The sequence below is a fragment of the Alteromonas sp. CI.11.F.A3 genome (assembly GCF_032925565.1).
Lineage (GTDB): Bacteria > Pseudomonadota > Gammaproteobacteria > Enterobacterales > Alteromonadaceae > Alteromonas.
Window position 1 is genome coordinate 1,958,758 of sequence record NZ_CP136708.1, and the last position, 57,671, is coordinate 2,016,428.

Below are 57,671 nucleotides of genomic sequence, written 5' to 3' on the forward strand. Positions count from 1 at the left end.
GCAGTAATGGATTGCTGGCTGTACGGTTTAGGAAAACGCCATGTCTACACTTATTGTTAATGAAGAAACTTATCCCCTCCCTGAAGATCCAAGAACCACCTTACTCGACTTTTTACATCAGCATTTGTCCATGTTTGGCGCCAAAAAGGGCTGCGATCACGGTCAATGTGGTGCGTGTACCGTATTGCTTGACGGCGAACGTATCAATGCATGCTTGGTTTTTGCGTTTCAACTAGAAGGTAAATCGGTTACCACAATTGAAGGTATTGCTAAGAAAACTAACGATAGCGACGCTAAATTACACCCACTACAAAAAGCCTTTGTGGAACGAGATGCGTTTCAGTGTGGCTATTGTACATCTGGGCAGATATGTTCGGGCGTGGCGCTACTTGGTGAGCTAGCGGCAAAGAATCCCAGTGCGGTAACTTGCAGTGCTGATTACTCACAAAAAGAAGATATCAGCGAGAGAATGAGCGGTAATTTATGCCGCTGTGGCGCTTATCCCAATATTGTCGATGCGATAGAAGATGTTATCGCTTTGGAGCCACAATAATGAACCCTTTTAGCTTACAACATATAAAACATACTCAAGATATTAACGGTCTATCTACCGAAGACGGCGCCAAGTATATCGCTGGCGGTACTAACCTTATCGATTTGATGAAATTGCAGGTTGAGACACCATCTCAATTAGTTAATTTAAGTCAATGGGAAGATGAGCAAAGTATTACTGAAAACGATGACTATTTTCGTATTGGTGCCATGGTTACCAATACGGCACTTGCTAATTACGCCTACCATCAACCATCGCTTTCTTTACTATCACAAGCGTTGTTAAGCGGCGCGACAGTGCAGCTGCGAAATAGAGCAACGACAGGCGGAAACTTGTTACAGCGCACGCGATGCTACTATTTTTACGATACCACTAAAGCCTGCAATAAGCGTCAACCTGGTTCTGGGTGCGCTGCGTTAACTAGCATGAATCGTATTCATGCCATTTTAGGCACAAGTGACGACTGTATCGCCACGCATCCATCTGATATGGCGGTGGCCATGATGGCACTTGATGCCCAGGTTTCATTAACGTCTAAAACTGGCGAGGTGCGAAACATTCCGCTTCGCGACTTTTACTGTGTACCTAGCACTACGCCGCATATTGAAAATGTACTCAAAGACGACGAAGTTATCACTGCCGTAATTATTCCTAAGCAGCGCCACGGCACGCAGTATTATCGCAAAGTGCGTGACCGTTCTTCATACGCCTTCGCGCTTGTATCGGTTGGGGCTGGCCTTGTGCTAAAAAACGATACCATTGAAAAGCTCACTTTATCCTTCGGTGGGGTAGGTACTAAACCTTGGTATCCCGCTTCTGCTATTAGAGTACTCACTGGCGCGACATTCTCTGAAGAGGTGCTAGACCTTGCGATTGACGCTGAATTAGCCGATGCAAAGGTGTACGGGAGTAACAATTTTAAACCTGATTTGCTTCGTAATACATTTAAAAGCGTGATGCATTCACTTTATGAACATCAGCGTGAGAATGGTGACCATGAAGGAGCGCTTTATGAAAATTGATACCTCAAAGAATGTATTGGGTAAGCCCATTAGTCGCGTAGATGGCATTTTAAAAGTTACTGGGCAAGCACGTTATGCAGCAGAGCAACAGTTTGACGAAAAGCCGTTAGCAGGGTGGCTAGTATCGTCTGATACTGCAATTGGTGAAATAACGCAGCTATCAACGGACAAAGCCGAAAATGCTGAGGGTGTACATGCAGTTTTAACCTACAAAAATGCAGGCCCCCTTAAGCCATTTAGTAAGCCAGCGAGCGAAAGCCGTTTTACGCAAAGCAGAGCCGTATTAAATGAGCCTCATATTCGGCATTTTGGTGCGCCAGTGGCGTTAGTGATTGCTGATACGTTAGAGCAGGCACGTTACGCGGCAAGCCTAGTTGAATATACCATTGATGCTGAAACACCCGATTTGCTCTTATCACCAGACCAAGCTACTACTGTGCCTGACTCGTTAGATGGTGGATTTGAAGCTGATGTTGAAAGTGGGGATAGCGACCACAATAAAAATGCTGTGTCGATAGACGTAGACTACACAACACCCTCTCAAATATCAGCGGCTATGGAGCCTCATGCCACCATCGCTAATTTTGATGGCGACAAACTTACGGTGTACACCAGTGTGCAAATTATCGCATCAGCAGTGGAGGCATTAGCGGTAACTTTCGAATTGGATGCAGAGAATATTGAGGTGAAAAGCCCCTATATTGGCGGCGGTTTTGGTTCAAAGCTAGGCTTGCATTACGATGCCGTATTAGCTTGTTTAGGGGCACGGTATCTTAAGCGGCCGGTGAAGGTTGTGCTAAGCAGGCGTCAGGTATTTTATAACTCGCCTCATAGAGGAAATAGTTTTCAATCTATGCAGCTAAGCTGTGACAGCGAAGGGCTATTAGGGGGTATAAAACACCATAGTGCAATGCCGCGAGCGAAGGGTTACGAATTTGCTGAGGCCTCGGGGGCTGGTGCACGAGTAACTTATAGCGCAGAGCATATAAAGAGTACGCATCGGATTAAAGATGCCGACATCCCCCTTATTGATTCGACGCGCTCGCCTGGTGATGCCATTGGCTCACTCGCATTTGAGGCGGCTATTGATGAATTAGCCCTTAAAGCAGGGATAGATCCGCTTACCTTTCGAATTAAAAACTTACCTCAAGTTCACCCAGTGAGTGGCAAGCGCTTCACTACGCATAGACTAGGCGACTGTTTACAAGATGGCGCTCAAAAATTTGGTTGGCAGCATAAAGCTGCCCCCAAAAAAGGAAAGGTTATTGGACACGGTGTAGCAAGTGCTATGCGAATGAATGTGCTGGTGCCAAGTGCAGCCAGCATTAGCATTGATAGTACAGGGAAGCTTACCGTACGTTCGGATATGACCGATATAGGCACGGGTTCTTACACTATATTGGCACAAATCGCCGCGGGTGCTTTTCATACACAGGTGGACAACGTTGATGTGCAGCTAGGCGACAGCAGCTTGCCGACCTCCTGTGGCTCTGGAGGTTCGTTCGGTGCAGCTAGTACAGGTTCTGCACTAATGAAGGCTTGTGAGTTGTTGAAACAATCGTTGAAGAAAGCTCTGGAGAAAAAGCTGCCTGACTCTGTAGGCGAATTAGCGTTAGAGGGCGACACGCTGGTGGTTTATGCGCGAGACACCCACAGTGAACCACGCCGTTTTCTCTTAAGGGAGCTCATCGACGAAAGCGAATTCCCGTTAACTGAAATAGGTGAGGTGAGCGAGGATGATACCGGTGACGATGAACAGTACTCCTGCGGCGCCCATTTCGCTGAAGTGGAAGTGGACACCCACACAGGAGAAGTGCGTTTAAAAAGGCAATATGGCATTTTTTCAGCAGGAAAAATCCTTAATGAAAAAACGGCGTCTTCGCAAATTAAAGGTGGCATGGTGTGGGGGGCAGGATACGCACTCACCGAAGGCATTCATCATCACACTGATACTGCGAGTTTCATCAATCCAGATTTCGGTGAGTATCATATTGCGGTAAACCGAGATATCGCTGATGTGGCTTTAGACTTCTTAGAAACGCCAGATTACGAAGCATCGCCTATTGGTGCCAAAGGTATTGGCGAGCTTGGTATTACAGGGGCTGGTGCTGCTATTGCAAATGCCATAGCCGACGCAACGGGCGTAAGGGTGAGAGAGTTCCCCATCACCATGGATAAGGTAATGGAGGGGCTGAAAGGCAACAACGGAAGCTAGATGCGGTAAAGTCCAGATGGTGGTTAGTTAATAAGTAGCGCCATCATTTGGTTTTCTTTGAGCAGAACTTCTTCTATAAGCAAAATTGAGAGCAAAATTGAGACACCCACATTTGGTAAGGTCTAAGAAGTTTTGCTGATAGGCATAATTAACGGTTGTTTACTTTCTGATATTAAAAGCTTATTTCAAGGGGCTTGGAGAGGACTTTCCTAACTGAAAGATCATTACAGATGTTAGGCTTCTCTTACAAAAGCGATAACTTGCGATGCAAATAGTAGCTGAGTTGCTTGTTAACCTAGCTTAAGTTTCTGTGTTTTACCTATAGCTATATTAAGGCTTATTGACGTCGAAAATTGATTTTCAATGCCCATCACCATAGTTTGCCAGTCTATATGCTGTAGCCCCGTGCGGACTAGGATAGGGGAATAGCTATGGTCGATGCTTCCAATTTTGTTCGCCACTATCTGTCTGCCAGTGCTATCCACTAATTCTAAGTAATCCTGGAGTTTGAAGGGCAAGCCTTTAATCGTACTACTAACGTTATTAGTAAAGGGGAGTAAAAAGTTAGGTTGCATGCTTTTTTTGGCCGCCGTGATTCTTTTCTGAATACTCGTGAAGTCAGAGGTCTCAGGCGTTTTTGCTAAGCCCACTCGAAGTGGATTCAAATCGACGTATGCCATACAAGCAGCTAATGCTGCTTCATCTAACAACGATTGGGACTTGAACCGACCCTCCCAAAAGCGGCCTGTGCAGTCATCCTCTTTGTTTGCAAGACGTGCGATGTATTCATTCAGCAACCGCATGAACCAACTGATATCGTACAGACGTTGCCGATAAATATTCGCTGTTGATATTACTGCCTGAACCTGTACATCAGACATCAACATCCTCTGTTCAGTTACCACATACTGGCGTGTTAATTCAGTGCCTTTGTGAAGCGAATGCCAGCGCGACAAAACTTCCTCAGTGCTCCAGGCAAGAGCTTCGTCTCTATCGATATGCAGTACCACGTGAGTGTGGTTGCTCATCACGGCATAAGCACAAACGTTTATCGCAAATGCATTGGCTAGTTTGAGCAATCGGTCTTCAACCCATTGGCGACGGTGTTCGTAGCTTTTACCACTGTAATGATCTTCGCCGCACAGAAATGCTCGGCGGACGCAACGCGAGACACAATGATAGTAGGGAGTATCTTGTAGGCTAATAAGCGATTTTCTTGGGCGCGGCATATTGTGAAACTACGATATCAATAAGTTTCACTATTATGACTTCAGTTAAAATAGATAACTACTGACCTTGAGAATGGTTTGTATGGATGTCCAAAGCTGATTGGGAGCTTAATTAAGGTTTTTTGTCTGTGGGTGTACAAGTTAGATCTATAAACTGTGGGTGTCCAAGTTTGAGCTCATTAAGGTTTTTTGTCTGTGGGTGTACAAGTTAGATCTATAAACTGTGGGTGTCCAAGTTTGAGCTCGGGTTTAAAGAAGTAAATCATAAGAACGACCTAGGTTCCTTTAGGCAAAAAAAGCCCCTATGAAGGGGCAGTATTAGTTTAGGTGTCTCAGCAGCTGTTCAAAACTACTCAGTTAGTGCATCCGGTTGTGGCGGAGCTGGAGTGCTAGCTACTGGCGCATTGGCGGCGGTGCCTGTCAGTATCTGACTATTCCCAGTAAGTAGGTCATCAAGGGTACCACTTTCGCTATTCACCAAGCCCACTTCACGAAGCATAGCATCTACCACTGGCGCATTTGCACGGTAACTAAGGGCGGCTTGCGTAACCTGGTCGGCTAAGCCTCCCCCTGTAGCAACGGTTTGGCCATTGCCAGACGGATTATTGCCTTGACCATAACCTTGAAGAATTTTTATGCCCTCAATATTTTCAAGTGGTTTAACCGCTTGTTCAATCAGTCCAGGTAATACTTCCATCATAGCGAGCGATTTTTGCAGTTCAATTTGCTCATCTTTCAGCGTGTTTTCAGCTTCATAGAGTGCTTGTTTACCCGCAGCTTCTACAGCAAGCACTTTTTCATCGGCCTCGGCTTGAAGCATCTTAGCATCAGCGCTAGCTTTTGCTTCAGTGAGAATGGCTTGTGCAGTATTTTCAGCGGCTTCTTTCTTTGCAGCTGCTTCAACAGTAATGTTTACCGCATCACGCTCCGCTTCTTTTTGCGCATCGATGACTTCAATTTGCTTCTTACGCTCAGCGTCGGCCACCAATTTAGCAGTGATAACTGCTTCTTCTTTTTCAACTTTCGTTTTCTCAGCTTCAGCAGCTTTTGCACGAGCAGCCGATTCCTCTTCCGATTTGTTGGCCACCGCTATTTGTTTTACCTGCTCGGCAACTTCAACTTCCTGTTGTTGACGAATGCGGGCCTGCTCTAAGGCTTGGCTTTTGGCAATCTCTTGAGTTTCTATTTCGCGAGATTTTTCAATTTCAGCGGCTTCAATAGCGCGGTTTTTAGCAATTTCTGCTTCGCGCTCTTCACGCTCTTTCATTTCACGCTGCTTCGAGATTTCCGCTTTTTGCTCTTGGCGTTTAAACGCTAGAGTTTGCTCTTGCATCAAGCGAGCTTCTTCTTCATCGCGCTTAACTTCTAAAGACTGCTTTTCAGCAGCCAAGTTTCGTTGTTCAATAAGAATACGGTTTTCTTGCTGAATGTCGTTGGTTTCTTTACGTTTTTCTTCAATTATTTTAGCTAAGCGTGCTCTACCTTCAGCATCGAATGCATTGTTTTCATTGAAAAACTCAAGGTCGGTTTGATCGAATCCAGTTAAACTTACTGACTCTAATTCTAAGCCGTTCTTTTCCAAGTCATTAGCCACACTCTGCTGTACTTTTTGTACAAAGTCGGCACGCTGCTCATGCATTTCGGTCATGGTCATCTCCGCTGCCACGGCGCGAAGCACGTCAACAAACTTAGATTCCATTAATTTTTTTACTTCTTCTGCTCGAGTTGTACGCGTACCTAACGTTTGCGCAGCCATGGAAATTCCAGCTGAATTAGGCGCTACGCGTAGATAGAAATCAGCTTTAACATCAACTCGCATTCTATCTTTAGTAATTAGTGCATCTTTTTGCGTTTTCTCTACTTCAATACGTAAGGTGTTCATGTTTACAGGAATAATTTCATGTACAACAGGAAGTACTATAGCACCGCCATCTTTGATGACTTTTTCGCCACCAAGACCGGTTCGAACAAAGGCTGTTTCTTTCGTTGCCCGAGTGTACAGTTTGGCAAAAATTAGCCCAATAGTGATAAGGGATATAACAATAATACCTGCAATAAAAAGTAATGAAGGTAAGTTTGATATTTGAAGGGTTTCCATACTCAGTCTCTTATTTATTATTGATAACGGGTGGCCAACCAGCTGCGGGTGGTTTTCTTAACAAGGATAACGCGCTCACCTTGCTTGAAGAGTTCATTGTCTTCGAAAGGTTCGACTAAAACATAGTGTGGCTGTGAATAATCATCGGTGAATTTAGCTTCTGCAGGATTCCCCTTCGATGCGATGCCAATAGTAATATGCGCTACAGCGCCAATGAAGTCTTCGCTTTGAATGGCGGAAGTTTGAAACTTTGGAATTACAGCGGCAATTATTACACTCACTTTCGAAGTCAATAAGGTACCGACAACGGCGGCAAAAGGGAGAGAAACCCAAACGGGCAGGGTGATATTAGCGATAGATTGGGTGGCAAAATTAGTCACAAACCCGAGTAAACCGAAAATGGTTAGAAGCACCACAAGCCATATCAACAGTGGGACTCTATCTAAATTGAGCCAACTGCCGAAACTAAGAATAGAGCTACTTTCTACATCAATATTTGAGTTAGGCATGTCGTCAAGCAAGCCAACCATGCTTATGCCAAAGACAAGCCCCATAATCTCTATAATAAATAAAATAGCTACTGTGGCTAACGCGATGCTAAACCAAAAATTAGCGTCACTCAGCAAAACGTCTAACATTTCCACCGTCCCTGATGATGTTTTTATTAACCTTTTTATATCACATTCCGTTTATATATCCACTGAAAACCATAATAAGGAGGGCGATTTTTTGAATAGGCTTTTGCGCTTTTTATGGTGTATTTAATGGAATTAGTAATCCGGTGAGCATACAAATGTTACTGAAATAAACTGTAATTTTTTTGCCGATTAGTAAGTGAGCTAAAGCAAGGGGGCTATATTAGCGAGCTAACATCGTCTACGTGCATACTGATGCAATATGGGGGAATGCTTTGTTGAGTTCTTTTTTTAGAGAAGGCTGAAAAGAAGTTACTTAAATTTATGGCTTTGTAACGCAATATCTGTGCTAGACACACACAATGTACTGCCTTGATCGTACCAGTCACCTAAAACAATTCGGGTTGCTGGCTTACCATTTGCTATCAGCGAGTGAATATTAGGGCGGTGTGTGTGTCCATGAATTAAACGCTGCACTTTATGTAACTCCATGACTTTCACCACTTCAGTGGGTGTCACATCCATAATGTCCGGTTTAAGGTGCTTTTGGTTTTCTTTACTTTCTGCGCGGCCATTTCGTGCAACACGGCGTCTATACCACAAAGGCAAGGCCAGCATGAGTCTTGGCCACCACCAACCTCGCGATTTTTTTCTAAATTTTTGATAGGCCACATCGTTCGTGCAAAGCTCATCGCCATGGGTGATAAGTGTGGGTGTCCCGTATAAGTCTATTACGGTGGGTTCGTTTATGAGTGTCATGCCGGCTTTGTTAGTCCAGCCTTCGCGTATAGCAAAGTCGCGGTTGCCATGCATAAAATAAATAGGGATATGTTGGCTTAAGGATTTGAACGCGTCTGCAATAGCGGTATTGAACGGAGTAACATCATCATCGCCAATCCAAACCTCAAAAAGGTCGCCCAATACATATAGGGCATCTGCCTCTTTTGCTTCATTTTCTAAGAACTGCATTAAACACGCGGTGATGTCTGGGCGGTCTGCACTTAGGTGTAAATCAGCGATGAAGTAAGTAAATGACATAAAGATGGACAACTTTGAAAGGCGTTTTGAAAAGAAGAGGCCGACTTAAAACAATACGGCCTCTATTTGGGTATGTAGCAACAGTTAGCGTTTAATAAATTAATACGCTAACAAGTGATACTAGGCTACCACCGCTTTTTCAATAATAACTGGCTCTACAGGCACATCTTGATGATAGCCGCTTGAACCAGTCTTAACGCTTTTGATCTTCTCAACAACGTCCATACCGTCTGTCACTTTACCAAACGCACAGTAGCCCCAACCATTCACTGATTCGCTAGTGTGGTTAAGGAAGCTGTTATTGCCTACGTTAATGAAAAACTGCGCCGTTGCTGAATGCGGATCGTTAGTACGCGCCATCGCAATTGTACCAATCTCGTTAGCAACACCGTTGTTTGCTTCATTTTCAATGGTATCTTTCGTGTCTTTCTGATCCATGTCAGCAGTGAAACCACCACCTTGAATCATGAAACCGTCAATAACGCGGTGAAAAATAGTGTCATCGTAGAAACCTTCTTTAACATAAGCTAAAAAGTTTTCTACCGTTTTAGGGGCTTTGTCTTCAAATAATTCTAGGGTGATATCACCAAAGTTTGTTTTGAGAGTAACCATTTGTGCGTGTCCTGCCTTTAAATAAGTAAATACTCGGTAATATTAACGCATAACCAGTCATGCGGGGAAGTAGCGATGCTAAAAAGCAATGCAAAATCTTACCATTTGCCGACATACAGTGCTAAACTTTGCGGCCATTTTTATACTTAGGAATTCACTTTATGCTACACCTTTACAATACCCGTACCCGTGACAAGGCGAAATTCGTGCCGCTTCAAGAAGGGAAGGTGGGCTTGTATGTGTGTGGTATTACCGTGTACGACCTAAGCCATATGGGGCATGCTCGCACTTATCTTAGTTTCGACATACTTGTTCGATACCTTCGTCATCTAGGCTTCGATGTGAAATACGTTCGAAATATCACTGATATCGACGACAAAATCATTGCTCGCGCTAATGAAAACGGTGAAAGCTTTGAAGCGTTAACTAAGCGCACTATTGGTAAAATGCATGAAGATTTTGCGGCTATCAATCTACTTGAGCCAGATGTAGAGCCGACAGTTAGCGGTCATATGGATGACATCATCGATATTATTAAAATATTGATGGAAAAAGGTTTTGCATACCAAGCCTCAAGCGGCGATGTGTTATTTGATGTAAGCAAATTCCCAGATTACGGCAAGTTGAGTAAGCAAGACTTAGATCAACTTCAATCGGGCTCGCGAGTTGAAGTGGCATCAGATAAAGACGACCCATTAGATTTCGTATTATGGAAGCCGGCAAAAGCAGGCGAGCCTGCTTGGCAATCGCCGTGGGGTGAAGGTCGCCCTGGCTGGCACATTGAATGTTCTGCCATGAACAAAAAGCACTTAGGTGCACATTTCGATATTCATGGAGGTGGTTCTGATCTTACGTTTCCGCACCATGAAAACGAAGTGGCGCAGTCATGCTGTGCATATGACACTCCTTACGTAAACGTGTGGATGCACGCCGGTATGGTGCAAGTAGACGACGAAAAAATGTCTAAATCACTGGGTAACTTTTTTACCCTTCGTGATGTGCTACAAGAGCATGATGCTGAAACCTTGCGCTTCTTCTTAATGTCGGCACATTACCGTAGCCAGTTGAGTTATTCGCAAGATAACATCACCCAGGCGAAGGCGGCATTAGAACGTTTATATACTGCGTTACGAGGTGTGGTAATTGATGAGTCGACTGACCTTAGCTACGGTGGTTATTTAGCGCGCTTTGAAGCTGCCATGGATGACGACTTAAACGTACCAGAAGCATTTTCGGTATTGTTTGATGTAGCACGTGAGGTTAACCGTAACAAAGACAACGCGGAAGAAGCCAGCAAGCTAGCGGCCGTGCTTAAAGGGTTAGGTGCCATTTTGGGTATGCTGCAAAGCGACCCCGATACTTACCTAAAAGGCGGCAGTGAAAACGACGATGAAGCCGCAGAAATTGAAGCGCTGATAAAACAGCGTAACGATGCCCGTGCAGCTAAAGACTGGGCAGCCGCTGATGCAGCTCGTGACGCGCTTAATGCTAAAAATATAGTATTAGAAGACGGACCTGCAGGCACGACTTGGCGCAGAGGCTAGGCGTTTACGCATACATCTACTTGAAAGGTCAGCTCGTTAGCTGGCCTTTTTTATGCCTATCTCCGTTTTTATAATTTGGCTAGAAAAACAAAAAAAGGGCGTAGCCAAGTTCATCAGCTACGCCCTTATGATCAAACAGCAATTCGCTTAAAAGCGTTTTTCAATACCAATTTCAAATCTACGCTGTGCACCATACCAACAATTGTTGGTGTCGTAGCAAGCACCTACATATTCTTTGTCAGTAAGGTTGCTTACGCTGCCAGTTAGTTTCAAATCGTATTGCGGCATGTCGTAAGACAGAACTGCATCAATCAAAGTATACGAAGGAACGGTATCAGAGTTGTACTTGTCAGCTTGTGTTTCGCCTACATAACGAACACCTGCACCTAACATCAGACCGTCTAATGCATCGTCGAAAAAGTAGTTTGCCCAAACTGAGGCACTTTCTTCAGCAACCCATACTGGTGTTTTACCAACCACGTCGGGGTCTAATGTATCTTCAGTCACTTCCATATCAAGAAACGTTGCGTTTGCTTGTAGTGAAAGCGCGTTAGTAACGCGAGTATTAAGTTCTAGCTCTATACCTTTAGACTCGACTTCACCATTTTGTGTGTACTGGGCAAAGTCTGATGTATTTACTACAACGTTCTGTTTTGTCAGTACGAAGTAAGCACCTGTAAACGTCGTTGCGCCGTTACCGCTGATATACTTAGTGCCGATTTCCACTTGATCTGCGGTAGTTGGTTTAAAGGCTGCTTCTGTTACTGAATCAGTGCCTGATACTGGCTCGAAAGATTCAGAGTAATTTGCATACATGCGCCAGCCTGAATCAAAGGTGTACATGGCTGCAACGCGTCCTGAAAATTCACTTTGGTCAATTTCTGTAGTGCTGCCGTAAGGAAAACCAGCATATTCATTGGCTGCCACATCGGTGCTTTCAAATTGGTCGTAGCGGCCATTTAACAAGAAGGTGAAGTTATCGATGCGAATTTCGTCTTGAAGATAGAAACCGATTTGCTCAATATCGATAACGTGGTCTTCTTGATAAAAATCTAATGGAAGCGAACTTACATCGAAAAGATCGTTATCAATATTGCTCAAATCAAGCGCCGGGGTACCTGTGGTCAAAGTATCGCGATACGCTACGGTAGAGTCTGAATTTTGATAATCCACACCAAACAATAGGTTGTGTGCCACATCACCGGTTTGTACAAACCCAGCTACTTGGGTATCGACAGTGACACCATCGATTTCTTCATCGGTGAGGTAGGCGGAGCGGGTTAAGTAAATACCATCCGTTGGTGGTTCGCTTGAATGATAAGAGTTTTGCTGTAGTGCATCGGCATCGGTATAGCGAAACTTTTGTAAAACCGACCAATTGTTATTGAATTCATGATTTAACTTATAGCCAAGCATAAGCACTTCACGAGAATAACGGTTCCAATTCTCATCACCCGCATAAACGCTAGCATCAAGCTTTCCATAAGGCGCTTCGTAGAGTGTACCTATACCAGGAAGTGGGGTAGAGGGGACCATTTCAGGGTCATTTTGATAATACGCAGACAGCGTAAGTTCTGTGTTCTTGGTAATATCTACGGTGACAGAAGGCGCAATAGTATAGCGTTCATTTTCAGTAGTGTCTTGAAAGCCATCTTGTTTTCTTCCTAACGCTACAATGCGATAGCGCGCGTTATCAGTCAGTTGACCTGTGGTATCTACACCAAGTTCGAATAAGTTATCAGAACCTACAGCTGCACGAATCAAAGTTTCGTCTTCGTCTTTAGGGTATTTGGCCACTTGATTCACCATACCGCCTGGGGGAACCAAGCCATAAAGCGATGACGCAGGGCCTTTCAGAATCTCTAATGATTCTGTAGCGAAAGCATCCACTTGAGGATAAAGGTTCCAACTGTTGTTACTTAGAAGCGGTAAACCATCATAAAAGGTTTGGTAGGTATCGAAACCGCGAATGGTAAACTGGTCGAAAATAGTGATTGTGGGTCGGCTTTCAGTTGTTACGCCGGAACTATAGCGTAGGGCTTCTGACACGGTTTGTGCTTGGCGTAACTGTAAAAGCTCTTGGTCGATAACACTAATGCTAACCGGCGAATCAATAGGGCGCAAAGAAGACTTAGTTGCAGTACTTCTATACGACTGCATAGGGTTAACTTCAATGTGCTCAAGGCTTTCATCGTCTTGTTCTTGTGCAACAGGTGATGTAGCTACCGCTATCGCTAATGCGGTTAAGGAAGGGTAAAACCATCCTTTACGACCGTTCAACATTCTTTATTTCCTCAAAATGTAAGACTAACAACCATTGTTATTAGCCAGAAGTCTACCATATGAGCATTGAAATGATAATAGTTATCATTAAGTTTTGAGGGTGAAGGTATTAATTTATTTATCTACAACGCTTTGTTTATTGGTGTTTCCCTTGCTAGTGCTGTTACGGCATCGTAGCCTCTTTCTTCGCTAGCTCAGATTTCCAGCGCTGTTGCGCAATATGGCCTTTCATCAATTCTAAGCATTCATTTACCACCTGTAATACTTCCTTATCTAATGCATCTGCAGTCGGGGTGTAATCGTGCATACCAACAGAGATGAAATGGTCGATGCGCTGGGCGTCTATATCAGTCAGTAAATTTACTAATGACATAGTGACAATATCGGTTACCGATTCTTCCAATGTGTTCTCGATGGTTTTGCCAATAACTGGCAAGTAATTTAAGGTAGACACTTGCGCGTTTCCACGCACCGCTTTGCCAACGCTTTTGCGAACATGCTCGCGTATTACTTCACCGTGTTCATCATTGCTTATCGATTGACCGAGGTGATTAATAACCCCAGCCATCCATTGAGTGATAACAGGGCGTCGTGGCGCAAGGACTTGTTCGGTAATTTCATCAACCAAGGGCGAACCTGCAGCAATGTCTTTTTGCGCATCGCTAAGCACTTTCACCACAATTCTGTCGCTGAGTTCTTCTACAAACACATCGTAGTAAAAAGCAAAAAAGCGAAAAATAGCGGTGCGGTTTAGATCAATTATTTGATACTTTTGCAATCGGTGCAAAATTGAAAATATGCGTAAAAAACGGAACAAGCGTGTAGCACCAAGCGGGATTAGGCCCACTAAATCGTACCAATGTAGAAAAGGAAAAAAGTACCAGCGTAAGTGCTCTTTACGTACTATGGCGACAATCCATCTAAAACAAAATTCAGTAAGAAAAATGCTAATGAAGACTAAATCAACCAACAAGAAATTGTGGTGAATGGGGTCGTAAGCGTTAATTAATGCGGGAAAGAAGGCATCTATTTGAGAATAGATAAAATCGGTAGCGTACAAAGCATCGAAAATTAGCCATGCTAGGTTTAAAAATAAAATACCTAGCATGACTAAATCTAGGATTAACCAGGGCGTTTCATGACTGTTACGTAAATTATCCCGGTTAATCCTTAGCATTGGTCTTATCCTGTACTGTTTAGCCTGTGCTGTTTAGTCTAGTGACGTCTACAAACAGCTTAAGCTTCTGGCCTGGCTGTAAGTAACGTGAGGTATTGATGTTATTCCATTTTCCAATGTTACTAATACTAACATTAAATTTATTCGCGATACGGGACAGTGAGTCGCCATTTCTTACCGTATAGGTCACGCGCTTAGTAATGGCGTCTGCATTTTTTGCGTTGCTATTACTCTTTTGCCAAACCACTAATTTTTTACCAAGACGAAGCGTGTCACCAGGTGCCATACTGTTCCAGCTTGCTAACTTTTTCGTGGTTACACCGTATTTACGGGCAATATCCCATAACGTATCACCTGAGCGTATAGTATGAGTTACTTTGTACGCGCCATGCTTTTTATTTTGCACGCTGGCTAGACGTTCGCCTTGTGATAAATCGTAGTTGTCTAAAGCCTTCAATGCTACTGGCACCATGATGGGTTGGCCAATACGGATCACGTTAGAATCTAGCTCATTAACCTGTTTTATCACTTTTACTGTGGTGTGATATTTATTCGCCAGTTTCCCTAAGCTATCGCCAGGTTTTACCGTATGGCGAACCCAGTTCAATCGATCGGTGCGATCAATTTTTGCAAGCGCATCACTAAAGGCTGTGGCTTTTGTTAGCGGTAAAACTAACCGGTGCGGGCCTTCCGGTGCAGTAGCCCAGCGGTTAAAGCCTGGGTTTAACGCATGCAATTCCTTAAGTGTCATACCTGCAAGGTCGGCAGCGAACGCTAAATCGACTTGAGAGCCAATATCTACTACTTCGATGACAGCTACGTTCTCTACTTCAGGCCACGCAAAGGCATATTCATCACGGTGTTTTAAAATGTCGGCCAAGGCTAATAATTTTGGCACATATGCGCGAGTCTCGCGGGGTAAGTTTAACGACCAAAAATCGGTGGGCTTACCGGCTTTTTTATTTGCTCTAATCGCTTTTGAAACACGACCTTCGCCACTGTTGTATGCCGCCAGCGCGTGCAACCAGTCGCCATCGAACATGTTCGACAAATAGGTTAGATAGTCTAAAGCACCTTTTGTTGAAGCTATAACGTCACGGCGACCGTCGTACCACCATGTTTGATCCATACCGAAACGTTTGCCGGTACCAGGAATAAATTGCCACATGCCGGCCGCTCGGCCATGAGAATAAGCGAATGGATCGAAGGCACTTTCAACAATAGGCAATAACACCAATTCCATTGGCATATCGCGCTTTTCAATTTCATCTACAATGTAGTAAAGAAAAGGTTTCGCGCGAGTAACCACACGTTTCATGTACTCTGGATGCTTTAGATACCAGTTTTTTTGCACATCAACGCGGCGATCATCGGGAATATATAAATTAAGCCCATCGCTTACTCGCTGCCATACATTGGTAATAATGGCTTCGGTTTCTACTGCCGGATCATCAATAAGCTCTTCTGCTTCCGACAGCAAATTATCTTTAGGGTGCACTACATCAATAACGCCATCGCGCGCTATTTCACAGTCTTCAATTGCTTCGGGCGTTTCGTGTAATGTGCTGCAAGGTTCAGTTGAGCCTTCAACATTTTGCACATTCACTACGTCTTCTTGTATTTGTTCTTCGGTGATTTGACATCCACTTAGCCCTAACGCTAATAAAACGGGTGACAAAACAAACAACTTCAACTGCATGTAGAAGGAACCTCTCGAATATCTGCAAACCGCACATTCTACCTTCAGTGCGTTAGTTTTGCATTAAAACTCATCTTTCCAGCGTCGAACTGCAGCAAATACAGCTACATCGTCGCCCATGTTTTTTTCGCAATAAGCTTCGGCAGCAGTTTGTACAGAAAGTTCATGAGAACGTAAAAAAGGGTTAATTTGTTTTTGTTCAGCCAAATTTGAGGGCAGGGTAGGCATACCCATTTCTCGTTTTTTATCTACCCATGATGAATAGGTTTGAAGGGCATGGTTTTCTGGCTCTACTTCTAATGCAAAGCGTACATTTGATTGCGTGTATTCGTGGGCACAATAAACCAATGTGTTATCGGGCAAGCGTTTCAGCTTGTTCAATGAGTGAAGCATTTGTTCAGGCGAACCTTCGAACAATCTGCCACAGCCTGCTGAAAATAAAGTGTCCCCGCAAAACAGGGCGCCGTGTCCGAAAAACGCAATATGATCGAGAGTATGACCGGGCACTTCCATTACTTGGAATTCTAAATCTAATACAGGAAGCTGTAAGGTATCGCCTTGTGAAACAGATTTAGTGATACCCCGAATATGACCCCCTCTTGGGCCGATAACGGGAAGGTTGGGGTTTGCTGACACTAATTTGGCAATGCCACCGGTGTGGTCATGATGATGATGCGTGATTAATACTGCCGCTAAATGTAGGTTTTCACTTTTTAAAAACGCGAGTACTGGCTCTGCATCGCCGGGGTCGACAACGATTGCTTGCTCGTTATTGTGAATACACCAGATGTAATTGTCGCTAAATGCTTCGATTGGAAAAATTGAAATGCTGTGAGGAAGAACGTCAGTAGCCATGGTGCACCTGCTTGTGTAGGTATAATTATGCGATACTATAAGAACTTGTTGTACACAGAGCAACCTTGAGGCACGCTTAGCATCTATGAGATCAGCATTTCGCTCCCAAGCACCCCGCTACCCTGAAGACTGGACCGACTTTCCGGCAGGAGAGCAAATCAAGCAAGCCATCACGCAAGTGTGCGACGATTACACCCAACGCATTTTTGGGTATCATTTCGTGAAACTTGGTAGTTTGAGTGCGCAAATTCCGTTAAAGCAAAGCCCCATTCGCAATATTATTAGCCAAGTGCCATTTAGCGCAATGCATGTATCGAATGATAATTTAAGCGACAGTGCTAGCAGCAATGCTGAGGGGATAGAAGACGCTAAGCATCAGCATGGCAAGTTATCAGATGCCATATTATCGAGCACGTTATCGGACAGCCACACATTTTCGGGTAAAGACAGCTCAGTAAGCCCTAAAATAGTAGGACAGTCACACCAACTGCCTTTTTCAGAAAACAGCATAGACGGCTTTTTGCTAGCCAATGAATTGGACTTTGCCCAAGACCCCCACGAAATTCTGCGCGAAGTAGATAGAGTGATTACTCAAAGTGGCTACGTGATAATTAGCGGGTTTAACCCGTTGAGTTTGGCCGGCATCGCTAAGTTCTTGCCGGTTAAGCGAGATAATAAGTTACATGATGCGCGCTTTTTTACCTCGTATCGCATAAAAGATTGGTTGCAGTTATTAGGGTTTGAAATTGTAGAACAGCGCCAAATTATGTTTTCTACTTTGTTTTTTGAGCAACGTTGGGATTATTCGAAAAATATTCAGCACTGGTTATCTGCTTATCTTCCGTGGTGCAGCGCCATGTATGTGATACTGGCCAGAAAACGAGTAATGCCGATGACCGCTATTCGGCCCAAGCTACAATTGAAGCGACAATTTTCACCCGTAGGCGCAGCCAGTGCCAGAACCTCTTCGTACAACAAAGCCAAAAACTGAGACACCCATAGTTTTATCTAAAGCTGAAACTTGGACACCCACCTTTTATTGGCATTATTAAAGTGTTCAAACTGAGCTTCTTAATGTGGACAGCCACAGAAACCTTAAAACTAGACACCCATGCTAATGACAGCTGAAAGTTATGAAGAATAGTTGGACACTCAAAGTTTAACTAACCATGGACACGCACGTTAATTTGGAATTTCAATAACCTTAAAACTAGACACCCATGCTAATGACAGCTGAAAGTTATGAAGAATAGTTGGACACTCAAAGTTTAACTAACCATGGACACCCACGTTAATTTGAAATTTCAATCAATGGATGTCCTCATTTTATACATTTCATCTGGGAATTTAAAAGGTGGGTGTCCATAGTTGATTTGGGACTTTGAAAAGTGGATGTCCATCGTTTATCGATTGATTAGGTGGCGTTAAAACATGGATGTCCATTCTTAAGCTTAAACTGATTTTCAAACTAGTCAGAGAACCAAGAACACTTCCATCTTTTCCCAAAAACAAAAAAGCCGCGTTGATATTATCAACACGGCCTTCAAGTTTTGTAGCGGGTGGCTTGCCTTGAGGCAGCAACTACATATTACTTAACGCGCATACCAGGCAAAGCGCCTTCGTGCGGCTCTAAGATATAAAGCTCATCGCCACCAGGGCCTGCCGCTAATACCATGCCTTCAGACATACCAAAGCGCATTTTACGTGGCGCTAAGTTAGCGACCATCACAGTATGCTTTCCGATTAGCGCTTCAGGCGAGTAGGCAGATTTAATTCCAGCAAATACTTGCTTCGTTTCGTCGCCCAAATCTAGCTCTAAACGTAAAAGTTTATCGGCTTTTTCAACATGTTCAGCATTAGCAATACGTGCAATACGTAAATCTACCTTAGCGAAATCGTCGAATGAGATTGTCTCGCTAATAGGATCTTTACCAAGCGGGCTGTCTGGGCTAACCGCAGGTTTCGTTGGCTCTAGGTTTTCTTTTGAATCGTCAACCATGGCGTCTACTTTCTCCATTTCTACACGTTGCATCATTGGCTTAAACTTGTTGATAGCGTGGCCCGTTAATACGGTTTCAAGTGATGACCAAGTAAACTCATCGTTCAAGAAGCCTTCCGCTTTCTCTGCCAATACTGGGAGCACAGGTTTTAAGTAAATGACTAACAGGCGGAACATGTTAATACCCAACGAACATACATCATGGGTGAACTGCTGTTTGGTTTCGTCTTTAATGGTTACCCAAGGGGCGTTGGTATCAATGAACTGATTGGCTTTGTCTGCCAATGTCATGATTTCACGTATTGCTTGGTGGTAACGACGACGCTCGAACAAGTCAGCAATGGTGTCAGCTGCATTTTGGAACTCGGCAATAAGCTCAGGTTCTAAAACGTTGTCAGACAATTTGCCGTCAAAGCGCTTAGTAATAAAGCTAGCACAACGGCTAGCAATGTTGACTACTTTACCCACTAAATCTGAATTCACTTTTTGTGCGAAATCGGTAAAGTTTAAGTCGATATCCGTTACGTTATCGCCAAGTTTAGACGCAAAGTAATAACGTAAGTATTCTGGGTTTAGGTGGTCTAAATACGTGCGGCCTTTAATAAAGGTGCCGCGAGACTTAGACATTTTCGCCCCATTCACAGTAACAAAACCGTGAATATTCACACCAGTAGGTTTACGGTAACCCGCACCTTCTAGCATGGCAGGCCAAAATAGGCAGTGGAAGTAGGTAATGTCTTTACCGATAAAGTGGTAAAGCTCGGCTTCTGAGTCTGCGCCCCAAAAATCGTCGAATTCCAGATTGTTTTGGTCGCAGAAGTTTTTAAAGCTGGCCATGTAGCCAACGGGGGCATCTACCCATACATAGAAAAACTTATTCGGCGCGCCAGGAATTTCAAACCCAAAGTAAGGTGCATCGCGGCTTATATCCCACTGCTGCAAGCCTTCGGTAAACCACTCTTGTAGTTTATTGGCCATCTCTTCTTGCAAGGCACCAGAACGGATCCAGCCTTTCAGCATGTCTTCAAACTTAGGAAGGTCGAAGAAGAAATGTTCAGATTCTTTCAATACTGGTGTAGCACCAGATACCACACTGCGTGGGTTTTTAACTTCTGTAGGGCTGTAAGTAGCACCGCACACATCACAGCTATCGCCGTTTTGATCTTCAGCACCACAGCTAGGGCATGTACCCTTAACGAAGCGGTCTGGCAAAAACATTTCTTTTTGCGGATCGTATAATTGATTGATAGTGCGTTTGCTAATGTAACCCGCGTTATCTAAACGAGTGTAAATTTCTTCACACAAAGCCTTGTTTTCAGGCGAATGAGTTACATAGTAGTTGTCGTACTCTACATGAAAATCGAGTAAGTCTTGATGATGCTCTGCACGAGTTCTGGCAACCATTTCTTCTGGCGTAATACCCAGTTCCTGCGCTTTAAGCATAACAGGCGTACCGTGTGCATCATCGGCACAAACACTGTAACATTCGTTTCCACGCAGACGCTGAAACCGTGTCCAGATATCGGTTTGAATGTGTTCAAGCAAGTGGCCTAAATGAATAGAGCCATTGGCGTAGGGCAACGCACTGGTTACCAGAATGCGGCGATTTTCAGACATAATAACGTATAGATTCTTTGCGTTTCAAAATGGCTGCAAATACTAGCGGAAATCCGCTTTTTTTGCATTACGAAATTCACAAAATACCCCGTAGACAGGATAATTTATGTTCTTTTCCCGTAAAGCTAAGCCACTCATCGACAAAGTTGCCGCTATTTTAGCCAGCTACTTCAGTGTTGAAGCGACCATTACCGCGAAATGGTGTTCAGATAAGCTAGATGCAGATAAAGCCACTGATGCAGTAAAAGTTGACGACACAAACCCTGCCAACACATTCACCATCAACTTACCGTTTTGTTATAAAACCCAGCAAGCGAACGTAAAAGCCCATGTGCTAGAAGCGCTAAAAGGCGAGCTTACCGAACAGCAATTGATTGTTAGCCAACGTATAGCGTCGGGTGAAACTAAAAACTCCGCCGTAAATAACATTAAAAACATCATTGCTGTGGCCTCGGGCAAGGGCGGGGTGGGGAAGTCGACCACTAGTATTAATTTGGCCTTTGCGCTTATGCAAGAAGGGGCCAGTGTAGGCATTTTAGATGCTGACATTTACGGCCCATCGGTGCCTATTATGCTGGGCAATACCGATGCACACCCGCATAGCAGTGATAACAAACATATGCAGCCGTTAAGTGCTCATGGTTTGGTGGCAAATTCCATTGGTTATTTAGTGCCTCAAGAAGACGCTGCGGTATGGCGAGGCCCAATGGCAAGTAGGGCATTAAAGCAGCTTATTGATGAAACCTTGTGGCCCGTACTGGATTACTTAATTGTAGATATGCCACCTGGTACAGGTGATATTCAACTTACTATGGCACAGCAAGTGCCGCTTACCGCTGCGGTAGTAGTTACCACACCACAAGACTTGGCCCTAGCCGATGCCCAAAAAGGTATCAGCATGTTCGAAAAAGTGGGCGTGCCAGTATTGGGGCTGGTTGAAAACATGAGTTACTACCAATGCCGCGCCTGTGGCACCAAAGACTATGTGTTTTCAAAAGATGGCGGCGAAATACTTGCTGAGCGGCACGGCTTACCACTGCTAGGCCAATTGCCACTAGATATTACCGTTCGCGAACACGCCGATGCCGGTACCCCTTTGTTGGTGAGTGCACCAGATAGCCCATTAAGTGAAAGCTATCGCGAAGCAGCTAGAGCATTATCGATGCAATTAGCGTTAACCGTTGCCCCTAGAACCCAGCAAAACAAGCATATTAAAGGCGACCCCATTGGCGTAGCCAGCAAGCTTTAGACGGCAAGCTATAAATTACAAACCTAAACAGAAATTAGTCACTTTTAATCGTTTCAGTTATTAATTTTGGTATTTAAAGTAAATAGAGCTTATAGCCAGTTGATTGGTGTGAGCTACATACGCATAATACCGCACACTTTATAGTAAGGACTTACCGCTCATGCGCCTTTGCGACCGCGATATATACGAACATTTAAAAGCTGGGAAAATAAAAATAGACCCAACACCCGACTACGAAGAAATTAGTGGGGTGACAGTAGATATTCGCCTAGGTAATAAATTTCGCGTATTTGAAGACCATCAAGCACCTTACATCGATTTAAGTGGGCCTAAAGCGCAAGTGCAAGAAGCGCTAGATCACGTAATGAGTGACGAAATTGAACTGCCAGAAGGCAAAGCATTTTTCTTGCACCCAGGGGAGCTTGCATTGGCCATTACGCATGAATCGGTTACCTTGCCTGATTATATTGTTGGATGGCTTGATGGGCGCTCATCGCTAGCACGCTTAGGCTTAATGGTGCATGTAACTGCACACAGAATCGATCCAGGTTGGTCGGGCAATATCGTGCTGGAGTTTTATAACAGTGGAAAATTGCCATTAGCCCTTCGCCCGAAAATGAAAATTGGTGCGTTAAGCTTTGAAGTCTTATCGAACCCCGCCGAGAAGCCCTACAACGCGCGAGTAGATGCCAAATATAAAGGGCAAGACGGTGCCGTAGCTAGTCGTATATCGTCAGACGATAAAAACAGCGCATAAAATCTTTAGCGCGTAAACTATATAAAGCAAAGCATGTAGCAAAACATGAAGTAAAGTATAAAAAGGGTATGCAATGAGATCTAATAAGCCGTTCGACAAAAGCTCGTTTATTATTCTTATTGCCCTTGTTACTTCGCTAGCGCTTGGCTCAGGTATTTATTTTTCAAATATAAGCGCTGATATTGCACTTACCGCAGGCATTACCTTGTTTGTGGCAATATTATGGGTAACGGAAGCGTTGCCCATACCCGCAACCTCACTCATTCCATTTGCACTTTTTCCTCTAGCTGGTGTGTTAACGCATACCGAAGCGGCTTCGTCGTTAGGTAGCCACGTTATTATCTTACTAATGGCCGCGTTCATGCTGTCGAAAGGGTTAGAAAAAGCTAACCTGCATCAACGTTTCGCTATTTACATGTTGCGGGTAACTGGGGCAGGTAGCCCACTAAAGCTAATCTTAAGCTTTATGCTGACAACCGCTATTTTAAGCATGTGGATAAGCAACACTGCTACCATTTTGATGATGCTACCCATGGCCATGGCAATTATTAATGCTATGGAAAATCCCCGCTTTGGTGTGGCACTCATTTTAGGTATTGCTTATGCCGCAAGCCTAGGCGGCGTGGGCACGCCCATTGGCACGCCGCCCAATATAATCTTTATGAGTGTTTACGAAGAAACCCAAGGACATGAGTACAGCTTTATTGAGTGGATGAAAACTGGGGTACCCATTGTACTAGTCTCTATTCCGTTAATGGCGTTGTGGCTAGCGCGGGGATTAACGCAAGTGGGTAACATTGCGTTACCTCAACCGGGCAAATGGACAGTGGCTGAAAAGCGCGTTTTGGCAATATTCGGCACCGTCGCTATGGCGTGGGTATTCAGGCCTTTTTGGAGTGCGTGGTTAGGCATTGCCACCATTAGCGATAGCACCATTGCAGTAGCTGGTGTGGTCGCCATGTTCATGACCAACAACGGTGAAACAACGCCTGCCACCGAAACGCGCAAAAGCCAACACGATAAATTACTCGACTGGAAAACCGCCAATAATATTCCTTGGGGCATGTTGTTATTGTTCGCTGGTGGTATTTGCATTGCCAAAGCGTTTAAAGCATCAGGTTTAAGCGTGCTAATGGGGGAGTGGCTTACTGGGCTTTCAACCTTACCAGTAATTTTCCTTATTCTGGGTATCTGTTTATTTGTAACCTTCCTAACCGAGATAACATCGAATACCGCTACAGCCACTTTATTGATGCCTATATTAGCGGCAGCGGGCTTTGCGGTAGGCGTAGATCCAAAACTGCTGATGATACCCGCCGCTATAAGTGCCAGTTGCGCCTTTATGCTGCCAGTGGCAACCGCACCAAATGCAATAGCCTATGCCACCGAAAAGTTTGATATAAAAACTATGGCGCGAGAGGGCATAGTACTAAACGTGATTGTTGCCTTGGTAGTAACCGCAGTGTGTTATTTAACTTTATAAAAACGATGTTCCACACCGGATGTGCAGTTTTATTTTACAAACTGATTAGCAATTAAGCGCTTAACCAAGGATTTGCACAATTGTCGTTGCATTGTGACTAAAAATAAGTAGACTTATCGGCTCTTTCGGTCGGTGTGTGGCGCAGCTTGGTAGCGCACTGTCATGGGGTGTCAGGGGTCGGAGGTTCAAATCCTCTCACACCGACCAACTTCTCCTTTCTTCATGACGCTTATAGCCTTTACAGCTCTACCCCATCAATGAGGGATCAGCATCCACCTCACTCGATTGATAACAGCATCCTATTCGTTAACCGATGTGCGCAATGGGTCATCACCCTTATTCTGTAATTTTCAACGTATCTAAAACCATCCGAGCTACTTGATATCATTTCAATTTTTCAATGTAAGCGTCGTCGAGAGCGCTATAATTCATCACGCATCACTATTCTCTTCTACAAAATGAAAGTTTAATAGTTTGAACTGCGCTTGAAAGCCAAGCTTAAGGTAAAGAGGAAGGCCCATTTTAGATGCCTGTAACACCATAAATTCAGACCGTTGTTGCTGCGCACGAGCAAGTAACAAATACATGGCGCTTTTTGCTGCGTTTTGGCCTTGAAAAGCTTTTTTGACACCCATCTGATGTAGTCCAGTGACGTTGCCTGTCTTATAGAGTAAGGCACTTACGGCAGGTTTCTGGTTAAGGTAGCCTAGATAAATTTCGATGTCACAGTCAGTCAATAAAGGCTTAAACACTTCTTGATCCATCTCGTAGCCAAACGCTTCACTACTTATTTGCAACCATTGAGTTAGGGATTCGGCATCTTTGACTATGCGCAAATCTAGGTTGTTTTGTTGTTCAGTTGGCAGTGTAATTTCATTCAATTTCAGATGCATGGCTGTTTGTTCAAACTCTAAATGCCAGTTTTCGTCCAAGCGAGAAATAGACGCCACATTATTTGCTTCAGGCAAGGGGTAAGGCCAAGAGGTAATTCGGTGGCTTTTGGGAGTAGCAGATATTTGTAGCGCTAGGCTTTTTTCACCTTCCAACCAACTGCGATAAGGCCACCCTAGGGTTGCCAGTAATGTACTGTTTCCCTCATGAGCAATGGACTTTGTGCCGTATTTATCCCATAACGCGGTCAGGTTATGAATGTTCTGTTGATCAATAGACATTTCTCGATCCCCCGTTTATAAGGTTAATGCCAATTACCATGGCGAAAATACCCATGATAGCTTTGGGAGTAATAGGTTTAATTGGTTGCTCAAACCAGCCAAAATGCCCCGCGACAATTGCAAGAATTAACTGTCCGCTCAGTGCAAATGACATCATGCTGCCCACACCCATTTTCGGGATCAGGTAATAATAGCTGCCAACACCAAACGCACTCAGAATACCGCCAAACCATAAGTAAGTTGGAATAGACTTAATATCCGCATATACCGGAAGTTGCCTTTGATTTATCAGCATAAACAATACGGTAAAAAAGCAGGCAAATAAAAACGCAATAGCTGTCGCTAGCACTGGGTTTTTAAGAAGAACTCCTAAACGAGCGTTCATACTGGCCTGAAAAGTGATAGCGGCACCGGCGAGTACTGCTAATGCAGGGAAGGCCCACATATTATATCTCCATCACTAGATGTTGATGATCAAAACGAACTTTGCGGCGTTGGCTGTATTTATCATTTGGGTCACGAATACCAATAGGGCAAATAACCGTGGAAGCGAGGTTGTTGGCTGTAAGATTGAGTATGGCGTCAAATTCTTGAGCGTCGAATCCCCCAATTGGGCAAGTATCAATTTTCATCATAGCTGCGCTGGTCAACATGTTTCCTAGTGCGATAAAAGCCTGCTGCTGTGCCCAGTGCAAACCTTCTTTTGTATTCATAGTTTCTAGCGCTTTTTCAGCCATTGCAGCAAAACTTGTTAGAGATTCAGAAGACGTATCATTGTTTTTCGATGCCTGCTGAATATAGTCACTGACTAAGTGGGAACCAATATCAGTCCTGGCAGCGAATACAAGTAAATGAGAGCTTTTAATTACTTGCTCTTGGCCATAAGCAAAAGACAATAAACGTTGCCTCACGCTTTTTGATTCGATAACGATGACCTTATAGGGTTGAAGTCCGTAAGAAGAAGGGCTCAATCGAGTTGCTTCAAGGAGTTCGCGTAACTGCCATTGCTGTAGCTTTTGTTCGGAAAAACTTTTAACTGAATAGCGCCAGTTTAATGCGTTTATTACATTCATGTCATATCCCGTATTTTGTCTTTGTTGTACTTCAACTAAGATTATCGGGGTATGAAATGTACTTCCTTTACATAGGTTGATTTTGAAAGTTATTTTTCATTATTGAGACTTTTGCGTATCCGGCTTAGTTGTGTTGGCGTTACGCCGAGGTGTGAAGCAATTTGGTATAGTGGCAGCCTGTCCGCCAAGTTGGGAAACTCAGAGGTAAATTGCTGGTATCGTAGCGTGGCATTATGCTGAACTAGTTCTATTTCTCGAGCATCTTTGTGCAGTAACCAATTTTTTTCCAGATAAATGATTTGATATTTCATCAACTCGTTATTGGAAAAAAGTAATTGGCGAAAGCCTGCAAAATCGATTTCCAACAACAGACTGTCTTCAACAGTCTCAAATGCCAAACGAGAAGGTTGCGAGGTAAGTAGGGCTGTCATTGAACCGGGAAACTGCCCTTCGACAAAGAAGTTTTTATTGTATTCATGCCCTTGCTCACTAATAACATACCCTCTGACCAGCCCTTTCACCACAAAAGCAAAACTTTTTGGATGTTTTCCCGCTTCATAGAGAAGAGCCCCCTTTTTTAATGTTCTTACTTTGCAAAGATTGGAGAAGTTATCCCAGGTTTCATTTGATAGGGGAGCGTAGCTTTCCATAACAACTTTTAACGCTTCAAAACTTTCTTTCTTCACTTAAAGAGGCCCTTTACTAATTTCTGCAAAAACGTGACGGTTTTATTTTTATTAATGATATCGCTTATAGTGGGGTTAAGCCTTTGCTCTAGTTTTCCAACAATACTAACATCACGCTAACACCCACCAAGTCGGAGAATTAAGACAATTTCCGTTCAACGAAACGTTTTAAACAAGCCCACTCTTTTTTTGCTGAAGTTTTCGTACCGTCAAGAATGGTAAAGCTGGCAAACCAGCCTAGCATCAGAACCATTAGCACAGCTCCATTAGTGTCTTTATCATCAACCACTAACGCCATTGCAAGCATTACGCTAGCCCATATTATTGCGTGACCTATGACCAAAGGTGAATCTGAAGAGGGATTGCCTTCAATTTTATTTAATACTCGACATATTCTTTGGATAATTTTGGCTCGGCCAGAAGATGCCTTAATTTCTGCTTCGGGATAGCCTAAATCACTGGTCGCTTTTTCAAAAGCGAGTTTTTCATCGGTGCCCGAATTGACATCTTGTTCGATAATGCAATATAGGTGATCTTTCAATTCATCAATTTTATCTGCATCCCAGATGTTGTGAGAGACAACCTTATTACACCAATTTTCAACAGCGTTATCGAGATCAAACATACGTTATTCTCCTTTGAAAGACATAAGTAAAGTGTATAGCTGATGCCACTGATCTTGCATCTTAAGTAGTTCTTTGCGGCCTTCATCCTGCAAGGTGTAATACTTTCGCTTTCTACCCGTGTCGGCCTTACCCCAATAGGATTCAATGAAGTCGTTTTTCTCCATGCGATGCAAAATGGGGTATAGCATTCCATCTGCCCATTCAAGCAAACCGTTCGAATGCTCTTTTACCTGCTGAATAATTTCGTAACCGTAACTGTCTCCATTCTTCAAAATAGAGAGGATTAACGGCGTTGCTGAAGCAGCGACTAAGTCTTTTGCAATTGTGGAAGCCATAGCGTCTCTTTGCATAGGAGTGTTATGTATAAATTACATAGTACTTCTATGCATTGCAATGGTTGTTTTTTAAGCAGAGGCTAAGGTGTTAAAAAGTAATAGAAAATAGAGCTTTTATTTTAAATTATAGTCCGTGTTTAGCTATTAAAATGGAAGTAGACATACAAGATAATGCAGAAGAGTGAAATGATGAGTGAAATGAGACACCCACATTATAAGCGGGAGCGAATTACACACACGAACTGCTATCAGGTTTGAACATAGCCTTAGTATTTCGAAGTGTTACGGTACTCGGAAAACCTACCTTTTACTCACCGATTACAGTGGGTGTCCATATAGCTTTTCATAAATCGGATATAAAATCACTCGACTCAATCGTAATATTTACTGACAATTAAACTGCTTTTTGTGATTTCATTTTGTGATATAAAAGCTAATTAAAAGCTGTTGTAGTAATCGTTTAGGAGTAGGTAAATGGAATTAGAAACCTTATTAGGATACGTTTTTTCGTACCAAGTCATCTTACTTGTGCTTATTGTTATTGGTCTTAAATCGTCAATAAAATTTGTACCTCAAAACCGCGCGTACATTATCGAACGTTTTGGTAAGTACAACACCACCTTGGAAGCCGGTCTAAATTTTATCGTTCCCTTTATTGATACTGTTGCGGCAAATCGCTCTTTAAAAGAGCAGGCGGGTGACGTACCTGAACAGTCTGCCATTACTAAAGACAACATTACGTTAAGCGTTGATGGCGTGTTGTATTTTAAAGTCGTTGACCCTTACAAAGCCACTTACGGTGTAGAAGACTATACATTTGCGGTAACGCAGCTGGCACAAACCACCATGCGCTCTGAGCTCGGAAAAATGGAGTTAGATAAAACTTTTGAAGAGCGAGACTTATTAAACACGAATATTGTGTCTGCGCTTAACGAAGCCGCTGCTCCGTGGGGCGTTCAGGTGTTACGTTACGAGCTAAAAGATATTAACCCGCCGAATTCAGTGCTAGATGCTATGGAACAGCAAATGAAAGCGGAACGATTGAAACGCGCACAAATTTTAGAATCTGAAGGTGATCGTCAAGCGGCCATTAACCGTGCAGAAGGTGACAAACAAGCTATAGTGCTTGCCGCAGAAGCTGACAGAGAAGAACAAATATTAAAAGCCGATGGTGAGGCTCAAGCTATTATTCGCGTTGCACAAGCGGATGCAGAAGCTATTGATACTGTAGGTAAAGCGGCAGCCACGATAGAGGGCCAAAAAGCGGTACAGCTTGAACTGGCGAAAGGCGCGATTCAAGCAAAAGAGAAAATTGCCAAAGAGTCTTCAATTGTATTGTTGCCTGACAGCGGAACAGAAATAGGTAGCGTTGTAGCGCAAGCAATGACTATTGCGAACGCAATAGGCAAAAAGGCATAGCAATGGATAATATGTTTACCAACTTACCTCATTTTTTAATCGGCATAGGCTTAGCATTGCTTATTCTCGAAGTAATGATGGGGTTCACCACCATATTACTTTTGACGTTGGGCATCTCCATGATACTCGCGTCGGGCCTTATGTATATCGGGATTTTAGATGAGGAATTGTTAGACGCATTTATTGCTATAGCTATTATCGATTCGGTACTTACCTTTGTGCTGTGGCGGCCAATGAAGTTGCTACAACGAGATCGAGCGCCTAAAGAAGTGAAGTCAGACTGGATTGGTACCCAATTCGAATTAGAAAGTGATGTAGCGCCTGGCGAGCCGGGTAAAGCGCGCTTTTCTGGCGTGGTATGGTCTGTTAAGTCTTCGTCTATTCTAAAAAAAGGTGCAACGGCTGAAGTGGTGAAAGTGGAAGTAGGTGTTCTACACGTTAAACCTGCATAACAATCGCTAAAAGGGGCAGAGTTAACTTACGGTTTCAAAGTACTCTGATCCTCTTACTTCCTTAGCGTTTTCTCCTAAAGGCTTTCCTCTTCATTAAATACTGGCGGTGGGTGTCCACAAAATTAACCCAAAATTAGTCTCCACAAAATTAATCCCACAAAGCCTCTACAAAACTCCTCTCAAATTTTAACTCGATTTCGACATCTTTATCTCCGTGTTTGATGTAAAATAGTGTTATCACGCATAAGGTGTTGTTCTAGTTTATTTGTGCGAAGGCATCTGAGTATAAAGGGTGCGCTTTTTCCTTATCTTGCCTTAATTTGCAAACTCGGCAAGAAGTTGAACCGCTACACATCTATTCACGTTGAAAGCTAGAACCGCTGTAATATTGAACATACAAAATATGAGATTTATAAATGACAAAATTTGATGACAGAGTTAAAGAAATAGTGGCTAAACACCCTAACTTAACGCAAGAAGAAGCGATTAAGATCGTAACCGATAAAAACGAGCGGAAAAAAAAGAAAAGAGCCGAGCGCTCTGACAAGAAATAGCCCGTTTAAAACCTAGCGATAAAAGTGGGTGTTTTAGGTGTGATTGATATTTAGTTGCTACGTTTGAATATGCCAAAACTAGCGCTGAGATTCAGCCTTGTTAAAAACTATACTATTTTTCCCTTGTTCACCCATATTCATTTTGCCTCGTGATATGGAGACTATCGACTTGTGTGGGGGCAAGGGACAATGGAGACGCAGTTTAAGCGTAACGTTACATCCACTACTAATTTCAATTAGACGAAAAGCGTTTAGAAAATTACACCAATTAATAATAAAACTACACGAAGAGATAAGTAAGATAAACACCAATCTGCTTTATCAAGGTATCTGGACTTGTTCTTTACCTAAAGAGAACAGGTAAGACTTTGTTTTAATTGGATTGGCAATAATGTCGAACATGTAATCGCCGTTCCATTCAATTGTTCCAACATTAAAGCCGTCAAAGCATTCGAAAGGGATCAAGTTGAAAGCTTTAAGTATTACCGCGAAGCGCTCAATACCACCGAACGGGTAATTTCCAGTAGAGAATGCTACCTCTCCCTCGACATCGCTAACGTATGACAATGAGTCAATTTCTACTTCAAAGTCATTCTCGATGTAGCTGAACATATTCTCTAAACCGTACCCATAAACCTCAGAACGCTTAGCAAATTCATGAATTGCGTCTTGTACGTAACTGGGTAACTGTTGATTTAATCTTAATTCGGTAGGGTCTTGTAAGGTGCGCTGTGCGGCTATAGATATTTCCTCTTCAGTCATATTGTCCCAATCATAATCTGGCGTCTGGACATCAAATTCGTAATGTGGAGCTCGCACTTCCTGCATATAAAAAAACAAGGAAGTAAAGTCTTCAACCCTTGAAGAAGAGCTGATACCGAACTTAATATAAAGCATATGCTCATAAATCCTATGGCGATAACCCTAACAATCAGCTGCTATGATAGATTTCAGTAGGGTTTTAATTATATCAGGAACCGGTTCACTAATAACTTGTTCGGCAGCTAACGACACTTTGTAATTGGCACTTTGCCCCTGCATAACGAGGGCAGCATTAAGATCGTCAGATAAGTAGGGTTCTACAAGGGTTTGAATGTCTGACCACGCGATGTCTTTGCACTCCACTATAACCTTGTGCGATTGCCGTGCTTGCTTGGGATCAAAAGCATAGCTGTTTACTGAAAGCGTTATAAATAAAAGTAAAAATGCAAAGTATCTCAATATTTGTGCCTTATCGTTTCAATTAAGGGCGTTGTAAAAAGTTACACTATTTAAGTAAGCAATAGCCAATGGTAGTCTCGGCTTACTTCAGTTCAATGAAATAGTAAAAGGGTCTTTAAATTGGGCTCTAGGGTTTTCGTTGGCATCCGTTTTCCTAATTAACCACGCTTGAACGGTCATTTTCACTATACCGTCTATCTTGTTAAAGCCTATTGTCATCATGTGTTCATTCGTTCTTTCTCGCCAATATGAAGAAAACCATCTGCCCTTCGTGGTGGATAGTTTGTATGGTTTATCATAATACTCAACATCACGTTCAGGCCAATTTATGTCTAACTTGGCTTTTGGGTCGGGAAACTTTTCAGGGCAATAGCTTGGCTCAGATGAGGCAACAGAGTTAACGCCTGTGAGGTTCGATGTTGGCGAAGCAACTACTTCAATGAGTTTTACGCCCTGTGTACCAATATCTACCGAGCATATACGGCCAAAGTGCACGTCACCCGACAGCACAACAATGTCATGGCTGGCAGTAGCAAGGGCATTTAAAAGCGCGGTATATTGTTTTTTAAAGCTGAGTAAATTGCGTTCTAATTTATTTTCTTGGGTAACTAAAACTTGCGGGATGACCAATACGCCAGGCGTGGTAAGTGTGGTTATCCATTTGATAAGCTCCGCAAACCCCGCTTTGTTGATAAACTGGGTTTTTGACCGCGAAGAGCGCAAATCGGCAATGCAAAAAGACAAATCATTGCCAATGGTGAAAGTGTCAACCAGCGCTTTGGTTTGCTGAATGTGCTTTACACCATCTTCAGATGCACCTTTCCACGCAGCGCGAATTTTAGGAATCTTTAACATGTACAGGGTAGGTACAATGCCATCGTAAAAAGGATAATCGTTCCAATACTCGTGATCGTCGGGCAGCATCCACGCCCCACCTCGCGAAAGCATGCTCCCTAATGCCTGCCAATGCTTGGCGTAGTCATCAGCAATTCGAAGTCTAACTTCGTTGGTTAGCGGGGAAAGAGAGTCTGCGCCAATATCTAAGTAAACTTGGTCGCCTACCATGAACTTTATGTCTGGCTTAAACACGTTTTTATCATTGGCGTAAAGCATCTTGAAGGCCTGGGCAGTTTGACCATAGTCTTTGTGTTCATAGAAGCAGCTGCTTAACGAAACCGTAAATGCATCATTTTCGCTAGTGGGAAGTGCCAAAGGTAAGGTGCTGAAATAAGCCGTTTTTAATAGAAGCCAATCGCCAGCGTAATTTAGAGCATCGTCTTCTAATTGTTGAAAAAGAACCGCTTTATATTCTTGATTTGGCTGTAAGTTATTCAACGTCAACAGCGTATAGAATCGCTTACTCACACGCCTAAAAGGTCGCTGCCATTGGTCTAGGGTAATATCTATTCGGCTTACTTCTGTATTATTGATATAAACAATTATACGGCTAAGCGCTGGTTTTCTTAAATAAGGGAATAAAGTGCCCGCCCAAATCTCTGCAGTGGTTTCAGAAACCTTATGAGGCACTAGGCTCCAAACTGATGTGTCAGAAAGTACATCGGGTATTTCGTTCTCGATACTGCTTCGATTGACTATTTCCATATAGCAGCCCACGAAAGTTAGCGGAGGGGGAACAGCAATTAGTTATTGTTAGCATAGCGCTAACACATTAATTGCGCCATTTTTTCGTACTGTCATTAACATAGGTAGACGAAAGTATAATGCCTGGTCGAGCACAGGGTACATAACCAAAATTTTAACAAAACGTCGTTGATAATCGTTCATCGGTTAAGTAAAGTGTATCGCAAAAATAACTAGAAAAAATCAAAGGAATGAACTGCGTGAAAGCTGTTTTACTAGCAATATTTGCCTTATTTTCTGCTGAGGCATTTTCAGAAATAGAACCCCTTGGGCCTGATGAAGGGTACGTTGCCATTGCACTGTATTCTAAAGGCTACTCAGAAAGTATTGTTTTGAAAGGCAATGGTTTCGGTAACAAGCTTACGTTTGGTCCATTAAACTACTCCCAACATATCGAAGTTATAAAAATGCCAGCAGGTACCTATTCGTGGACCGAGGTATACGAGCGTACGGGATCCAGAAAAAATGGTAATTTACTAAAGGTTTATTACGATTTATCTGACGATAATTTAACCTTTTCCGTAAAGCCGGGTGTGTTGAACTACACTGGCCTACTGATGATTGAAAAGCTGGGCAGCCGACTTCAGGTTAGACAGCTAAACAGAGCATCGATTATTCTCAAAATTCTAGAGCAAGATCACCCTGGTTACATTGGCAAATTCGATGTAGTAAACAGTATTTATCCGAACGATCATTATATCGATTTCTATCTCACCCACGCATTAAAAGAGGGGGAGTAAAATATGTCACATCTTAAATTGATATTTTTGGTAATGCTTTCAAGCTTAGTATTACTTTGCGAACCCGTTCTGGCTGCAGATAAAGAAGCCGGTGGTGAAAATATAAGCGACTTTTTCAAAGCATCTAAGTACAAGTTATTTTCTATAAACCCTTCAGGCACAGCGGTAGCATTTATTGAGCCTAAAGAAGCTACTTACGACCTTATCGTTTATGACCTGAAACGGGGCACTATGGACGACCCCATAACGTTCGAGCGTCAGCAGCTTCAAGTTCAACATAAAAACAAGATAATGAGTTGGGAAACTCACTATAATAAAATTTATGAGCTCAAGTGGCTCTCAGATAGTTTTCTTTCGCTTAAGCAACATTCTAATGGCCGCTTTCACCGCTATGTTCTTGTTGAGTTCGCAGACAGAAGCCAGCAGCCTAATCCAGCTTTTAGACTTTCTTATCTTTCCCAGAATGGTTATTGGGTTGATACATTGCCTAATCAGGCACACAAGGCTATTTTTGCCCGTTACGAACATTCTGATGATTACGATTATTACATCGACTTATTTAAGCTAGATCTTACTGAAAAGATTTCTGAGTCAAATTTTCGTAGAAAACTACGACTTAATAAAACGGGGCCGAAACTTCACAATTGGGTATTTGACAGTAAAGGTTGGCGATTGGCTGGTACACGAACTGTTGATGAAGTCACTGAGCTGTTTGCAAGAACAGGAAGCAAGCCCAGGAAATATCGTTACAAATCTGTGTGGAAGAGTAAAAAAGGTGATGTTCTAAAAGTTGTTGGTGGTAATGCGGAAAAGCTACTTTTGCTCACCAATCACAATAGCGACAAAATCAATTTACGTACCTTCGATATAGAATCTCAACAATTTGCTGAGGTTGTTTTTGAGCACCCATTTTACGATTTAACTGCTGCCATTAGGCATCCTGAAACGAAAGATATCATCGGTGTGTCTTTTATTGAAAAAGGCATGGCGAAGCAGGTCTATTTTTCTGACGACTACAACGCGCTAACCACTAGGCTTAGTAAATCAACGGAAATCGAAGGGGTTTATGCAGTAGATATGGATAAGTCGGGGAACAATATTATTTTCGTGGCGGATGATAGCGCGAACCCAGGCCAAACTTACTATTACAATCGAACTACTGACAGTTTCAGTCACCTTATTGATTTGTATCCTTGGCTTTCCAATAAGTCGCTTAGTAAAACAAAGCTACTGCGCTTAGAAGCGGAAGATGGGGTAACGTTAGAAGCGTTCCTAACCCTGCCAAGTACCAAAAATCCTCCCTTGGTGGTTATTCCTCATGGCGGCCCTATAGGCGTGAGTGACTCGCGTCATTATTCGGGCAATATACAAGTATTGGTTGATGCAGGCTTTGCCACACTGCAAGTTAACTACAGAGGCTCTGCAGGTTATGGAAAGGCATTTAAACAACAGGGGCTTCAGCAGTGGGGGCGGCTTATTGAAGATGATATTGAGCAAGCGCTCGCCTTCACTAAAGATAACTACGAGGTAAATGCGAACCAAGTGTGTATTGTGGGAGGCAGTTATGGCGGCTATTCAGCATTGTACAGTGTTATTCGCTCTCCTCAGCTCTATAAGTGTGCAGCGTCTTTTGCTGGAGTTACCGATCTTGCTTTACGGTTCCAACGAAGCGATGCCCAACGGGATGACATGATGCGAGCACTGACAGAGATAATGGGCGACCCTAAAACTCAGCAAGATGAGTTATTTAAATACTCTCCTTTATATCAATTTAAAGGTATCACAAAGCCTGTCTTTATTGCCCATGGCACAGACGATAATAATGTCGATATCGAGCATTCTTATCGTTTGCATTTTGCATTGAAAGACCATGGTATAAAACACAAGTGGATGGTGATGGACGACGTGGGCCACGGCTTTTCAGATCCTAATGATGCGGCGGTATATTACAATGCACTCATTGAGTTTCTTAATACGCACCTTGAAGAAGAGCAACTGGTTCTTAATCACTAATCCTCTACTTACGCTTGTTCACGGGTTATCGCTTCAAGATAACCCGTGTATTTAGCGATACGGCTTTATCGTTTTTCATTTCATTGTTTCCTATTTCACTTTTCCTCTTTTTCTATTTCATTTTTCATTGTAAATCAATGCCCTTGGCAAGTGTTTTGCTTTCTTCCATTTTACTTTGCACTATAAACCCAGTGTCTTGCATTGAAGCCTGAGAAACAACAAAACAGAACAAAACAAATTGAGGAATGGGCATGGTGAACAAACCACTAAAACGCCGAGCGTTTATACAAGGTATTGGTGCGGGTTCATTAGCAGCATCACTTGCCGCGTGCACTGCATCACCCACTAAAACCACAACGAACAAAAGGTTTCAGCGCCCATTTTCCCGCAAGCCCATGGTGGCGCCGAAAATTTCTGCCAATAATATCGTGACTGAAATTGTGGGGCATCGCCCTTATAGGCCCGAAGGCTTTGTGGTGCGAAGTGAAGTATTCGGGAATAAAACCTTGGTGCACAATTATGGGCATGGAGGTGGTGGTATTTCACTATCTTGGGGCTCTTCAGCACTGGCAGTGAATGAAGTTGCTAATTTTGAAACTAAAGAAGCGGCTATTATCGGTAGCGGGGTAATGGGGTTAACCACAGCTCGTTTGTTGCAAGAAGCGGGCTGGAAAGTGACCTTGTACACCAAAGCGATGCCGCGCTTTACCACGTCGCAAGTGGCAGGCGGAGAATGGGGGCCATACAGTGTGCACGACCCCTTGGTATCTAGCAGTACGTTTAAAACCCAATTACAGCAAGCAGCAAAAATCGCACACAGCACTTTTGCGAAAATGGTGGGGAAGGATTACGGTATTCAATGGAAAGAGTTATATACCGCCGGAAATACAAAGCCAGATAGTGAAGGAGCTTTTCGCCAATACTACCCTTACACACACGTGTATGGGCCAGATCAGCACCCATTTCCAACCGATTACTGCACATCATCTGCCACTATGTTGGTGGAAACCACTACCTTTTTAAGACGCTTAGTGACCGATATTAGATTATCGGGTGGTGAGTTTATAATTCGTGACTTCAAAGATGAAGACGACATACATTCGCTTGCCGAGCCCATTGTATTTAATTGCACCGGGTTGGGCTCAAGAACATTATTTAACGATGAAGGTATTATGCCAGCAAAAGGGCAGCTGGTATTGTTACCGCCAGACCCCGCCGTCGACTATTTAACGGTTGGTGGCGGTTCAGACGTTTTGTACATGTTCTCTAGAAACGACTATATGATTTTAGGCGGAACCTACAAACTGAACGACTGGACTACCGAGCCGGACCCGGTTGAAACGGCGCGCATAATAAGTGAAAGCCAAGCTTTCTTTTCAACCTTGTAGTAAGAAGGGGGCGATAACCCATTATAATTCGATGTTAAAACCGCTCACTCGCTAACGGTAAACAATTTATTTGGAAAATTACGTGAAATACATAAGTACGTTACTGCTTATTTTGATAATGAGCGGCTGTCAGTTTAATCAAAGCCAGTTTAATCAAAGCCAGTTTAATCAAAGCCAGTTTAATCAAAGCCAGGTTCATCACAACCCAGCTCAACAAGGCATTCAAACACAAACGAATAGCAGTATGTCGCCGGCGTTCGAACTTATTACCTTAGGCGATACGGGCGGCATTGAAGACGGTAATTTAAGTTCGTTTTTACTACGTAGCGTAGACGATGAAAACTTTATTGGATTAGACGCGGGGTCGTTAGTGAATGGCATTAACGTGGCGCTTCAAAACAATGCGTTTGATAGCTTAGCTACCACACCAGACCCTGCGTTAAACCCAAACGGTAATATTCTGCATCATCACGTTAAAGCTTACTTGCTTAGCCATGGACACCTTGACCACGTTGCCGGATTATTGATTGCCTCTCCTGATGACAGTAGCAAGCCTATTTATGCCCTTTCGTCTGTAAACCAAACCATGAGCGATACTTACTTTAATTGGCAGGCATGGGCTAATTTCACCAACCGTGGCATAGCCCCAATGTTAAATAAGTACGACGTTATCGACCTAGCGCCTCAAGAAACGGTAGAAATTAAAGATACCGCACTTACGGTAACGCCGTTCAGCTTAAGCCATCCATTAGAGTCCACCGCATTTGTGATTGAGCACAATAACGATATGTTTGTGTATTTTGGTGATACCGGGCCTGATGAAGTAGAAAAGCAAGGAAAGCTAGATGCAGTATGGCGTTATCTCGCACAGCAAATGCAGCATAAAACCCTTCGCGGTATTTCCATTGAAGTGTCGTTCGATAATACACGGCCTGATAACCTGTTATTCGGCCACCTTACACCTAAATGGTTGATGCAAGAACTCACCAAGTTTCACGCCTTAGTAGAAGACAAATCGCAGCTTACCAACATGAAGATTATTATCAGCCACATAAAATACAGTTTAAAAAGTGGGGCTGATCCGCGCGCTGTAATTGCGCAAGAATTAGAAGGAGCTAACGCATTAGGCTTTAACTTTATACTAGCGAAACAAGGGCAGGTGCTAGCGTTATAAAGTAATTTTTTGACTAAATGGTCAATATTTTTGTGGGTGGCATTGTTGTTTCGGTTTTAACTAGGTATAAAAGAGTATTACTAGCACCTAGGTGACAGAATTGAATCGAATTTTTCTTACCGCAATAGCGTTCATTAGCTACATGATAATGTCGGGTTTACTCACCCAAATTGGCATTATTTTGAATGCTGTGTCGTCTTCGTTAAATGCCACACCCGCCGCCACCGTTGGCGTGTTTTCATGGCTAACTGGCGGGGCTTTATGTGGAACATTCGCCTCACTTTTCTTGTATGCTCGCCACTCGCTGAAACAAGTGCTTATTGCAAACTACACGCTATTTTTGTTGATCATGCTGGTATTGGTTGTAGTAGCGCCTACTTCGTATTGGCCCCTTGCCGTATTGCTTTGGGGGCTTGGTGTAGGTTGTGGTTGCGGCCTTGCGGGTGGGGCGGTCATTCTATCCAAAATTTATCATGAAGCAAAAAGAGCGTCAGCATTTTTAGCCACCGACTGCGCATTCAGTGCAGCAGGGTATCTCTTTCCTTCCTTAGCGGCTGTGATTATCGCCGCGCAATTTGATTGGGTTTATAGCTATGGGGCGGTAGGTGCGCTGGCTTTGATACTATGGGCCACACTATTTTTTGTTCGCTTTCCTACCACAGAGGCTGACGATACCAATGCTGCCTCTGCATTCTTACAATTTAAAAGCGTATTAACCCCTAGGGTGTGTTCAATCGCCGTGGGCGTTTGTGCTTATTTAGTTGCGCAAACTACTTTTCTTACGTGGTCACCTAATTACTTACAACATGCATTCGGAGTAAGCGAAAAAGTGTCGGCGCAGGCCGTCGGGAATTATTGGGGCATGTCGATTTTTGGTTTAGTTATCGCAGCTATCTTTGTAAATAAAATTCCGCAGCGTTTTTTATTGATGTCGGTTACCGTGCTAGCTAGCATAATCACCTTCTCGTTTATGCTGGCTCCCTCTGCAAAATGGTTTCTATTTACCAGTTATCTATTTGGATTTATCACTACCTGTATATATAAAATTGCGATATCTGTCGGTTCACAGCAGCTTGCGTCAGCACCCGCCGTGCTAGTCACTTTTTTATTATTCAGTGGCAACGTAGGCAGCACTATTGCGCCCATGTTATCTGGTTGGGTGGTGCAGTTATTTGGCGTACAAAGCGCGATTATTATGACTTGGGTAGGCTATACCTTAGTGGCGCTTGTGTTCGGCTTTTGTTTATTGTTGGAACAACGTGAGCTGCGAGCCCACGCGTAAGGATTTAAAAATGGAAAAGATTATTTTTGATACCGACCCCGGTATTGACGATGCCATGGCGATTTTGTTTGCACAGGCAAGCGCTGATATTGATTTGGTGGCCATTACCACCGGCTTCGGGAATGCGAATATCGACACCGCCACACGTAATGCTTTATACCTTAAAAAACGCTTTAATCTTAGTGCTGACGTAGCTCGTGGTGCTAAAGAACCTCTGGTGATACCGGTAGATGAACCCGCTGATTTTGTCCATGGTGATAATGGCTTGGGTAACGTTGAAATAGATGAATCCAACTTACCAAGTGAAGTGTCGCTTGCCGCTCACGATTATATTATTGAGAAGGTGAAAGCCAGCCCAGGTGAAATTACACTAGTGGCTGTTGGCCGCATGACTAACTTAGCGCTGGCACTTCGAAAGTGCCCTGAAATTGTTAAGTTAGTGAAGCGAGTGGTGATCATGGGCGGAGCATTTGGTTACCATGGTAATACAGGTAACGTTACCCCCTTTGCCGAGGCAAATATTATAGGCGACCCTCATGCCGCCGACGAAGTACTTACCGCTGACTGGCCGGTAACCGTAGTGGGGCTAGATGTAACCAAAAAGGTGATAATGAGTAACGATTACTTGGCAAACCTTGCCGAGTGCTCGCCTAAATATGGGCCATTCATTTATGACATTACCCGCTTTTATGCGAACTTTCATCAGCAGACAGATCAAGTCGATGGCATATACGTTCATGATTCATCAGCGATCATGCAGGTAATAGCGCCCCAGTTATTTGCAACGGTAAGTGGCCCAATTCGTGTTATCACAGAAGGTCCTGCTATAGGTCATACTATGCAAAAAACCGTAGCAAAGCGTTTTCCTATCGATGAGTGGGCCGATTATCCTGCTCAATCGGTGTGTTCAGAGGTAGATGTAGAAGCCTATCTGGCTAAGTATAAAGACATACTTAGCCAAGCGGCTTTTGATTAATGAGGTGCTAGGTCACTTATTTCAGGGGACTAGATTAGCTAACTAATTGCGCGGCCACTGCTCGGTGGCGCGCCATAAGTGTTTGGGTGTCTAACCCTATTATTTGCCCTTCTTTAACTCGCCACTTTCCGCCAATCATCACTTGCTCGGCTTTATCTGCACCACATAATAGCAGTGCAGAAATAGGGTCATGGCTGCCACTAAAACGCAGTTCATCCAGCTTGAAAAAAGCAAGGTCGGCTTGTTTCCCTACGGCAATTTCGCCAATGTCACTTCGGCCAATTAACGACGCAGAACCCTTGGTAGCCCAGCCTAAAATTAACTCTGGGGTAATTTTCGCTGCACCATATTTTAAGCGCTGTAAGTAAAGTGCTTGGCGCGCTTCATACATCATGTTCGATGCATCGTTAGAGGCAGAACCATCTACACCTAAGCCAATAGGCGAACCAGCTTCAATGAGCTCAAGGGTAGGGCACATGCCGGAGGCTAAGCGCATGTTTGAAACGGGGCAGTGAGTAATGCCTGTGCCCGCTGCGCCCAAGCGGCGAATTTCATCTTCGTTAAAGTGAATACCATGTGCCAGCCAGGTTCTATCGCTTAGCCAGCCCACACTTTCTAAATAATCGACGGTGCGCATACCAAACATCTTCAAACAGAAGTCTTCTTCATCTAACGTTTCCGCTAAATGGGTATGTAACCGCACATCTTCGTCTTTTGCCAATTGCGCGCTGTCAGCCATAATTTCTCGAGTCACCGAGAAAGGGGAACAAGGCGCCAAGGCTATTTGCATCCACGCGCCGTCACCACGTTCGTGGTAGGTATCTATAAGCCGTTGGCTGTCTTTTAGTATTGCATCACCACTTTGCACTGTGTGGCGTGGAGGAAGCCCTCCTTCATCTTCACCCAAGCTCATTGAGCCTCGGGTAAGTAGGGCGCGCATACCCATACGTTTTACAGAGTCTACTTGCACATCTATGGCATCTTCCATACCGGTAGGGAACAGGTAGTGATGATCGGTCGTGGTAGTACAACCAGACAGTAACAGTTCAGCTAACGCCACATCGCAGGCTAGCGACAATGCATTAGGGGTAAGCTTTGCCCATACTGGATATAAGGTTTTAAGCCATGGAAATAGCGGCTGATTAACCACAGGCGCCCATGCGCGGGTAAGGGTTTGGTAAAAGTGATGGTGGGTATTAATAAGCCCTGGAAGCATAACCAACTGAGATGCATCTTCTGTTGCATCGATAGGCGTTACAGGGGTTTGACCCGCACCCACAAGCTCAATAATTTTGCTACCCTGTACAACAACGCCGCCCGCGGCATCGAGATCGTTACCCGTAAAAACGGCTTGCGGGTTTTTAATCCAAAGTGTTTTAGATTTCGATGAGGACTTAACTTCAGGTGTCGCTAAGGGCGAAAATTCAGACATAACTTGGCTCCATAAAATAATGATATTAAAGATGCCAGCTCAGTTATGCCCTGTCTGCTGATCCAGGGAGCGTGCCTTATTGATTAACTCCACTTATCAATGATTAACGCCAATTCGTTATGTAATGCTAATGCATTTTAAGTTTAAGTTAAAGCGCTTCTACAAAGGGAGAATTGTACTGTTGTGGTATTACGCTAAACTTGATTTTAGCTGTTACACTAAAAGCAGCAGCCTAATGGAGAGATGGAAACCACATGCCTGACAATAAATTTAGACTAGTTACTCGAAGCGATTTTGATGGATTAGTTTGTGCCGTACTGTTGAAAGACTTAGATCTTATAGACGATATTTTATTTGTGCATCCTAAAGATATGCAGGATGGCAAAATAGATATTACCGAAAATGATATAACCACAAACCTTCCTTATGTGGCGGGTTGTCATATTGCGTTCGATCACCATCTTAGTGAAACAGTTCGAAATGCGAGTGATATTAAAAATCATGTAATCGATCCTGAAGCACCTTCTGCTGCGCGTGTGGTATACGACTATTATGGCGGTGCAGAAAAATTTCCTAATATCTCCGTTGATATGATGGATGCCGTAGATAAAGGTGATGCCGCGCAATTCTCTGAAGAAGAAATACTGGAGCCAACCGATTGGGTATTACTGAACTTCATCATGGATGCCAGAACGGGTCTTGGCCGTTTCCGAGATTTCAAAATTTCAAATTATCAGTTAATGATGAAGTTAATTGATGCGTGTAAAGACAAAGACATTGAAGAAATTCTGGAAATGGAAGATGTTGCCGAGCGTGTTGCTTTATACCATGAGCATAATGAGCTAGCGAAGGTGCAATTAGCTAAATGTGCAACCGTTCATAAGAATCTTGTGGTGCTTGATTTAACAGAAGAAGAAACCATTTACGCTACAAATCGTTTTGTGATTTATGCCATGTATTCCGACTGTAATATCTCTATTCATAAAATGTGGGGCCTCAAAAAGCAAAATGTGGTTTTCGCTATTGGTAAATCAATTACCAATCGTAGTTCGAACACCAACGTAGGCGAGCTATGTCTTAAATACGGCGGTGGCGGTCATTTAAACGCGGGCACGTGCCAAGTAGAAACCAGTAAAGCGGAAGCGGTGCTAGATGAGATAATAAACACTATTACTTCTGATGGTTAATCCGTACCTGTAAAACTACGCTGGGGGGGTTGTTAAAGTCATTAGCACCCCCCCCATACGTTACCCCCGAATACATATCTATAAAAACAAACAATCCATTATCTGGTTAGCGCTTATTGCATACCTATCTGGCTGTGTTTACTCTATTTTAACAATTGAGAGTAATGACTAAGATAGGAAGTAAGTATGAACTTTGCTGAATTTGCTGCATCACGTAAAAGCGTGCGTGGTTTTACTAAACAAGCTGTCACTAAAGAAACCGTAGATGCCATTATTAATGCAGCAAAATGGGCCCCTTCATCTTACAACACCCAAACGTGGAAAATTCATGCGGTATCGGGTGATGTGCTTGATAAAATTCGCGAAGGTAATACAGAAAGAACGTTAGCGGGAACACCTTACGTAAGAGACTTTCCGTACAAGGAAGATTATGACGGCGTACATAAACAGCGCCAGCGTGATGTTGCCATGCAGTTATTTGATGTAATGGGCATAGCCAGAGAAGATAAAGAAAAACGCATGGATTGGATGATGCGTGGGTTTCGTCAATTCGATGCGCCAGTATCGCTAGTATTAACCTACGATAAAGCCTTAGAGCCAGCGGGCATCACGCAATTTGGGTTAGGTTCTTTGGCGTATGGCATTGTATTAGCGGCATGGGATTTAGGTCTTGGTTGCGTGATTAACGGCCAAGGTATTATGCAGTCAGACGTTGTACACAAGCATGCACAAATTCCTGACTCTGAAGCTATTATGATTTGTATTGCGTTAGGGTACCCCGATGAAAACTTTGCTGCTAACGACGTAAGGTCGGTACGTGCCGACAATGAAGAGTTCGTCACGTACCATGGGTTTGAATCCTAGATTAAAACTAAACTAAGCCCTAGCTAATCTTCGGCGGTTAATTTTCGGGAGTTAATATTTAGAAGTTAACTTTCGAAAGTTAGTCATCGGAGGTAATCACACCGTAAGCCGCAGTTCCCCACAAAGGCACTGTCGATAGGCTGTGTTTATAACTTCCTGATGTTTCTTTTGTAGAATACGAAAGATACATCAGGGTTTGTGACTTAGCGTCGAATATGCGTCTCACTTTCATGTTCTTAAAGAAAATACTTTTCGATTTTCTAAAAATAATGTCGCCTGAATCTGACTTGTCGATATCTCGTAGCATTTGTGCGGTAATCTCACCGGTTTGACGACAGGCTATAGAGCTATCGGAAGGATCAGACACATCTAAATTCGCTTCAATGCTAGAGATGTGGCAAGTTACGCCAGTCACGATAGGGTCTTGCATGGCATCTAATTTAATATCTTTTGTGGTGAATACACCCAACGACACATCTCCCACCTCATTGTCGGTACATGCGCCTAGCCCAGCTACCGCGACTAACACGGCTATTATCTTTTTCATTTTTATATCCTTTTAAAACACGTTCTAATAGTGCGTCTATCACCAATACGGTAATCACTTAAAAATAGATTTTTCATACCCAAATGATACGGCACTCTAGCATGGGTGGTGCACAGTTTTATTGACTCACTTGAGCTTGTTTACTATTAACTCGGCCACTTGGTCGCAAAAATCGAAACCTGAATAGTCTGGGTTAAAGCCACTAATATACGGTACCGCCATAACAAAGTAGCGCTCATTCAGACTACCGTTGGCTAGAATGGGTTGAAAGTCATCGTTAATAGCAAAACCACCTGTTTCTAAATAGTATTCATCGTCAGAACCTATGCATACACTTTTGGGGTTTTCTTTTAAATGGTGTTTACCTTGGTGTTTATCTTTAAACCGTACCTTAGCCACTAATGGCTCGGTATCTTCAAACATAGATTTAAAGGGAAATGCATCTATTGGCAGCGACTTCTGTCCCGTGCAATCGACAAAGGTTTTATATGAGTTAACAACCGGCTTGTTATCGCTGCCCTTATAAAAAAAATGAAAATCGCAGTCGCCTTCAATTTCAAGGTGGCTGCTGCTATCTACCGCAATAATATCGAGGACGCCGCTATCGTGTAGGGCAAGCAATTGTGCCGCTGATGATTGGGGAATGTTCGCAATCATAAGGCCAATAAGCGGTAAAAGATGGTTGCGTAATCGTAGGGTATCTTCTGCACTAAAGTATTTAGCTGGGTGGTTTATGGTGAAGCTCAGCAGCGCGATGGCTTCTTTCCATTGCAATGTGTGTTTCTGTTTAATCGACTGTTCAGCTTGCAGATACTCAATTTTAAACAAGGTGAAGGGCGCATACGCTTTACGCGACTCAAGCATCCATTGGCAAAACGCTTCTATATTTTTGTTCGCTATTTTTTGATAAAAATCCGCGTCCAGTTGTTTCAAAGCCCTTTTGAAATTGTGCTCAAAAATAAAATCTAAACTTAAGAATCCATCATTATCGGCCCTATGCTGAGCAATCTCTTGCTCACTTAGCATGCCCTCATCAGATACCAACGGATCGTCTAAGTGAAAGCGGATATTCGGTAGTAAGCCCTCTAAAGAGTGCATGATTATTTTAAAATTTGGAACGTCGTCAAGTAAACGATATTTTAGTTGGTTATCAGTTTGATAAAACTCGCCATTAGCCTCGCTTAGCGTTCGAATTGCATCAATAGCAGTAAGGGAGCTGCCTTTAAGCGCTATGGTATGGTTGTATTTTCGCTGTAACTTGGTGGGCGGGTAGGGAGAGTCAAAATACCCTTTTACTTTACCTTCATGGATTTTCGGCCAAATGTGGCCAGTGCACACCACCACGTTATCAAACCCTGTCACCCATCCACTGTTAGTCAAAATGTTGATGCCTGCATGGCTATCGCCGTTTTGAAGCTCAGGGCTGTTCTCATCCTCAGTGCTGGGTTTAATGTCCAAAACGTTGCACTGTAGGTGCACGTTAACCAGTATTCCTGCTGCACGGCATTTGCCAATTAGTGCAAAAAACTGTGCCTGTAAATATTCACCAAACAGCAGCCGTGGTACCACGTGTTTCTCATGAAGATCCGCTTTACAAATGTGATATTTCGCGAGGTACTCAGGGCTTTGCTGGCGCAACCATTCAAGTAAGGTTTCGTCAAACGGTGCCAGTTCATCGGATGAAATATTGGTAATATGTTCCCACGACGCCCCATCTTTACTGTAGGGCATGCCTTTACCTAGCGCGGTGTTGCGCTCAAAGATATCGAAGGATAAGTGAGGAGATGCCCTGCCATCAGAGTTCTCGATATCAAAGCACTCGCCATCCGCAAACTGCTTGCTAAACAAGCTTAGCGCTTTTTTAAGAATAGAAAGGGCGCTGGGGCCGCCGCCAATTAACGCAATCCTTGTTTTGTTCATCATCATCCTACCCGTAATAAAACACGCTGTTTAATTGAAACGTATTATTTACTCAGTGTTATCGTGCTTGTATTCCACGCATCCAACGCAGGCTATTCGCATTGGCAAACACGAAGAGCAAGTTACTTAATCATTTTAACTAAGCAGGTTATATGCCTAATTTCAGGCTGGTATCGACGATTTATCTAGAATGGTTGGCGGTTAATTCGCAGAGGGTTACTGATTTATTGGCAGTACTATCTGCACACTTAAACCGCCATCAGCAGGGCTAGTCATGAGTAATTTACCACTGTGTTTTTCAATGGCTTTTTTCGCAATGCTTAGGCCTAGTCCGAATCCTGAAGTATGCATTTGATTACCAGCACGGTAGAAAGGTTGAAGCAACTTTTCGATTTCGTCACTATCAACGCCAGGCCCATGGTCGCGAACAGTTATCACGATAGCGTTGTGTTGTTTTGTGGTCGATACTTCAACAAGTTTGCCTTTAGAAGAGTACTTGCAGGCATTACCGATAATATTTTCTAATGCTTGGTGAAGGGCTTCTTCAAAACCGGTTATGGCTATATGCGGGGCGCACTCAAGACTTAGCGGGATACCTGGATAAAGTACAGCCATGTCATCGGCAATTCTTTCGCACAGCGCATTAATGTCACAAATTTCAGGCGTTGGGTTCCCTTTTTCTAACTTTGAATAGTCCAATATTTGTTGAATAAGCGCATCCATACGAACGCAATCATTATGAATTTGTTTTACATGGCGACTATCAGGCGTGTGCTGCTCAATAATGGCTGCCGATGCTTGCAAGCGAGCCAGCGGCGCGCGAAGTTCATGGGATACATCATGTAACAGTTGTTGCTGATTAGTAGCTGCTTGATGGGTTTTATTAACCATAAAACTGATGTCAGCAGCTAAGTCGCCTAGTTCATCACCACGAGCCATAATAGCTTTAGGCGGCGTAGCAACTTCTTGTTGGTTGGCATACCGGCGACTAAACGCGCCTAGATAGTTAATAGGACGTACAATGCCCCAACTCAATAGCGCACTAACAATGGCTGAGGCAATAAAGATAAAAACGAACTGCAAAGATTGAAACCGGTAAAGTACTTGTTTGTAAATACGAGGCGCTTCTGGCAGTCGTGTTTCTACTCGGTAGGGAAGTGTAGATAAACCATAAACTAATTTTACCGTACGATCCCTTTTGGGTACCTTGCTCATTCGATAGTGGTAGATGGTTCTACCAGTATTGTCCGATATTTCCATCGCAATAAGATCGCTGCGATGCCTGACATTATCATTTATCCAATCTTTTATCTTTCCTTTAGGAACATTACCGTTTGCAAGGTCTTGTTCGTATCGCCACACAATACGTTCTGCTTGGCTAATTACCCCATTAAAATATCGCTGATTGTATTCATCTGACGTGTACTTACTGACCAGTACATAGCCGGTGGCAGTCATCACCACTAGGCTAGCTAACCAGAAAGTAAGAAATATTCTCCAAAACAATCGTTTAAACCCAAACGTATGCTTTATTGAATGCCACATTTCTGAACGCTTCATTTTATGCCTTATTGCTCTGACGGCTGAGTAAGCATTTGATAGCCCACGCCACGAACCGATTTAATCACATCGTTTATACCTACCGCAGCTAGCTTTTGACGTATTCGGCTTACGTGCACATCCATGGCGCGGTCGTAAGCTTCAAGTGGCCGGTTAAGCACTTCTTCGGTCATTTCTTGTTTAGTGATGGTTTGCCCTACGCGTTCCATCAACAAGCTTAATGCGTTGAACTCTGCGCCCGTTAGGGGCAAATGGGTGTTGTCTACTAACGCCGTTCTAGCGCCACTATCCAGCACAATGCCGTGAAGTTCTGAATGCACAACCGCTTGGGTTGGCGTATTGCCATTTTGGGTACGGCGAATAATGGCGCGAATACGCGCGCCGAGTTCCCGCGGGTTACAAGGCTTCGCTAGGTAATCATCGGCACCCATTTCTAAGCCAAGAATTCTGTCTATGTCGTCACCACGACCGGTTAGCATAAGAATAGGAGTCTGTTTTTTTGCGCGTACATTGCGCAGCACATCAAGGCCCGACATGCCGGGCATCATAATGTCTAACACGACCGTATCGAATTCATCGCTTTGTAATAAGCGGGCAACGGCGGCATCGCCACTATTTAAGGTTTCAACTGCAAAACCGTCGGTTTGCAGGAATTCACTCAGTAGCGCGCAGAGTTCTGCGTCATCATCTACCAGTAAGATTTTGTATTTTTCATTTTCCATAAAATAGAGATTAACCGTTTTATTTTGAGGACTTTTCAACTTTACTGAACTTTACACTAGCTTAACCCTACTTATCGAATCGTTTATGCATACTTAGCTCCGTTGATGAAACAAAACAGACGAAACAAAACAGACGAAACAAAACGTTTCCCCCATGTCATGCAGCATCATGACCAAAACAAGTAGGAATATTAAGATGAAAAAATTAATTGCCGGTGTTTTATTGAGTGCATGTATCGCCACTACAGCTTATGCAGGTGGTAAACATTCTGATGACCGTAAGGGTCCTGACTTCTTTCCCATTCACAAAATGACGAAAGTGCTAGATTTAACTGACGAGCAGCAAGATGCGCTAAAAGCGTTGAAGGCCGAACTTAAAGCGGAGCGCAAAGCAAACCGCCCAGAGAAAGGCAGCGAAGACTCTTTCAGAGCACAATTTAAGGCGCTCGATCCGTCAGACGCTAATTACGAGCAAGACTTAAATGAGCTTGCAAACCTAAAAGCTGAAAAAGCGAAAGCACGTTTTCTTAAAATCGCCGATGTACGTGTGAAAGTGAGTGAAATTCTAACTGACGAGCAGCTAGAAAAGTTCGAGTCGATGAAAGAAAAGCGTGGCAAGCGTGGTGAACGCGGCGACCGTGGTGACAAGCGAGAAAGAAACAGCTAGTCGTAACATAGACATGTGTTCTTAATAAAAGCCCCCGCAGTTGGAAAGCCCAACGAGCGGGGGTTATTTCGTTGGCTATTACCATTTTACGTTCAGTAAACTCGCTTGATGTTCTTTATAACTTAGCGCTATTAGGTTGTTGAACTTGGGCGTATGTAAAAATAGATGAAGGAACCTTGGCAACTTTTTCTAGCGCCTTACGGTTAGTGCTTGGTGGAATCGACGTTAAGCCCATCCAGGTATTACGACAGTTGTTTTTCGCGCCATAAAGCGCGGTATCTGCAAGTCCTATTGTAGTTTGCCAATCAAAAATATCGTAATGCTGCTGAGAAAGTGGATAAGCCGCATAACCAATTGAACAGGTGACATGTTTACTTGTTTCTTCTGTAAGTTGAAATTCAATCGACCCCACTATATCTACCGCTCGCTCTGCCAACACACACGCTTCTTCTCTAGGTGTGTTGTGGACGACGACTAAAAACTCCTCACCGCCCCAGCGAATAAGATAATCAGTTTCACGAAATATACGCTTCAAGCGTTTTTGGGTTTCAACTAAAACCTTGTCACCAGCCTGATGACCATAAGTGTCGTTGATTTTTTTAAAGTGGTCTAAATCGATAACGAAGAACAGTATGTCATAGTGGTTTTTAGGCTCGGTGTACGTTTGATCGCAGTTAGCGTAATAACGCTGCACAAGGGCAATATCGCGCTCAATATGTTGTGTTAGATAGCGCCTGTTGTGTAACCCCGTTAGTGGGTCAGTCAAACTTGCCTCTTTAAGCGCTGCGGCCTGTTCACTGAGTTGCTTATTAGCTATCGATAATTCAGTAGTTCTCGCATTCACGAGCTTTTCTAGAAATGCTTGACGGTGTCTGTGATGTTTTACCCCCAGTAAATGACCTATGTACACAGCGACACATAAACACAAGATAGCGACAAATTTTGCTAGTGCGGTTTGATACCACGCTGGCATAACAAGTAACTTTCGATGCAATGCATTTTTTTCCCACGTTACTCCATCGTAAGAATACTCAATTTGCAAAGTATAGTCGCCAGGCTGCGGCATCGTAATGACTGCTAAACGTTGCTCAGCATTTGCCTGAATCCAGTTTCCATCTAACCCTAATACACGATAACGATAGTGAGTGTGTTCAGGAGTAAGATAATCAAGTGCCGTAAATTCGAAGGTTATTCGTTTTGTCAGTGGAGGAAGGGTTAAATCAGTCGCGGCTTGCCCCAGCGATTCGATTGTATCGTCATGGTGAACCAAAGTAATATCCGTAAGCACGACTGGCAGAGGCGGCTTCGCAAACGTAACGTTATTACTGTCAATAATGGTTAAGCCGTTAATGCCGCCAAAAACAATGTCGTTCTCATTTGTTATTGTAGCTGCTGAAGGTGCATAAGGCGCATTCACCACGCTTGGTGCAACGACAGCCCAGCTAACAGCAAATTTATGGCGGTTTATTGCGGCAATGCCTTGGGTAGTACTTACCCAAATATGATCTTCACTTTCTCCTGCGATTGCAGCAATGTTATTGCCTGGCAAACCACTAGTGCTCTCTATTTGAATCCAGTCTGCGTGTGTAGGTTTAACAAATAAACCTGCAGAGCCTGTACCGACCCAAAGGTAACCATTATCGTCAACGAATAAACTAGATATATATTGCTGTTTTAAAATGGGGTGAGCAATGTAACTTGTCGCCAAGTCGATAGTTTCACCCATTTGAATGTCACCTTTGACCAATCCTTGCCATGTTCCAATCCATAAGCGATTTTTATCAATTGCTAACGACGCAATACGCCGCTCTGCGATACTGTCAGCAAATTCAATGTGTTTTTCTGTAGCATTGTGCTGCACCCATAAACCGTCTGTACCGCCTAGCCACAAACTCGTCTCTGTGGATAAAAAGGCAGTGGTAAATGTTGAAGGATGGCGTGTTGATACCGCTAACAATAGGGCTTGCTTAGTAGCAGAGTCTACTTTCACTGATGCAAAGTTGCTAGACGCATATACGTCACCATTTTTAGCCACATGCAAGGTTTCAACGGGGTTTTCTGATGTTTCCCAACGCTGTTCTATTTTGCCTTTTACCGGTGACAGGATTTCGATGCCGGCATTACCGGAACCTACGAACAGTTCGCCATGATGGGACTGTACCGAATGTACTTTTCGGTAACTCAAGCTTTTATCAATATTTGCACCACCGAATATATTAATTATCGATTGGTTATTCGCATCGAAAATATTAAGCGTGTGCCCAGCGCCAATCCACACTAATCCTTTGCTATCGGTAAAGGTAGACCAAATATTGTCGTCAGCAAGCGAGGCTGGTTGAAGTGGGTTGTGCAAAAACTGGCGGGTTTTATGAGTATTAATATTCACTTCTATCAACCCTTGCCCAAAGGTGCCAAGCAGCAGTAAATCAGGTTTTATTTCGCTCATAGTAAAAAGCCAAGGCAATGTCGTGGTACCCATTGCTAATTGGCGAAATGATGCATCTTCATTTTGAATAAACAAACCTTTGTCGGCAGTGCCTACGACAAGGGAGCCTGAAGCGGTCGAAAGGATACTACTGATACGAGGTTTTTTATAACTACCCACTTCTACCAGTAGCGGAGAATGCTCAACGCCGCTACTTGCGATATCAACGAGCGGAAACTGAAACAGCCCTTGTCCAGACCCAACCCATAATTGGTGCTTGCTATCTACATGAAGTGCATGGATCCTCGCTCTATGAGGTAGTTCAAATCCCAATAGTTTTTTCGTTGTATCATTGAAAATAAACAACGCTCTATCTGATGCAAAAGTGAAAATCTTATTGTTGGCAATAGAAGTGACGTTGAGGTTAAGTATCGATACATCCGAAAGTAAACTTTCCTCATATGCATTGAGTTGTAGTTTTTCTTGATTTAAACGGTAAAGGCCTTGTTGAGTACCTACCCATACTTCACCGCTTTTGGTAACAAAGGTGGCTTGAATTTGCGGCGAAGGCGTATCGCTTTGCTTGTTTTCAAATGACACCGCTTTTAAAGACTGGGAATCCCATCGCCATAATCCTTTGGAATCAACAATCCATATAAACCCATCGTTAGTTTCCAATACAGATAGGATTGGGCCGTCAATTAGTGAAGTCTCGGCTAAAGGCGTGTAAAACGTGGGCTGATGAAGCGTGTGCCAGCTAGAGGTAGCTGAAGCGGGGACACAAAAAAACAATGGCAACACTGATAAAGTGCAACACAGTTTTAAAAATTTAGTTAACAAAGTAGCGTACCACGTTAATCGTTACTATTAACCCAATGCATACTGATGCACTAAATCACTTTCGTACTTTGAGAATAAAGCGTTGCCATTCGCGTTGCAACGAGAAACAGGCCGTAGCCGAATTAATGTAGGCTTTATTTTATAAGTGCTTGTTTGCGTAAACATTACACATTGCGAGTTAAATCGTTACATCTATTCAAAAGCGTCAAGAATGTCTATATCACTAAATTCTTCTTAATGTCTATTTTTCATGGGGTTACAGCGCGTTAACCACTTGTGGTGCAAATTATGCTCCTTTTAAGGGTAAGTCGTAATGCAAGCTCGTTTAATAATTGCACTGGCTTCATCAATACGAATTTTAAGCAGAGAAGGAGAACGCTATGAAAAAGCTTACATTAACCGCCATGGTAGGAGCAGTATCACTAGCCTTAAGCGCAAGTAGTTTCGCCGGTCATCATGAGGATGAAGGGAAAAAGATTATGATGAATAATCTGAAAACAGGCGAAGCTATCGGAAGCGTGATGGTAAGTAGCTACGATGACGACGGTGTGGTGTTTACACCAAAACTATCAGGGCTAACCCCAGGTATTCACGGCTTCCATGTACATGAAAATGGCGACTGCTCAGCAGCAATGAAAGATGGTAAAAAGGTTTTAGGCGGTGCTGCGGGCGGGCACTTCGACCCTGAAAATACGGGTAGTCACAGTGTACCTTGGTCTGAAGAAGGTCATGAAGGTGATTTACCAACCTTATATGTTGATGAAAGTGGCAATGCCACTCAACCTGTATTCGCACCTGAATTGGAGCTTGAAGATATTGAAGGGCGCGCCATTATGATTCATGCAGGTGGCGATAACTATTCAGATTCCCCAGCCAAACTTGGCGGTGGCGGCGAGCGAGTGGCTTGCGGCGTGATTGGTAAATAAACAGTATTGAAGGTCAATATTAGTTTTGACCTTCAATATTAGTACTTAGCAAAAATGAATAACCAAAGCGGCAGAAATGCCGCTTTTTTTTGTGTTTAAGTTACTCAGCGTAAGCCGACAAACCTGAAAAGGGTTAAGTAGAGAATAGTGAACTTGCGTTTTACTTCAATGCACTATTGAATACGGCTATAGACGTTTAAGGAGAAATAAGGTGTTTACATTTAAGTTCGTATCTAATGCGTTAAAGCCAGCGTTGAAACCGGTATTAACTGCATTAGTAATATTAGCCTCAGCAAATGTGTTGGCTGCAGATAACATTCCAGATGTTGTAGGGGAAATTAGCGGTGAAGCATTGCTTGCACAGTATCCAGCTTTTATGGACGAATATAAGTCGTACCAACCTAGCGACGCAGAGATTAAAGCTGTATCTGCTTTAGAGGACGATACGCTACTCATACTATTTGGCGCATGGTGCCATGACAGTGAAAGGGAAGTACCCCGACTATTGAAAACGCTAGATGCTAGCGGATTAGATGCGCCTCAATTTACGTTATTCGCGGTTGACAGGAAAAAGAGCGATCCTGAGGGTATGGCAGAAAAGCATGCGCTTAAATATACGCCTACTTTCATATTAATGCGTAATGGTGAAGAAATAGGACGAGTGGTAGAACGTGCAGAAACTAGTTTGACCCAAGATTTACAGGCGCTGGCGGCAGTGGCTGAGTAGATGCACGGGTAAAAGTTTGGCAGACAAAGAAGTGGTAAACAAAATAGCCATGAATAAAAGCATCAGCAGGCATTCGATCAGCCTGCTGATTTATCCGCTATATTGATACAGTAGCCTAGATCAAGAGCTAAGCGCTGAGCCCTATCGCAACTGCCTCATTGCGTAATGATAAAGATTACTACTTCAACGTGTACTCAAGGGTGATTTTCGTATCTAAAAGCTGTGAAACGGGGCAGTTGTCTTTTGCTTCCTGAGCAATTTTAGCGAATTCGTCTTCGGTAATTCCCTCAACGATCGCTTCAAGGCTTAACGCTGACTGACTTATTTCATAACCATCGTCTGTCTTATCTAAACTGATTTTAGCGGTAGTGTTTAGCTCTCCGTCATCATAGCCTGCGCCTGATAGTGCAAAAGATAAGGCCATGGTGAAGCAACTTGCGTGCGCCGCCCCTATTAGTTCTTCGGGGTTGGTGCCTTTGCCATCTTCAAAGCGTGTATTAAATCCGTAGGGTTGATTAGATAATGCGCCTGTCTCGGTAGAAATACTGCCTTTGCCTTGCTTACCTAAAGGTTTGTATGCTGCACTGCCTGATTTAACTATGCTCATTTGCTATTTCCTTACGTTTTGACCAAACCGGTTATATGGTTTGAATTTTAAAAACTTAACGATGCAAGTGCTCTGCCGATGTCACCGATTTTCTGCAAACCAAGGCCATGCGGGCGATAGCGTTGAAGTAATATGAGTTAACGCACCTAGTATTGGTAGTGTAATGTCGTTACAACATGCGTAGGTTACAGGGCTAAATGAAAATTTTACTCGCAATTATAATGACTCTGAAAATGAAAGTTTTTAGGACTTAATCCGTTCTTTATTAGTGAGCTGTATGTTTTTATCTTCGATAGTTAATTTTAAGGTTAATAATGAAATCTATTTTGCCCGCATTATTGTTAAGCACGTTTATCGCTGCCCCAATTGCCACTGCTGACGAGACTGTTCTGGCTGGTGGATGTTTTTGGTGCATGGAATCTGATTTTGAAAAATTAGAGGGCGTAACCGATGTGGTCTCGGGTTTTACCGGAGGAGCAGTGCCTAATCCTACTTATAATGGTAACCATAAGGGGCATTATGAAGCTGTGAAGATAACTTACGATGAAAGCAAAGTGTCGTATCGAGAAATACTCGACCATTACTGGGTGAATATTGACCCATTTGATGCAAGGGGGCAATTTTGTGATAAAGGCCCCAGTTATTTAAGTGCCGTATTTGTCGCTAACAATGAAGAACGTGCTATTGCACAAGACACTAAAAATGCGGTGAAAGCACAATTTCCAAATCAAACCGTGGTTACCCCAATTTTGGATTCATCGACATTTTATCCTATTAAAGGCGACGAAATAGGTCATCAAGATTTCTATAAAAAAAGCCCGGTGCGTTACAAGCTTTATCGCTGGAATTGTGGCCGCGATCAGCGCCTAGAGGAGATTTGGGGAGAGAAAGCAACAGGTAAGTCTTAGTTACTTGCTTCTTGTCATCATTATTACGTAATGCTGCGGTAGACTTAAATACAGGTCTGCTGTGTGCAGCATTGCGCGGTTTTTAGTTTTATCTCGGTATTTTTTCTTTATAGTAATTTAAAGTATAGGTAATCGTTGTTTAACACTAAATAGCGATGAAATAACCAAAACGGCTGGATGTAGTACATGAAAAAGTGCGTTTTAATAAAGCTTATCTTGCTGTGTTTGGGGCTTTCGTCTTACTTTAGTGTGGCCGAGCAACACCCAAAGCCGCCACCGCTTGATAGCGATACCCTATTAACTACGGGTTCAAGTTACTTCCCTTATGTTGATAAAGATGCGCAAGATGGTGGCTGGTCTGTTTCATTGGTAAAAGCTGTTTTCAAGCACATGAATACCCCCATTTATATCGACATTTTACCCTGGCAACGTGGTTATAAATGGGCACTTGAAGGCAAGTATCAAGGAACATTTCCCTATGTTCATACCGACGAACGAGCCAAGTCGTTTATTTACTCTAAACGCATTAATTCAATTCCCGTACGTATTTACACCTCGAAAGAAATGAAAGTTAATACATTAGCTGATGTGACAGGGGCTCGCCTTTGTTTGCCATATGGCTATAGCTTAAGCAGCGAACAGTCAGAGTTTATCAACGCTTATAAGCTTTCTGTTCAACGAGCGGTTGATGCAAGAGGCTGTATTGTTCAAGTATCAAAAGGGTGGGGCGATATAGGCTTTACTAATGGTTACTTGAAAAGAGATCATAATTCAAAACTCCTTGAAGTATTTGACAGTGTCAGCATTATCGATATTCCTGTAGCCACTATTCCGCTTTACTATATTGTTTCTAAAGAGCTTGAAAATGCGCAGGCGCACATCGATGAATTTAACGCTGCATTAGCACTCATTGAACAGTCTGGCGAGCGCGGCCAAATAGATGCGCGTTTTGAAGCCATAGCCAATCAAAAGTAGTACCGGTTGAAAATGTTTCTAGCCATTAAGCGCTTCTATTGCACTTAAGCAATCGTACTATGCGCAATAGATAGCCTCATTCAATTACCGTAAATCGCCAACTACATTGAGCCTAGGCTAATGTTAATTGACTGAAATTTATGATTATCCGCATGCTAATAGCGTGATAAGGTTGGTTGGAGTTGTGTTAAAAGTAGTATAGGGAAAGGGGGCGATATGGCCATTGATGGTGTAGTACTAGCAGGTGGGCTTTCAAGCCGAATGGGGGAAGATAAGGCGCTTTTGAAACGTGATGAGCGCGATATGCTTACTTACACTGCGGACTTAGTTTCTTCATTGCCTATTGAGCGTTTATTAATTAGCCGAAATGAAGCGACTACTGTTAGTTATCAGTCTAATAAATATGCTGATAACTACAAAGTGGTGAATGATGTAGTGGCCAATATTGGGCCTTTGGGCGGAATATATTCTGTTGCTAAACAAAGCAACGCGGATGCACTGATTATCACGCCAGTCGATTTGCCCCTGTTGCGAAAAGATGATTTAG

Annotated in this window: 52 protein-coding genes and 1 tRNA gene (1 of these 53 running past the window's edge); 26 read left to right on the forward strand and 27 right to left on the reverse strand. The window is 43.3% G+C overall.

Annotated elements, in window-relative coordinates:
• Window positions 1-40: 40 nt before the first annotated feature.
• From R1T43_RS08405 to R1T43_RS08415, 3 genes are read left to right on the forward strand one after another with little or no spacing between them, the layout of a single operon-like run.
• Window positions 41-553: a (2Fe-2S)-binding protein gene (locus R1T43_RS08405; protein ID WP_317354892.1), complete on the forward strand. Its 513-nt coding sequence runs from the start codon at window positions 41-43 to the stop codon at window positions 551-553.
• Complete coding sequence (locus tag R1T43_RS08410; protein ID WP_317354895.1) at window positions 553-1,575, forward strand: xanthine dehydrogenase family protein subunit M; 1,023 nt, start codon at window positions 553-555, stop codon at window positions 1,573-1,575. The genes R1T43_RS08405 and R1T43_RS08410 overlap by 1 nt, the downstream gene beginning before the upstream one ends.
• Entirely contained in the window at window positions 1,565-3,790 is a 2,226-nt protein-coding gene (locus R1T43_RS08415; RefSeq protein ID WP_317354898.1) for a xanthine dehydrogenase family protein molybdopterin-binding subunit, read from the forward strand. The genes R1T43_RS08410 and R1T43_RS08415 overlap by 11 nt, the downstream gene beginning before the upstream one ends.
• 290 nt (window positions 3,791-4,080) lie before the next feature.
• Here R1T43_RS08415 and R1T43_RS08420 read toward each other — a convergent pair whose 3' ends face one another.
• The 5 genes from R1T43_RS08420 to R1T43_RS08440 all read right to left on the reverse strand — a co-directional run bounded on the left by R1T43_RS08420 (window position 4,081) and on the right by R1T43_RS08440 (window position 9,402).
• Complete coding sequence (locus R1T43_RS08420; RefSeq protein ID WP_317354901.1) at window positions 4,081-5,019, reverse strand: transposase; 939 nt, start codon at window positions 5,017-5,019, stop codon at window positions 4,081-4,083.
• Window positions 5,020-5,368: 349 nt separating this feature from the next.
• Window positions 5,369-7,117 (reverse strand): flotillin family protein, encoded by a 1,749-nt coding sequence (locus tag R1T43_RS08425; RefSeq protein ID WP_317354903.1) that lies wholly within the window; start codon window positions 7,115-7,117, stop codon window positions 5,369-5,371.
• Between the two features lie 17 nt (window positions 7,118-7,134).
• Window positions 7,135-7,755: an OB-fold-containig protein gene (locus tag R1T43_RS08430; protein ID WP_317354906.1), complete on the reverse strand. Its 621-nt coding sequence runs from the start codon at window positions 7,753-7,755 to the stop codon at window positions 7,135-7,137.
• A gap of 309 nt (window positions 7,756-8,064) precedes the next feature.
• Window positions 8,065-8,790: a UDP-2,3-diacylglucosamine diphosphatase gene (gene lpxH / locus R1T43_RS08435; RefSeq protein WP_211071409.1), complete on the reverse strand. Its 726-nt coding sequence runs from the start codon at window positions 8,788-8,790 to the stop codon at window positions 8,065-8,067.
• Between the two features lie 120 nt (window positions 8,791-8,910).
• Window positions 8,911-9,402, reverse strand: coding sequence for a peptidylprolyl isomerase (locus R1T43_RS08440; RefSeq protein WP_317354910.1), 492 nt, complete (start codon window positions 9,400-9,402; stop codon window positions 8,911-8,913).
• A 161-nt stretch (window positions 9,403-9,563) separates the two neighbouring features.
• Between R1T43_RS08440 and cysS the strand changes: the two genes are divergently transcribed.
• Window positions 9,564-10,946 carry a cysteine--tRNA ligase gene (gene cysS, locus R1T43_RS08445; protein ID WP_317354913.1) on the forward strand — a complete coding sequence of 461 codons (1,383 nt, stop codon included), beginning with the start codon at window positions 9,564-9,566 and terminating at the stop codon, window positions 10,944-10,946.
• Window positions 10,947-11,093: 147 nt separating this feature from the next.
• On the opposite strand, the gene R1T43_RS08450 is transcribed toward cysS, so the two are convergent.
• The 4 genes from R1T43_RS08450 to gloB form a co-directional block, all read right to left on the reverse strand.
• Complete coding sequence (locus tag R1T43_RS08450) at window positions 11,094-13,229, reverse strand: TonB-dependent siderophore receptor (protein ID WP_317354916.1); 2,136 nt, start codon at window positions 13,227-13,229, stop codon at window positions 11,094-11,096.
• Window positions 13,230-13,392: 163 nt separating this feature from the next.
• Complete coding sequence (locus tag R1T43_RS08455; RefSeq protein WP_317354919.1) at window positions 13,393-14,406, reverse strand: ion transporter; 1,014 nt, start codon at window positions 14,404-14,406, stop codon at window positions 13,393-13,395.
• Between the two features lie 19 nt (window positions 14,407-14,425).
• Window positions 14,426-16,105 carry a LysM peptidoglycan-binding domain-containing protein gene (locus R1T43_RS08460; protein WP_317354922.1) on the reverse strand — a complete coding sequence of 560 codons (1,680 nt, stop codon included), beginning with the start codon at window positions 16,103-16,105 and terminating at the stop codon, window positions 14,426-14,428.
• Window positions 16,106-16,168: 63 nt separating this feature from the next.
• A complete protein-coding gene (gloB, locus tag R1T43_RS08465) occupies window positions 16,169-16,960 on the reverse strand; it encodes a hydroxyacylglutathione hydrolase (RefSeq protein ID WP_317354925.1) in 792 nt (263 codons plus the stop codon).
• 85 nt (window positions 16,961-17,045) lie between these two features.
• Here gloB and R1T43_RS08470 point away from each other — a divergent pair, with 85 nt between their 5' ends.
• The gene (locus R1T43_RS08470; RefSeq protein ID WP_211071403.1) at window positions 17,046-17,951 is read left to right on the forward strand and encodes a class I SAM-dependent methyltransferase; all 906 of its coding nucleotides are present in this window, start codon (window positions 17,046-17,048) and stop codon (window positions 17,949-17,951) included.
• A gap of 597 nt (window positions 17,952-18,548) precedes the next feature.
• Here the strand turns inward: R1T43_RS08470 and metG are convergent.
• Window positions 18,549-20,576, reverse strand: a complete 2,028-nt coding sequence (gene metG, locus R1T43_RS08475; RefSeq protein WP_317354929.1) for a methionine--tRNA ligase — start codon at window positions 20,574-20,576, stop codon at window positions 18,549-18,551.
• 106 nt (window positions 20,577-20,682) lie between these two features.
• Here metG and apbC point away from each other — a divergent pair, with 106 nt between their 5' ends.
• The 4 genes from apbC (at window position 20,683) to R1T43_RS08495 (ending at window position 24,272) form a co-directional block, all read left to right on the forward strand.
• Entirely contained in the window at window positions 20,683-21,825 is a 1,143-nt protein-coding gene (gene apbC, locus R1T43_RS08480; protein WP_317354931.1) for an iron-sulfur cluster carrier protein ApbC, read from the forward strand.
• A 160-nt stretch (window positions 21,826-21,985) separates the two neighbouring features.
• On the forward strand, window positions 21,986-22,582 hold the full coding sequence (gene dcd / locus R1T43_RS08485; RefSeq protein WP_057791038.1) for a dCTP deaminase: 597 nt from the start codon (window positions 21,986-21,988) through the stop codon (window positions 22,580-22,582).
• A 73-nt stretch (window positions 22,583-22,655) separates the two neighbouring features.
• Complete coding sequence (locus R1T43_RS08490; RefSeq protein ID WP_317354937.1) at window positions 22,656-24,065, forward strand: SLC13 family permease; 1,410 nt, start codon at window positions 22,656-22,658, stop codon at window positions 24,063-24,065.
• A 130-nt stretch (window positions 24,066-24,195) separates the two neighbouring features.
• A tRNA-Pro gene (locus tag R1T43_RS08495) sits at window positions 24,196-24,272 on the forward strand.
• A gap of 224 nt (window positions 24,273-24,496) precedes the next feature.
• On the opposite strand, the gene R1T43_RS08500 is transcribed toward R1T43_RS08495, so the two are convergent.
• The 6 genes from R1T43_RS08500 to R1T43_RS08525 form a co-directional block, all read right to left on the reverse strand.
• Window positions 24,497-25,237 (reverse strand): GNAT family N-acetyltransferase, encoded by a 741-nt coding sequence (locus R1T43_RS08500; RefSeq protein ID WP_317354940.1) that lies wholly within the window; start codon window positions 25,235-25,237, stop codon window positions 24,497-24,499.
• Window positions 25,227-25,682 (reverse strand): DMT family transporter, encoded by a 456-nt coding sequence (locus R1T43_RS08505; protein ID WP_317354943.1) that lies wholly within the window; start codon window positions 25,680-25,682, stop codon window positions 25,227-25,229. Before R1T43_RS08505 ends, R1T43_RS08500 begins: the two co-directional genes overlap by 11 nt.
• A gap of 1 nt (window position 25,683) precedes the next feature.
• Complete coding sequence (locus tag R1T43_RS08510) at window positions 25,684-26,310, reverse strand: NAD(P)H-dependent oxidoreductase (protein ID WP_317354946.1); 627 nt, start codon at window positions 26,308-26,310, stop codon at window positions 25,684-25,686.
• 89 nt (window positions 26,311-26,399) lie between these two features.
• Window positions 26,400-26,996, reverse strand: coding sequence for a Crp/Fnr family transcriptional regulator (locus R1T43_RS08515; RefSeq protein WP_317354949.1), 597 nt, complete (start codon window positions 26,994-26,996; stop codon window positions 26,400-26,402).
• A gap of 139 nt (window positions 26,997-27,135) precedes the next feature.
• Window positions 27,136-27,621: a hypothetical protein gene (locus R1T43_RS08520; protein ID WP_211071384.1), complete on the reverse strand. Its 486-nt coding sequence runs from the start codon at window positions 27,619-27,621 to the stop codon at window positions 27,136-27,138.
• A gap of 3 nt (window positions 27,622-27,624) precedes the next feature.
• The gene (locus R1T43_RS08525) at window positions 27,625-27,957 is read right to left on the reverse strand and encodes a PadR family transcriptional regulator (protein ID WP_211071383.1); all 333 of its coding nucleotides are present in this window, start codon (window positions 27,955-27,957) and stop codon (window positions 27,625-27,627) included.
• Between the two features lie 474 nt (window positions 27,958-28,431).
• Here R1T43_RS08525 and R1T43_RS08530 point away from each other — a divergent pair, with 474 nt between their 5' ends.
• From R1T43_RS08530 to R1T43_RS08540, 3 genes are all read left to right on the forward strand, one after another.
• Window positions 28,432-29,376, forward strand: a complete 945-nt coding sequence (locus tag R1T43_RS08530; protein ID WP_317354955.1) for a paraslipin — start codon at window positions 28,432-28,434, stop codon at window positions 29,374-29,376.
• A 2-nt stretch (window positions 29,377-29,378) separates the two neighbouring features.
• Window positions 29,379-29,828 (forward strand): NfeD family protein, encoded by a 450-nt coding sequence (locus tag R1T43_RS08535; protein WP_317354957.1) that lies wholly within the window; start codon window positions 29,379-29,381, stop codon window positions 29,826-29,828.
• Between the two features lie 416 nt (window positions 29,829-30,244).
• The gene (locus tag R1T43_RS08540; protein WP_167347523.1) at window positions 30,245-30,382 is read left to right on the forward strand and encodes a hypothetical protein; all 138 of its coding nucleotides are present in this window, start codon (window positions 30,245-30,247) and stop codon (window positions 30,380-30,382) included.
• 321 nt (window positions 30,383-30,703) lie between these two features.
• Here R1T43_RS08540 and R1T43_RS08545 read toward each other — a convergent pair whose 3' ends face one another.
• The 3 genes from R1T43_RS08545 to R1T43_RS08555 form a co-directional block, all read right to left on the reverse strand.
• Entirely contained in the window at window positions 30,704-31,279 is a 576-nt protein-coding gene (locus R1T43_RS08545; RefSeq protein WP_317354961.1) for a hypothetical protein, read from the reverse strand.
• 27 nt (window positions 31,280-31,306) lie between these two features.
• Window positions 31,307-31,603, reverse strand: a complete 297-nt coding sequence (locus R1T43_RS08550; protein ID WP_317354963.1) for a hypothetical protein — start codon at window positions 31,601-31,603, stop codon at window positions 31,307-31,309.
• Window positions 31,604-31,690: 87 nt separating this feature from the next.
• Window positions 31,691-33,205 (reverse strand): hypothetical protein, encoded by a 1,515-nt coding sequence (locus R1T43_RS08555; protein ID WP_317354966.1) that lies wholly within the window; start codon window positions 33,203-33,205, stop codon window positions 31,691-31,693.
• Window positions 33,206-33,444: 239 nt separating this feature from the next.
• On the opposite strand from R1T43_RS08555, the gene R1T43_RS08560 reads away from it, so the two are divergent.
• Window positions 33,445-33,984, forward strand: a complete 540-nt coding sequence (locus R1T43_RS08560; RefSeq protein WP_317354969.1) for a hypothetical protein — start codon at window positions 33,445-33,447, stop codon at window positions 33,982-33,984.
• Between the two features lie 3 nt (window positions 33,985-33,987).
• Complete coding sequence (locus R1T43_RS08565; protein WP_317354972.1) at window positions 33,988-35,997, forward strand: alpha/beta hydrolase family protein; 2,010 nt, start codon at window positions 33,988-33,990, stop codon at window positions 35,995-35,997.
• Window positions 35,998-36,121: 124 nt separating this feature from the next.
• Here the strand turns inward: R1T43_RS08565 and R1T43_RS08570 are convergent, their stop codons facing one another.
• Window positions 36,122-36,250: a hypothetical protein gene (locus R1T43_RS08570; protein WP_317354975.1), complete on the reverse strand. Its 129-nt coding sequence runs from the start codon at window positions 36,248-36,250 to the stop codon at window positions 36,122-36,124.
• Between R1T43_RS08570 and R1T43_RS08575 the strand changes: the two genes are divergently transcribed.
• The 4 genes from R1T43_RS08575 (at window position 36,249) to R1T43_RS08590 (ending at window position 40,817) form a co-directional block, all read left to right on the forward strand.
• A complete protein-coding gene (locus R1T43_RS08575) occupies window positions 36,249-37,385 on the forward strand; it encodes an FAD-dependent oxidoreductase (protein ID WP_317354977.1) in 1,137 nt (378 codons plus the stop codon). The two genes, R1T43_RS08570 and R1T43_RS08575, sit on opposite strands and share 2 nt — an antisense overlap.
• An 82-nt stretch (window positions 37,386-37,467) precedes the next feature.
• A complete protein-coding gene (locus R1T43_RS08580; RefSeq protein WP_317354980.1) occupies window positions 37,468-38,559 on the forward strand; it encodes a 3',5'-cyclic-nucleotide phosphodiesterase in 1,092 nt (363 codons plus the stop codon).
• Between the two features lie 100 nt (window positions 38,560-38,659).
• Window positions 38,660-39,841 carry an MFS transporter TsgA gene (gene tsgA, locus R1T43_RS08585; protein ID WP_317354982.1) on the forward strand — a complete coding sequence of 394 codons (1,182 nt, stop codon included), beginning with the start codon at window positions 38,660-38,662 and terminating at the stop codon, window positions 39,839-39,841.
• Between the two features lie 10 nt (window positions 39,842-39,851).
• Window positions 39,852-40,817 (forward strand): nucleoside hydrolase, encoded by a 966-nt coding sequence (locus R1T43_RS08590; RefSeq protein ID WP_317354984.1) that lies wholly within the window; start codon window positions 39,852-39,854, stop codon window positions 40,815-40,817.
• Window positions 40,818-40,851: 34 nt separating this feature from the next.
• Here R1T43_RS08590 and R1T43_RS08595 read toward each other — a convergent pair whose 3' ends face one another.
• Window positions 40,852-42,249 (reverse strand): 8-oxoguanine deaminase, encoded by a 1,398-nt coding sequence (locus tag R1T43_RS08595; RefSeq protein WP_317354985.1) that lies wholly within the window; start codon window positions 42,247-42,249, stop codon window positions 40,852-40,854.
• A gap of 254 nt (window positions 42,250-42,503) precedes the next feature.
• Between R1T43_RS08595 and R1T43_RS08600 the strand changes: the two genes are divergently transcribed.
• On the forward strand, window positions 42,504-43,436 hold the full coding sequence (locus tag R1T43_RS08600) for an exopolyphosphatase (RefSeq protein ID WP_317354988.1): 933 nt from the start codon (window positions 42,504-42,506) through the stop codon (window positions 43,434-43,436).
• Window positions 43,437-43,622: 186 nt separating this feature from the next.
• Entirely contained in the window at window positions 43,623-44,300 is a 678-nt protein-coding gene (locus R1T43_RS08605) for a nitroreductase (RefSeq protein ID WP_211071372.1), read from the forward strand.
• A gap of 79 nt (window positions 44,301-44,379) precedes the next feature.
• On the opposite strand, the gene R1T43_RS08610 is transcribed toward R1T43_RS08605, so the two are convergent.
• The 4 genes from R1T43_RS08610 to R1T43_RS08625 form a co-directional block, all read right to left on the reverse strand.
• Entirely contained in the window at window positions 44,380-44,847 is a 468-nt protein-coding gene (locus R1T43_RS08610) for a CreA family protein (protein ID WP_317354993.1), read from the reverse strand.
• A gap of 126 nt (window positions 44,848-44,973) precedes the next feature.
• Window positions 44,974-46,767: an FAD/NAD(P)-binding protein gene (locus R1T43_RS08615; protein WP_317354996.1), complete on the reverse strand. Its 1,794-nt coding sequence runs from the start codon at window positions 46,765-46,767 to the stop codon at window positions 44,974-44,976.
• 216 nt (window positions 46,768-46,983) lie between these two features.
• Window positions 46,984-48,327, reverse strand: coding sequence for a HAMP domain-containing sensor histidine kinase (locus R1T43_RS08620; protein WP_317354998.1), 1,344 nt, complete (start codon window positions 48,325-48,327; stop codon window positions 46,984-46,986).
• A gap of 8 nt (window positions 48,328-48,335) precedes the next feature.
• Complete coding sequence (locus tag R1T43_RS08625) at window positions 48,336-49,049, reverse strand: response regulator transcription factor (protein ID WP_317355001.1); 714 nt, start codon at window positions 49,047-49,049, stop codon at window positions 48,336-48,338.
• A gap of 196 nt (window positions 49,050-49,245) precedes the next feature.
• Here R1T43_RS08625 and R1T43_RS08630 point away from each other — a divergent pair, with 196 nt between their 5' ends.
• The gene (locus R1T43_RS08630; protein ID WP_317355004.1) at window positions 49,246-49,716 is read left to right on the forward strand and encodes a Spy/CpxP family protein refolding chaperone; all 471 of its coding nucleotides are present in this window, start codon (window positions 49,246-49,248) and stop codon (window positions 49,714-49,716) included.
• Window positions 49,717-49,831: 115 nt separating this feature from the next.
• Here the strand turns inward: R1T43_RS08630 and R1T43_RS08635 are convergent, their stop codons facing one another.
• On the reverse strand, window positions 49,832-52,942 hold the full coding sequence (locus R1T43_RS08635; RefSeq protein ID WP_317355007.1) for a diguanylate cyclase domain-containing protein: 3,111 nt from the start codon (window positions 52,940-52,942) through the stop codon (window positions 49,832-49,834).
• 419 nt (window positions 52,943-53,361) lie between these two features.
• Between R1T43_RS08635 and sodC the strand changes: the two genes are divergently transcribed.
• Together sodC and R1T43_RS08645 are read left to right on the forward strand one after the other, a co-directional pair.
• Window positions 53,362-53,907 carry a superoxide dismutase family protein gene (gene sodC / locus R1T43_RS08640; protein ID WP_211071366.1) on the forward strand — a complete coding sequence of 182 codons (546 nt, stop codon included), beginning with the start codon at window positions 53,362-53,364 and terminating at the stop codon, window positions 53,905-53,907.
• Between the two features lie 211 nt (window positions 53,908-54,118).
• Window positions 54,119-54,634 (forward strand): thioredoxin family protein, encoded by a 516-nt coding sequence (locus R1T43_RS08645; protein ID WP_317355012.1) that lies wholly within the window; start codon window positions 54,119-54,121, stop codon window positions 54,632-54,634.
• A 178-nt stretch (window positions 54,635-54,812) separates the two neighbouring features.
• Here R1T43_RS08645 and R1T43_RS08650 read toward each other — a convergent pair whose 3' ends face one another.
• Window positions 54,813-55,241, reverse strand: coding sequence for an OsmC family protein (locus R1T43_RS08650; RefSeq protein WP_317355014.1), 429 nt, complete (start codon window positions 55,239-55,241; stop codon window positions 54,813-54,815).
• A gap of 314 nt (window positions 55,242-55,555) precedes the next feature.
• On the opposite strand from R1T43_RS08650, the gene msrA reads away from it, so the two are divergent.
• The 3 genes from msrA to R1T43_RS08665 form a co-directional block, all read left to right on the forward strand.
• Window positions 55,556-56,149: a peptide-methionine (S)-S-oxide reductase MsrA gene (gene msrA / locus R1T43_RS08655; RefSeq protein ID WP_317355015.1), complete on the forward strand. Its 594-nt coding sequence runs from the start codon at window positions 55,556-55,558 to the stop codon at window positions 56,147-56,149.
• Window positions 56,150-56,335: 186 nt separating this feature from the next.
• Window positions 56,336-57,124, forward strand: coding sequence for a substrate-binding periplasmic protein (locus R1T43_RS08660; protein WP_317355017.1), 789 nt, complete (start codon window positions 56,336-56,338; stop codon window positions 57,122-57,124).
• A gap of 216 nt (window positions 57,125-57,340) precedes the next feature.
• A protein-coding gene (locus R1T43_RS08665; protein ID WP_317355020.1) for a molybdenum cofactor guanylyltransferase crosses the window boundary here: on the forward strand, window positions 57,341-57,671 show its 5' portion. 269 nt of this gene lie beyond the right edge of the window; the window shows 331 of its 600 coding nt (coding positions 1-331); the start codon lies at window positions 57,341-57,343; its stop codon lies off the right edge, out of view.

What these genes read in the sequence shown, in the direction of transcription:
- R1T43_RS08490 (WP_317354937.1), top strand. Translation starts at nt 22,656, where the DNA reads ATGAGATCTAATAAGCCGTTCGACAAAAGCTCGTTTATTATTCTTATT.
- R1T43_RS08525 (WP_211071383.1), bottom strand. Translation starts at nt 27,957, where the DNA reads ATGGCTTCCACAATTGCAAAAGACTTAGTCGCTGCTTCAGCAACGCCG.
- R1T43_RS08470 (WP_211071403.1), top strand. Translation starts at nt 17,046, where the DNA reads ATGAGATCAGCATTTCGCTCCCAAGCACCCCGCTACCCTGAAGACTGG.
- msrA (WP_317355015.1), top strand. Translation starts at nt 55,556, where the DNA reads ATGAAATCTATTTTGCCCGCATTATTGTTAAGCACGTTTATCGCTGCC.
- R1T43_RS08620 (WP_317354998.1), bottom strand. Translation starts at nt 48,327, where the DNA reads ATGAAGCGTTCAGAAATGTGGCATTCAATAAAGCATACGTTTGGGTTT.
- R1T43_RS08610 (WP_317354993.1), bottom strand. Translation starts at nt 44,847, where the DNA reads ATGAAAAAGATAATAGCCGTGTTAGTCGCGGTAGCTGGGCTAGGCGCA.
- R1T43_RS08405 (WP_317354892.1), top strand. Translation starts at nt 41, where the DNA reads ATGTCTACACTTATTGTTAATGAAGAAACTTATCCCCTCCCTGAAGAT.
- apbC (WP_317354931.1), top strand. Translation starts at nt 20,683, where the DNA reads ATGTTCTTTTCCCGTAAAGCTAAGCCACTCATCGACAAAGTTGCCGCT.
- R1T43_RS08555 (WP_317354966.1), bottom strand. Translation starts at nt 33,205, where the DNA reads ATGGAAATAGTCAATCGAAGCAGTATCGAGAACGAAATACCCGATGTA.
- R1T43_RS08460 (WP_317354922.1), bottom strand. Translation starts at nt 16,105, where the DNA reads ATGCAGTTGAAGTTGTTTGTTTTGTCACCCGTTTTATTAGCGTTAGGG.
- R1T43_RS08600 (WP_317354988.1), top strand. Translation starts at nt 42,504, where the DNA reads ATGCCTGACAATAAATTTAGACTAGTTACTCGAAGCGATTTTGATGGA.
- sodC (WP_211071366.1), top strand. Translation starts at nt 53,362, where the DNA reads ATGAAAAAGCTTACATTAACCGCCATGGTAGGAGCAGTATCACTAGCC.
- R1T43_RS08615 (WP_317354996.1), bottom strand. Translation starts at nt 46,767, where the DNA reads ATGAACAAAACAAGGATTGCGTTAATTGGCGGCGGCCCCAGCGCCCTT.
- R1T43_RS08455 (WP_317354919.1), bottom strand. Translation starts at nt 14,406, where the DNA reads ATGCTAAGGATTAACCGGGATAATTTACGTAACAGTCATGAAACGCCC.
- R1T43_RS08650 (WP_317355014.1), bottom strand. Translation starts at nt 55,241, where the DNA reads ATGAGCATAGTTAAATCAGGCAGTGCAGCATACAAACCTTTAGGTAAG.
- R1T43_RS08410 (WP_317354895.1), top strand. Translation starts at nt 553, where the DNA reads ATGAACCCTTTTAGCTTACAACATATAAAACATACTCAAGATATTAAC.
- R1T43_RS08540 (WP_167347523.1), top strand. Translation starts at nt 30,245, where the DNA reads ATGACAAAATTTGATGACAGAGTTAAAGAAATAGTGGCTAAACACCCT.
- R1T43_RS08575 (WP_317354977.1), top strand. Translation starts at nt 36,249, where the DNA reads ATGGTGAACAAACCACTAAAACGCCGAGCGTTTATACAAGGTATTGGT.
- lpxH (WP_211071409.1), bottom strand. Translation starts at nt 8,790, where the DNA reads ATGTCATTTACTTACTTCATCGCTGATTTACACCTAAGTGCAGACCGC.
- R1T43_RS08425 (WP_317354903.1), bottom strand. Translation starts at nt 7,117, where the DNA reads ATGGAAACCCTTCAAATATCAAACTTACCTTCATTACTTTTTATTGCA.
- cysS (WP_317354913.1), top strand. Translation starts at nt 9,564, where the DNA reads ATGCTACACCTTTACAATACCCGTACCCGTGACAAGGCGAAATTCGTG.
- R1T43_RS08570 (WP_317354975.1), bottom strand. Translation starts at nt 36,250, where the DNA reads ATGCCCATTCCTCAATTTGTTTTGTTCTGTTTTGTTGTTTCTCAGGCT.
- R1T43_RS08545 (WP_317354961.1), bottom strand. Translation starts at nt 31,279, where the DNA reads ATGCTTTATATTAAGTTCGGTATCAGCTCTTCTTCAAGGGTTGAAGAC.
- R1T43_RS08590 (WP_317354984.1), top strand. Translation starts at nt 39,852, where the DNA reads ATGGAAAAGATTATTTTTGATACCGACCCCGGTATTGACGATGCCATG.
- R1T43_RS08510 (WP_317354946.1), bottom strand. Translation starts at nt 26,310, where the DNA reads ATGAATGTAATAAACGCATTAAACTGGCGCTATTCAGTTAAAAGTTTT.
- metG (WP_317354929.1), bottom strand. Translation starts at nt 20,576, where the DNA reads ATGTCTGAAAATCGCCGCATTCTGGTAACCAGTGCGTTGCCCTACGCC.
- R1T43_RS08595 (WP_317354985.1), bottom strand. Translation starts at nt 42,249, where the DNA reads ATGTCTGAATTTTCGCCCTTAGCGACACCTGAAGTTAAGTCCTCATCG.
- R1T43_RS08660 (WP_317355017.1), top strand. Translation starts at nt 56,336, where the DNA reads ATGAAAAAGTGCGTTTTAATAAAGCTTATCTTGCTGTGTTTGGGGCTT.
- R1T43_RS08520 (WP_211071384.1), bottom strand. Translation starts at nt 27,621, where the DNA reads ATGTTTGATCTCGATAACGCTGTTGAAAATTGGTGTAATAAGGTTGTC.
- dcd (WP_057791038.1), top strand. Translation starts at nt 21,986, where the DNA reads ATGCGCCTTTGCGACCGCGATATATACGAACATTTAAAAGCTGGGAAA.
- R1T43_RS08565 (WP_317354972.1), top strand. Translation starts at nt 33,988, where the DNA reads ATGTCACATCTTAAATTGATATTTTTGGTAATGCTTTCAAGCTTAGTA.
- R1T43_RS08630 (WP_317355004.1), top strand. Translation starts at nt 49,246, where the DNA reads ATGAAAAAATTAATTGCCGGTGTTTTATTGAGTGCATGTATCGCCACT.
- R1T43_RS08420 (WP_317354901.1), bottom strand. Translation starts at nt 5,019, where the DNA reads ATGCCGCGCCCAAGAAAATCGCTTATTAGCCTACAAGATACTCCCTAC.
- R1T43_RS08605 (WP_211071372.1), top strand. Translation starts at nt 43,623, where the DNA reads ATGAACTTTGCTGAATTTGCTGCATCACGTAAAAGCGTGCGTGGTTTT.
- R1T43_RS08415 (WP_317354898.1), top strand. Translation starts at nt 1,565, where the DNA reads ATGAAAATTGATACCTCAAAGAATGTATTGGGTAAGCCCATTAGTCGC.
- R1T43_RS08535 (WP_317354957.1), top strand. Translation starts at nt 29,379, where the DNA reads ATGGATAATATGTTTACCAACTTACCTCATTTTTTAATCGGCATAGGC.
- R1T43_RS08430 (WP_317354906.1), bottom strand. Translation starts at nt 7,755, where the DNA reads ATGTTAGACGTTTTGCTGAGTGACGCTAATTTTTGGTTTAGCATCGCG.
- R1T43_RS08625 (WP_317355001.1), bottom strand. Translation starts at nt 49,049, where the DNA reads ATGGAAAATGAAAAATACAAAATCTTACTGGTAGATGATGACGCAGAA.
- R1T43_RS08530 (WP_317354955.1), top strand. Translation starts at nt 28,432, where the DNA reads ATGGAATTAGAAACCTTATTAGGATACGTTTTTTCGTACCAAGTCATC.
- R1T43_RS08440 (WP_317354910.1), bottom strand. Translation starts at nt 9,402, where the DNA reads ATGGTTACTCTCAAAACAAACTTTGGTGATATCACCCTAGAATTATTT.
- R1T43_RS08505 (WP_317354943.1), bottom strand. Translation starts at nt 25,682, where the DNA reads ATGTGGGCCTTCCCTGCATTAGCAGTACTCGCCGGTGCCGCTATCACT.
- R1T43_RS08500 (WP_317354940.1), bottom strand. Translation starts at nt 25,237, where the DNA reads ATGTCTATTGATCAACAGAACATTCATAACCTGACCGCGTTATGGGAT.
- R1T43_RS08450 (WP_317354916.1), bottom strand. Translation starts at nt 13,229, where the DNA reads ATGTTGAACGGTCGTAAAGGATGGTTTTACCCTTCCTTAACCGCATTA.
- gloB (WP_317354925.1), bottom strand. Translation starts at nt 16,960, where the DNA reads ATGGCTACTGACGTTCTTCCTCACAGCATTTCAATTTTTCCAATCGAA.